This is a genomic window from Candidatus Glassbacteria bacterium (assembly GCA_019456185.1).
Taxonomy (GTDB): Bacteria; Gemmatimonadota; Glassbacteria; order GWA2-58-10; family GWA2-58-10; genus JAJRTS01.
Window position 1 is genome coordinate 406 of sequence record VRUH01000019.1, and the last position, 57,671, is coordinate 58,076.

Here is a 57,671-nt window from a genome sequence, read left to right on the forward strand (position 1 = left end):
GAGTCAAACGGACGACCATTGTTCCCTCCTGGAGTTCTGGTGTAAACTCCGAGCCAAGCCTCGTAAAAACAAAGCTCCCTAAAATCATGAGCCCCCCGGCAAGCCCTACCGACAGCCTCCTGTGTTTAACAAAAAAGGAAACAGCGGGTCTATATAAAGCCGACAGCCATCGCATAACAACCGGCTCCCGGACGCCCTTGCCGAATTTCCTGGAACCGGGATGCCGCAGTAGTAGATGAGTCAGTATCGGAGCCAGGAACACTGCATAAATCAGCGAACCGCTCATTGCCAGCGCAACAGTGTAAGCTAACGGGCGAAAGGTCTTGCCTTCTACTCCCTGGAGGGTAAACAAGGGTAAAAAAACGACTATAATAATCGAAACGGCGAAGACGATCGGTCTTCCGACTTCCTTACAGGCCCGGGCCACAAGATGAATCTGAGATTCAGCAGGATCGGCCTGGTGCATCATCCGGTCTGCGTTCTCGACCATCACAATTGCGCCATCAACCATCATGCCGATGGCAATAGCCAGGCCGCCCAGAGACATGAGGTTTGCCGAAATACCGAAATATTTCATCAGAAGAAAAGAAAACAGGATCGAGAACGGAATGGACAGGATAACCACAACGCTTGGACGCAAGCTGCCCAGGAAGACAAGCAAAACCAAGGCTACAAGTACAATTGCCTCTTTTAATGCGTTCATGACAGTGGCGACACAGGCTTCAATCAGGCTTTTCTGGTCGTAATAAGGGACCAGCCTGATCCCTTCGGGCAGGATGCGGTTGATTTCCTCGAGTTTGCTCTCGACCCGTTTGATTACCGTGGAAGAGTTAGTGCCGAAAAGTTTGACCACCTGGCCTGAAACAACCTCTCCCACTCCGTTTCTTGTCTGAAGGCCGCGGCGAACGGCGCCACCGATTCTAATTTCCGCTAAACTCTTTAAGTATACGGGAGTTCCATCTACGGATTTTATTACAATGTTTTCCAGGTCTTCAATGTTATAAGCCAGCCCCACTGAGCGGACAATGTATTCTTCCGCGTTTTTCGTCAGGTATTGAGCCCCTACATTGAGATTGTTCGCCTTAATCTTTTCAATCAGTTCGCCCAGTGAGACGTTGTAGCTGAGAAGGCCAGATGGATCAACGACGACATGAAACTGTTTTTCCCAGCCCCCAATACCTAAAACCTCAGTAACTCCCGGCACTGTCTGCAGATGGAACTTGACCAGCCAGTCCTGAATCGTACGCAGTTCCTCCAGCGACCGCTTGCCGGTTTCATCTTCAAGGTAATAAAAAAGAATCAGTCCCATGCCGGTCGAGATCGGGCCCATTTGCGGATCGCCGAACCCTTCCGGTATTTGCTCGCGGGCTTCCTGCAGCCGTTCGTTAACGAGCTGGCGGGCGAAATAGATATCCATCCCGTCTTCGAAGTAGACATTAACTACCGAGAGTCCGAAATTGGAAATGGAGCGGATTTCTTTAATTTGCGGAAGACCGTTCATCGCGGCTTCCACAGGGTAGGTGATGTATTGTTCAATCTCTTCCGGCGCAAGTCCTTCAGTCTCGGTGAAAACCTGGACCAGGTTCGGCGACACGTCCGGGAAAGCATCCACAGGGAGCTTCTTGTAACTATAGTACCCGGAAGCCATCACCAGCACTCCCAGCACGACAATGAGAAGCTGGTTTCTGAGAGCATATTGAATAAGTTTATCAATCATTTATAACTCCTAGTGTTTTTACCAATTAATGAGCGTGTCCCTCTCCACCAAATGAAGCTTTTTCCAGTTCCGATTTCAGCGTGAAGGATCCGCTGCTTACATAAAGCTGGCCTTCTTCGAGGCCGGAAATTATTTCAACATGTGTCCCGTTCTTCCGACCCACCTTGACAGGATCGAGCTCGAAACCATCTGCTGTGCGGACAAACACGAACGTTTCCTCATCCATAGTCATCAGCGCTGTTTTCGGCACCAGCAGGGGAACCATGGTCTCTTCCACCGTAATCATGGCGTTAACGAAAAGTCCCGGGCGCCAAAGACCCTCGGGATTGTTGAGTACGACCCGAGCCGTTGCTGTGCGGGTTTCCTCAAAAAGAATGGGGCTGACAAATGAGATAATACCGTCTGTCTTCAAATTCCCCTGTTTACTTGATATGATGACGGGTTGACCATTGTGGACATAGGGGAGATCCTTCTGGTAAACAGTAAGGCTCACCCAGACAATACTCAGGTCTGCAACAGTAAAAGCTTCTGCATCTTCGGTCAGCGCCTCCCCGAGGGTAGTATGCTTATTGATTACAGTGCCGTCAAAAGGCGCAGTAATTTCATAGCGAGTAAAAGGCACACCCTGATGGAAAGACAAATTGTGCACATATTCTTCAGAAAATCCCAAAGCATGAAGCTTTTGACCTGCTGCTTCAAGTTCAATCCTGGCTTTCGCCAGGGCCTGTTTCGCCTCCAGGTATACCCGCTCGGAGGAAACACTTTGTTTCCATAACCGCTCTTCCCGCTGAAAAGTTGTTTCAGTGAGAGTAACTTGTTCCTTTGCGACCAGAAATACGGACTTCAAGTCCGAAAGTTCACGGCTATCCAGGATGGCCATTACCTCGCCCCTTATTACTCGATCACCTATTTCCTTCCGAACCTTACGTATCACTCCTGCTACTTGTGGAACGATGTGAGCAAGCCGACTTGGATCGGTCGTAACTTCTCCGGGCAGAGAGATTTGCACCTTAAGTTTTCCTGGACCTGCGGCAGCTATTTCGATACCGAAAGCTTCCATTTCTTCTTCACTCAAATGAACTGTTTGGCCTTCTTCGTCCTCGCCATGTTCATCATGTTCCGCCTGCTCGTTTTGAACATTTTCATCATGATCGGTAGTCGAACGACTGCCACCCTCATTCGACTGACAGCCTGCTGCCAAAGCCAGAAAAATTCCAATAAAGGCAATAGTAAAAGGTTGCATCTTTTTTTTCATTTCCATGATTAATCTCCTAATAATTTTATTAATCACTCAGGCAAATTGCCGCCGACCGCACGTTCGAGTGCAGCCAGTGCTGCCCTATGATTGAATAATGCTTGCGCATATTCCACACGGGTATCAGTCAAGGCCCTTTGGGATTCCAATAGTTCAAGATATGTTGCCTTTCCTTCCTGGTAGCTCAAACTGGCAACTTCATAGGCCCTTTCCGCCACTTGCAGAATCCGATCCTTGTATAATTGAACTCGGTCTTCTGCTGCCTTTAAATCCAGAAACGCACTCTCTACCTCCAGAAGCAATTGGTAACGAACTATATTCCTTTCAGCGTCCGCCAAGGCTGTCTCAGCTTTAGCCTGGACTATTTCACCACGCTGTCGGAACATTGCCCAAATTGGCAATTCCATACCAAAAGTCACATGCCAATAATTGTTTCTCTCGATACTACTCCTGATACTCTGACGGAAAACACCAATATTCAAATCGGGAACTATTGACAAAACAGCCACAGATTTGTTGGACTGTGCGGCGGCCAAGTTGAGTTCAGATCCCAGCATATCGGGACGGAGATCAATCGCTAACCTTTTTAGTTTTTCAAGATCAGCCTCTAACGGGCTGGAGGCTAAATCTCCATTCAATTCCATCGGGCTATTAGCCTCGCGAGCCAGCAAGGAGTTCAATGTCGCCCTGAATACTAATAGATCGTTCCTGGCAATTGTCACTCGATTTTCTGCTCGACCGGTTTCTACTTCGGCCCTCAAAACTTCAAGCTCCGGGACATCACCGGCTTCGAAACGCACTTTAGCCTTTTGCAGAAGATCTTGCGCAAATCGCAAATCCCGTTTTTTGTATTCATGGATTTCTTGCGCCAAAAGTACTCGGTCAAAGGCAGTCTTGACCCGGGTTGCTACCTCCAATTTTGTCATCTCAAACACCGCCATCCTAACAGCATCTGAGCGTTTTCTTGCTACCTGGTTTCGTAGCCACCATTTTAGCGGAAACTCGACTCTCTGGCTTATCCCGATATTGCGCTCGCCATACCCAGCAATGTTAGAAACTCCTGGCAACTCTTCATATTCCAGTCTCAATTCCGGATCTGGGAAAGCTCTTGCCTGGATTAACCGGGCCTTGGCGATTTCCCAGTTCTGTCGTGCTGCTGTAACTTCCGGGTTGTTTTCAATCGCAATCCGTATGGCCTCCGACTTTGTGAGTTGATCGGCGCGAACAAGTTCAACACCCAGACCGAGGATCAAAGTACCTGCCATCAGTAAGCCACCAAAATATTGCCCATATAATTGTTTAGGATTCATAACTACACGCTCCCTTGCCCTGAAAAGTGCTAATTCGATACGTAGAACCTGTGTCTTGCACACATGTTTAGAGGGTGCAAGACACACGTATCCAAACTGGCTAAAAAGAATTCTGAGATGTTGAATTGACGCGCTGGAGATTAAATCAGGAGGACAACACTTCGCAGGCAAACGGAGTTGATGCTATATGCTGGACAGGGAGAAAACAAGTTTCTTCTGTAAGTAGTCTCAAGGGGTGAGAGTAAAGATGTAGGATTATCCACAAATTCATACTGAATAATGTGCCTGGCTGCATTTTGGCTTGAAGCGCTAGAAATGTGAGGAGTTTTAACAGACAGAGGTATATCGGTACATATACCGCAGTGATCTATAGTACACGATCCTGTTTTCGTACAAAATTGAGATATAACATCTGGAAAATCTTTGGCACTCATTGCTGAAAGAGATAGCACTCGAAAAGTGCGCTCGATTTCAATGTGGCCATTAGAATTCACACAAAGGACCGAATTCTCGCTGGCAAAGGCTACAAGCAGCAAGTAAATCAGCAAGCTAAGACTTGAAATAATATGTATGGAGCCTTTTAGCAACCTTGAAAGTTCTCATTTTGAGTACAATAAAATTTCCTACGTGTTGGCGATAATAATAAGTCTATCCACAAAAGTCAAACGGGCATTAAGATGAAACAGAAATAAGTTCTTTCTTTCAAACAGCATCCAATGGAAAACATCGCTATGACAAGATAGAGTTAGGAGTAAGCTGTAAAATTCAAAGATATTTGATTGCAATTAATAAGTGCTCAACTCTTTGAATATTACTCCGGAAGAATTAGAGGAATTAAGTACACTATCGCATATTTCCCTTGTGAATAGGAAGTGGGCGTGCATATGGGTATAAAAATCTTGAGACGGACAGCAGCAATATAAATGGAAATCTCGCTCTTGGTGACTCGACATTGGGGGCAGGTCACCACGTAACTCATTGATAAATATGGTGGGCACTACTGGATTCGAACCAGTGACCTCCTGCTTGTAAGGCAGGCGCTCTAACCATCTGAGCTAAGCGCCCACTGCCCGGCTAGATGATAATCGCCAGGGGCACCAGAATGCAGTAACCCACCACCAGGCAAATGGGAGCGAACGTAATCGAACCCATGCCCAGAGCGATATGCCCGATCACGATCACCACCAGGGCGATCACGAACAGCAGCAGATTTTTCTGGCTGAAAGCGCGGGATAAATCAGTTGTGGCAGCCTGCGCCTGAGTTGCCCGACCTCTGTCCTTTTTCCTTTTTTCCGCCATGACTCGTCTGCCGGTTAAGTTAATTCAGGTTTCGCGGGCTGTTTAATTTACACTCCCGCCCCTGTCAGTCAAGCATCATTGGAAAATCCAGCTTACCCGGGTTTGACGACGGCCAGATATTCCGAGATGTGATGGTCGTATTCGCTGGTGCGACGGAAGACAGCCCGGGCCAGCTCGTAGCGCAGTTTCAGGTCCAGGGCACCGCTGTTGGCCCGCAACTGCCCGGTAACCTCTGCGTACTGCTGAGGCGATGTCACCACGGCGACCGCGGAGAAATTTTTAGCCGCGCTACGCAGCATTGTCGGACCGCCGATATCGATCTGCTCGACGGCTTCCTCGAGAGTCACTCCCTGACGCGCCACGGTCTGCTCGAACGGGTACAGGTTGACCACCACCATGTCGATCAACTCGACATTCAGCTCACGACACTGGCGCATATGGTCATCCAGGTCGCGACGGGCCAGCAGAGCGCCGTGAACTTTAGGATGGAGGGTTTTGACCCGCCCGTCCAGCATCTCGGGATGGCCGGTGTACTGGTCGACACTGCGAATCTCGATCCCGGCTTCCGACAGGTGGCGGGCGGTTCCTCCCGTCGACAGTATTTCGGCGCCGAACTCTTTCAGCGTCCCGGCCAGCTCGACAACACCGCTCTTATCGCTGACACTAATCAGCGCCCGCTTGATCTTGATCTTGTTCATGTTATATCCTAAATCGATATAATTTTGTGAGTTATTAATTCTTGGACCTTGAAATTATGAAAACAGCATCTTCGGAAAATTCGACCTGTTCACCGACAACTAAATCCTCAAATCCTTCCTCTGAAGTATATTTTGAAAGATTAAGAATTTCTCCTATTATTAAGCCGCTGGACTGTATATTAATTGATCGTATCTTAATTTCCGCCTCTTTATATCTTACGGTGACAATATCATTCTGCTGAATCGGTAATTTTAGATATGTAATATCAGGTCCATCTCCACACCATAGAATATTCTTTTCTCTTTCTGTAAAATTTGGGTGTTTCATGTTTTACTCCTCTCTTAATTTCACCCGGCCTTCAACAACCTCCACCCGGCCGCTGGCGATCAGTCCGACTACTTCCGGCAGCAATTCGTGTTCCTTTTCGAGTACGCGGGCGGCCAGTTCCTCAGGCGTGTCCTCGTGGAAAACAGGTACTGCGCTCTGGGCGATAATCGGTCCCCGGTCGTACTCCTCGTTGATGAAATGCACCGTGGGTCCGGAGAGTTTCGCCCCGGATGCGATGACCGCCTCGTGCACGCGACGGCCGTACATCCCGCGGCCCCCGAACGATGGCAGCAGCGCCGGATGGATGTTGATCATCCTGTTGCTGTAAACGGCCACCACGTTGGGAGGAACCATCTTGAGATAGCCGGCCAGCACGACCAGCCCCACCCCTCTCTCTTCGAACAGTTCGAGAAGCCTGCGGCCGAAACCTTCCTGGCTGTCGAAATCCGCCGGGGGCACAATCTCGGTGGCAACTCCGGCTTTCGTTGCGCGATCCAGCGAGCCGGCTCCCGGCCGGTCGGTAACCACCAGCACCACGCGGGCATGGGCGGATGAACTGTTCCGGTCGGGGAACCGGTCCAGCAGCTTCTGAAGGTTGGTGCCGCCGCCGCTTGCCATCACGGCCACCCTCAGTTTCTGCGTTTCGCCTGCATCGGACATCCAGTTAACCCGCAAGATCAAATAATTATGGAACCTAAGGAGCAGATAATTCCTGCTGAGGCGCTCAAGCCACCCAACCAGCACGGAACGGCTCTACCGGCCTGCCGTCGCTTGTGGTAAGCAGCTCTGCTTCCGGATCCCAATGCATCCGGCGTCCCAGCAGATAGCTGGCTGTGGCCATATGCATGGTGATCGCCTCCTGAAAACCATCCCCGATATGGCACAACGTATCCGGATCGTTTGCCCGGATATGCTCGATCCAGTTTTTGTGGTGCAGGTAGGTGGTACTGACCCTGCGCCCTTCCTTGAAAGTATAGAGCAGGCCTTTCGACAGGCTCCAGCTCGATGTAGCCGATGTTATCGCCTCGACCCCCTTGCCTCCCACATTGCGATAGGTAATCATCGGCTTGTCCGGCTGAACCCTGCCACTTTCCAGCCACTCGGCATAGCGGGTGCTGCGGGGGTCGGCGTAGATATTAACTCCATCGTCGAATTCCATCGTGGCCTCACTGCCCAGATAAATCTGGTCGCGACTGCACGAATTACCCAGAGTGGCATTGTAAACCACTGTCAGACCCCTGTCAGGCCACTCATAGGTGACCTGGAAAACATCCGGCCACTCACGCTGGAGCAGAGGCACGTCCGGCCTTACCCTGGCTCCAGCCGGCACCGGCTCGTCCGTACCCAGCGGCTCGCCGTGCTCATCGACCACGGCCTGGTACTGTTTATAGTGGTAAATCCCTCCCGAAGCGGTAGCCGAAAAGGGAATCCCCAGTTGCATGATCATGTTGATCAGGTCCATCTCGTGAGAAAGCAACTGTCCGGCAAGACCAGTACTGTAATCCTTGAAACATGTCCAGTTGAAAAAGCGGTTGGGATCGTAGGGCCGGTATTCCCGATTGGATAGATACTGCTCCCAGTCCAAGTTGCGCGCGCCGGAAGAGGCGCTTTGCGGGCCGTGACTCCTGGGAACGTCACGGAACCAGGCCCCGTTGTTCGAATTACGGTTCGTGTAGCATTGGATCAGCGTAATATCTCCGAGCATTCCCCTGGCCACCACATCCATTGCCGAATCGTACTCCACGCTGTTGCGGTTCTGATGGCCAAGCTGGAATACGATCCCGGCTTTTTTTACCGCATCGCGTAACTCGTAAGCCTCCGGGATATTCTGGGTCATACACTTCTCTACGTAGACATGTTTGCCGGCCTCGGCCGCTGCCCTGGCAATCGGCGCGTGCCAATGATCGTCAGTTGCGATCACCACGGCATCCACGTCACTTTCCGACAACAGTTCCTGGTGAGTGCGATAAGATTTGGCCGTTCCACCCGAAGCACGAACAGCGTAGTCCACGTTAGGCTGATACAAGTCACAGACAGCCGTGCAACGAACGTTGAGCGATTCCCTGCTTTCGAGTTCCAGCTTCAGCTCGGCACTCAGCTCTTCGGGCGGGAAGAAACCCAGGTCGTGGAGATGGTCTTTACCCCTGCTGCCCACGCCAATAAAGCCGATGTTGATCGTATCGTTCGCGCTCTGATAGGAGGCGAGTTTCTTATATTTACGCTCCATAAAGGGATGAGATTTCGCCGGACCGCCTGCTTGATCAAGGATAATCTCCCGCTTGCTTTGATCATCTCGCCCCTTCCGGAAAGCAGAATATGCAAAAGCCCCCAGCACGGGAGTACCGGCGGCCGCTTTAAGGAATTCCCGGCGGTCAGGAAATTTATCCATCTCATTTACCTTTCGGTCATCGATTGAACTCTCACCACTAAACCTTAGCTCACAAAAAGTGATCCCCTGAAGCCGGTTGTACGGCTTCAGGGGAGCACCCGGCTTTTTCGCGCACAATCTGGAACCATGCCGCCGCAGTGTTAAGTAATCGGGAATGACGACACAACCGCCCACCGTGTTGCGGCTTATCTAACGGCCGCCCTCAGCTCAACGCCGGAATCGACGGCTCGTGTTCGAACTCGACCTCGTCGGTTTCCGCATTCCAGTTGATCCGTGTCCCGTTCAGCAGGGCATATGTCGCCATGTGGGCCGTAATCGCCTCCTGGAACCCGTCGTCGATATCGCACATCGTCTCGTGATTATTATCGCGGATATGGTCGATCCAGTCCTTGATATGCAGGTGGGTGGTATTGACCAGCCTGCCGCCGCGGTAGGTGTAGAGCAGACCCTTGGCCACGGTCCACTGGGCGGTGGCGGCGGTAATCGCCTCGATACCCTTGCCGGCCACATTGCGGAAAGAGATCATCGGTTCATCGGGCTTTACCTTGCCGCTGTCGAGCCATTTGCGGTATTTCCCGCTGCGGCGGTCGGCGTAGACGTCCACGCCGTTGGTCAGGTCCATCGTCGCCTCGCTGCCCAGGTAGATCTGGCCGCGGCCCCAGCTGTTGCCCAGGGTGGCATTGTAGACCACTGTCAGGTCGTGGCCCTTCCACTCATAGACCACCTGGTACACATCGGGCACCTCACGGCACAGCACGGGAACGTCGGACCTGGGTAGCGCGCCGTCGGGGACCGGCACGTCGCTGCTCAGCGGCTCGCCCTCGGCGGTCATCAGCGTGGTGTACTCCTTGTGATGGTACACACCGCCGGATGCGGTGGCGCTGGAGGGGATCCCCAGGTTCATCACCATGTTGATCACGTCGAGTTCATGGGTCAGCAGATCGCCGGAGAGCCCGGTGCCGTAGTCCCAGAAACAGCGCCAGCGGAAAAAGCGGTTGGGATCGTAGGGCCGCTGCACGGTGTTCGATACGTATTGATCCCAATCCACGTTGCGCGCGCCGGAGGAGGCGCTCATCGGTCCGTGCTCCTTGGGGATGCCGTAGACCCAGGCGCCGCTGCGGCTGTTGCGGTTGGTGAAGCACTGGATCAGACTGACATGGCCCAGCATGCCCTTGTCGATCACTTCCATCGCTGAATCGTAGCGGTTGCTGTTACGGTTCTGGTGGCCCAGCTGGAAGACGACGCCGTTTTTCTTGACCGCATCGCGGACCGCGTAGGCTTCCGGAATCGTTTTAGTCATGCACTTTTCGCAGTAAACATGCTTGCCCGCATTGGCCGCGGCGATTGTCACCGGTGCGTGGACGTGGTCGCTGGTGGCGCAGATCACCGCGTCCACGTCGCTGTCGGCCATCAGTTCCTCGTAAGTCTTGTACACTTTCGCCGTGCCGCCGGAGGCTTCGACCGCCCATTCAATATTCGGGGTGTGCAGGTCGCAGACCGCGGTGAGCCGGACGTTCAGGTCCTCGGCGCCATCCAGCCCGCGGGCGCCTTCCTCGCTGGGCGGATGGAACCCGGCCGCACGCAGCAGGCTCTTGCCCCGGCCGCCGCAGCCGACAATCGCGAGATTCAGCGTATCGTTGGCGCTGGCTTTGCGCTGGTAATTGCGCTTGAGCACGTTCGGGTTGGTTCCGGCCGTTTCCTTGCCGATCGAGAGGATTTCTTCCCGGGCCAGTGTATCGCGTTGTTTTTTATCGTAAAGCGAGAGTCCGAAAGCGCCGAGCACTGGGGTGGTGGCGGCCGCTTTCAGGAAGTCCCTCCTGTTTACGCCGGATCTTCTATCATTGTCAGCCATCTTTGGTTACTCCTCGCAGCAACAAGCTTCATCCCGCTTGATGAAGCTCATGGTCGATTTTAACGTAGGAATCCCGCTTCGATCCCGGCTCACCGCCGGGATAAGATCCGGTCAAATCCCCAAACAATGCCGGACGGGAAAACCAGCAGCACAATAACCGCCGCCAGTTCGACCAGGTTCTTGTTCACTATCATGTAACTGCCCTCGCCCGGCAGGAACTGCACGCCCACCCAGGGAGGATTCGACAGGTAGAACATCAGCAGGAACGCTCCGGCGACAACCAGTCCGGTCCTGGTGAACAGACCCAGGATCAGAGCGATCCCGGTTAATGTCAGGCCCCAGGCCATCACGCCATCCACCACGGCCACCATCGACGGCGAACCGGCCAACGATTCGAAGATCGGCCCGAACGGTCCGGGCGCCGCTCTGAGGTACCCCGCCGCCGACCAGGCCTCGGAACTCAGCTTGACATAGCCCTCGTAGAGGAAATGCCAGCCGATCACAACCCGGAGAAAGGCGAGGAATAATTTTTGCGCACCTGAGTATTTCCTCAGAGTTTCGCTCAACCCGCTTTCATGTGCCACTGAACGTACCCCTGTCTGATTGTGGAAAGAAAGAAAAATGCAGCGTTATCTTCTTAACAACACGACACTTACCCGTCCCGGGATGCTGTAGCCGGGAAAACCAAGTATTAAACTAACCAGGCTGAAGTTCTCTAGCAAGGAATTTCTCAATTTATTGACGACCCGGCTGAAACGTAAGTTGCTTGGTATTAGTAGTTTGAGTGCTGACCGCAGGCCGGGGCGTTAGCTTGACATCAGCTCCGGCGGCGGATATAATGTGCGGGTGATACGGTTTCCCCGCCTTTGCAGACGCCGGTTTCCTGAAAAGCAGACTTCATTATCCACTCAGGAGCATCAGTTGACAACCAGCCGCAGCCCCATATACCTGACAGCCGCCTGCTGTTCGGGATATCTGGTGATGGGGCTGGTTTTTTCGCTGATCGGCGTGGGTCTGGAATCGTTCGCGGTCCAGATCGGATCGAGCGTTGCCAGGGTGGGCAGCCTGTTTTTTCTGTTCATGGGCGGGGCTACTTTCCTGATGCTTTTCGCGGTCGGCCCGCTGATCGACAGGTTCGGCCAGCGTCCGGTGCTGATGGCCGGCGGGCTTGTGTGCGCTTTGAGCATGTGGCTGCTGGTGCACGCTGAATCCCTGCTGTCCGCCTGCGCGCTGATGTTTTTTCTGGGAGCCGGTTCCGCCGGACTCAACGGCGGAGTCAACACGCTGATTAACCACCTCCACCGCGACAATCCTGAGCGGATGCTCAATGTCGGCAACCTGTTTTTCGGCGTGGGCGCGGTGCTGATGCCGCTCACAGGCAGCTGGCTGATCGGCGGGGCAGGACTTGGCGCGCTGCTCATGTTCGCCGCTTGCGGCTGCCTGCTGCCGGTGGTGATGTTCGCCGCGGCGCGGTTTCCGGACGATGTCGGCGTGGAGGATTTCCGGCTGGCCGACGCCGGCAAGGCAGTCAGCGATCCGCTGGTGGTCCTGTTCTGCGTCCTGATCTTTCTCTACGTGGGCCTCGAAGCCAGTATGGGAATCTGGAGCAGGCCGGTGGTGGCGGACGCCTGGGGGCTCAAGGCCCCGCTCGACCAGTTGCTGCTGGCCGGTTACTGGGGCTCGTTGATGACCGGCCGCCTGTTGGCCGGAACGTTATTTCATAAAATTCCCGGGCGCAAGCTGGTGCTGCGCTGTTCGATCGGCGCCGTGATCGGCCTGACCATGTTCGCCATGGCCGACTCTCTGTGGGTGGCCGCGTTCGCGCTCTGGTTTTCCGGCCTGTGCTTCGCGCCGGTGTTCCCCACCAGCCTGGGCAGCGCCGGCCGGGTTTTCCGACGCTATACCGGGACTATTTTCTCGATGATTATCGCCTGCAGCGTGCTGGGGGGCGTATCGATCGCAGGGCTGGTGGGCTCGTTCGCCGGAGCGGGTTCGATGCGGGCCGGTCTCTTTGTTGTGGCGGGATGTGCCCTGGCGATGTTATTAATACAGGTAACTATCAGCCGCCGTGTCGAACTGCGGCTCGGCGAGGCTGCAGCTGCGGCCAATGCAAATTCAACCACACACTTGCTGGAAAGATACCAGTAAATTCTTTTTCAACATGTCAACCGAGGGAGGGCGCCATGAGGATTATCAGCCGCAGGAGTTTTATCAGATCGGCGATGGCCGCCGGGGGTGCGGCGGCGATCAGCCCCGTGTTCTCGATGGCCCAGCAGATGAAGAAATATGATTTCAAGATTTCGCTGGCCGCCTGGTCGCTTCGGCCCTGGTTCGACAAGACCTGGACCAATCTGGACCTGCCGCGGATCGTGCGTGAGGATTTCAATCTCGACGGCCTGGAGTTCGTCAACAGCTTTTTCACCCTGCCGCGCTACAACTACCTCAACGATCTCAAGAAACGCGCCGACGACTACGGGGTCACGCTGGTGCTGATCATGTGCGATGATGACGGCGATATGTCGCACAACGAGAAGAGCGAGCGCGAGATAGCGGTCCGTCTGCACCACAAATGGATCGACTGCGCCTGGTTCCTGGGCTGCCACGCTATCCGGGGCAACGCCCGCACGCGGACGCCCGGTACCGACGAGGAACGGGTGAAGCGCTGCGCCGAGAGCTACCACTCCCTCTGCGAGTACGCAGACCAGGCGGGGATCAACGTGACCGTGGAAAACCACGGCGGGTTCAGCTCCGATCCGGTCCACCTGGTTTCGCTGGCCAAACAGGTCGACCATCCACGTTTCGGCCTCCTGCCGGACTACGGTAATTTCGACAAGAGCGTGGACAGGTACGAGGCGCTCGAGATGACCATGCCCTACGCCAAGGCGGTGAGTGTCAAATGCCGCGATTTCGACGAGAACGGCCACCACGAAGCCTGGGACCTGGACCGGATGGTCAAGATCACGTTCGACTCCGGCTACCGCGGGTTCATGGGTATCGAGGCCGGCAGCAGGAACATGCGCCACTGGGATAATGTCCGCGCCTGCCGCGATCTCATGCTCAAGTATAAAGCCTGATATTCAGCCGATACGGGGGCGGGCCAGCCCGCTCCGCCCCCGCTCCACCATTCTTCCCCGGCCGGAACTCTTCCATGAATACAATCCCGCCTCAGCAGGATTCCGCCGGCCAGTCGATCAGCCCCGGCGCGCTGGCGATCTACGCCCTCTTTTTCCTGTCGGGCTTCTGCGGCCTGGTGTACGAAATTATCTGGATGCGGCGTTTCGCGGTCGGTTTCGGCAATACGACCTATGCGATCACGGTCGTGCTGGCGGCGTTCATGGCCGGTCTGGCCGCCGGCAGCAAGCTGTTCGGCCGGCTGGCCGACAGCCCCCGGCGGACGAATTCCCTGCTGACATATTACGGCTGGATGGAAATCGCGATCGGTGTCTACTGCCTGGCCTTCGACAGCCTGCTGGGAGTCCAGCGCTCGCTGATGCTCCTTGCCTACGGGGCTGTCGACCCGACCGGCGTGCTGAGCCTGCTGATCAAGTTCCTCATCTCCGCCCTGCTGCTGATCGTGCCCACGCTGCTGATGGGCGGCACGCTGCCGGTGCTGATCAAAGCGCTCAGCCGCCGTCTGCCGGAGGTGGGCAAGGTTACCGGGCGGCTGTATTTTATCAACTGCACCGGCGCGGTTGCCGGTACGCTGGCCGCCGCGTTCTGGATGATTCCATCCCTGGGACTGCCGTTCTCCACCGCCGTCGCCGCCGCGATCAATATCCTGGTGGGCCTGGCGGCCCTGGGAATGCGCGGCCGCCTGGACGAACCGGTCTACGGCGAGGCGCTGGCTGCATCCACCAGTGCAGACACACCGCCAGGCGAGCCGCTCTCCGGCCGCGTTATTACGCTGGCGCTGGCCGGGATATTCGTCAGCGGGTTCACGGCGATGGTTTACGAGATCAGCTGGACCCGGATCCTGTCGATGGTGCTGGGCAGCAGCACCTATTCGTTCGCGCTGATGCTGGCGGCGTTTATTACCGGTATCGCTCTGGGCGGGCTGCTGATCAGCGCGTTCATGGACCGGATAGCCAACCCGGCGCGCGCGTTCGCCGTGCTGCAGGGAGTTGTCGCGCTGTCGGTACTGGCGATGCTGCCGCTGTACAGCCGTCTGCCCCTGTTCTTCCTCACAGTGCGCGAGCTGATCGCTTTCAGCTACGAAACCCACGAAGCGTTCAAATTCCTGGTCTGCCTGCTGGTGATGATCGTGCCGGCGACCGCGTTCGGGATGGGCTTTCCGCTGGTGGCCAGGCTGGCCGCCGACAGGATGAGCGAGGTGGCGGGCAAGGTGGGCGGTGTGTACGCGCTGAACACGCTGGGTAATATCGGCGGCAGCGTGCTCTGCGGCCTGGCGATGATCCCGCTGCTGGGGATCAAGCTCACGATCGAAATTGCCGTGCTGCTGAATCTGGCCACCTGCCTGTCGATCCTGGCTGCGCTGGGCGGCAGGCGGCGACTGGCGGTGGTTTCGTATGCACTCAGCGCCGGAGCGGTGCTGGTCTATTTTCTGCTGGCTCCCGGCTGGGACCGTCACCTGCTCACCGGCGGAGCGTTCCGCTATCACTCGGTAAGCCCGGGCGCCACCGCCGAGAATTTCTACCGCAGCGCCCACGAGCGCGAGTTTGTCTACTACCGCGAGGGGATCAGCACCACGGTCAGCGTGGAGCGGGACGGCGAGGCGCTGATGCTGCGGGTCAACGGCAAGGTGGACGCCTCCAACGAATTCGACATGAGCACCCAGTACCTGCTGGCCCACCTGCCGATGCTGCTCCACCCCGATCCGTCGCGCATCCTCGTAATCGGCGCGGGCAGCGGCGCCACCTGCGGAGCGGCGTTGTCTCATCAGAGTCTCGAAAGGCTCGTGTGTGTCGAGATCAGCCCCGGAGTGGCCGAGGCCAGCCGTTATTTCGATGCTATCAACCACCGCTACTGGGAAGACCCGCGGGTGGAGCTAGTGATTGACGACGGCCGTAATTTCCTGTTCCGCGACGACAGCCCCTGGGACGTGATCACCAGCGAGCCGTCCAACCCCTGGATCGCCGGGATCGGCAACCTCTACACCGAGCAGTTCTACGCCGACTGCGCGCGCCGCCTGGCTCCGGGCGGACTGATCTGCCAGTGGATCCATCTCTACGAGATGGACGAGATCGTGCTTAAAACGATCCTGACCACGTTCACCCGCACGTTCCCCCACGCGGTGGCGTTCAGTTCGGTGGAAAACAGCGACCTGCTGCTGATCGGCTCGGCCCGGCCCCTGGAGACGGATTTCGAGGCGATCAGCCGCAGGATGGGCCAGCCGGAAGTGGCCGAAGACCTGAAGCGCATCGGGATCAGCAGCCTGTTCACCCTGCTTGCCACCCAGGTGTTCAACGAGCGCGGAATGCGCCGCTGGTCGGGGATTGCTCCGGTGAACTCCGATGACTTCCCGATAGTCGAATACAGCGCGCCTCGGGGTTTTTTCTACGCCAGTCACGTGGAGCTGCCAAGCGAGTACCGCCTGGCGGGAGCCGATAATCTGCTGGCGCGCTACCTGGCGGGACACCGGGCCACGGCCGACGAGCTGGTGGAAACCGCCCGCTACCAGATGGTGTCCTCCGGGATGACCTACCTGGTGTTCTCCACCCTGGCCGATGCGCTGGAGCGAGAGCCGGACCATCGCGAAGGACTGGCGCTGAAAGTGGAGCTGCTGACCGAGCGCAGGAAGTACGCCGAGGCTGTCCAGGTGCTGGAGCGCTACCGCGCGGTTGAGAGCGACGAGAAAAAGCTGCTGGAAATGGAGTTCCCGCTGGCGACCGCCCTGGCCCAGCGTCACAGCGCCTCTCTGCTGGACAAGCCCGATTTCTCCCGGGCGCTCGAGATCAAGCGCAGGCTGATCGAACTGGAGCCCTCGCGCGGTATTCATTATTACGGGCTTGGGGAGACTTTCAGGAGCGCCCGCCAGTGGAGCAGCGCGGCCGCGGCGTTCGAGACGGCCCTGGAGAATGACGCCGGAACCGAAGAGAGCGGACTGCCCGAGGTGCCGCTGGTGCTGCACCGGATCGGCGAGTGCTGGATCTCGGCCGGGCAGTTGGATCGGGCCGAAGCCGTATATGTCCGTCTGCTGCGGGAATATCCCGCTAATCCGCTTTGGGCCTCCATGCTGCAGCTTATCGCCTATCAGCGGCTGTTGGAGGAACCCGGGACCCCCGACCCCGAAAGGATCAGGCAGTTGTTCGGCAACTGAGTCGGCAGGGGGTGAGGCCGGATGCAATGCAAAAAGCCGGATTCCTTTCAGATTGCATCCGCTAATTTTGCAAATCCCGGCTCTGATTTTCTTACGCATCGCTAACTAACTGATATTTCTTTGGTTACAAATCGGCGAAATTGTGGCACGATACCTGCCTTTCTTGTGAGCCGTCTCGATGTCCTTTCTCTCTCCAACCACCTTTGAAAGGAGCTACTCAGATGAGAGGGCTACGCAACGCCAAGGGTTTCACCCTTATCGAGCTGTTGATTGTCGTGGTCATTATCGGTATCCTGGCCACAGTGTTGATCAGCCGGTTCGCCGGCGCCAAGGATTCAGCCTACATCGCCCACGCCAACACGATGGCTGAAGCTGTCAAAACCGCCGCGATAGCCTACAGCGTGTCGCGTATCGACGGCGCCGCGGCGACCACGATCGCCGACCTGCAGAAGATCGACTCCGATATCGCCGCCGACGTCAACGACATGTTACTGACCATCGCCGGTACGGTCCTGACGATCGATCACCAGGCGATCACCGAAAGCAGAAAAGCATCGGTGACCCTGGTAACGGGAATAGTCACTACGGCCTCGATGGTCGAATAGTTTTGCCCTCGACACACGCTTGAAAGGCCGCGGCGATTCGTTGCCTGCGGCCTTTCAGTATCTGGATGCCTCTCATCGGACCCGGCGCAAAATACAGCGCCGGGTCCGATGATTTAACACAAACGCAAATATATCAGTTGTAAGAAGTGAAGGCATGATCGGCGCAAAGTGAAACCGAGCGAAGAAAGCCTAACAATCAGACCGTCTCACGGGGGGGCGCAAGAGGAGACCATGCTCCCGTCAGCACGATCAACACGGGGTATTACCCTGATCGAACTGATGATCGTCATGACCATGCTGGCGATCGTCATTACCGTGGGTGCGCCGAGTTTCGGCGGTTTCATCAAGGAAGGGCGGCTCAAGTCCGGCATGCGGGCGGTTGCTGTCTCGATCCAGACCGCCCGCCTCAAGGCAATCAATTCCAACCGCCGGGCCTATCTCGATTTCGCCCCCGGTTCGCTTACTCCCGCCGACAGTTTCTACACGATCTGGCTGGATGTCGACGGCGACCTGAGCTACGATGACGGCGAGGCCGACAGCAGCGGCCTGGCAATGCCGGAGACTAAAAGCGGAATCAGCGGGTTCAGGCTTCCCCGGGGAGTCAATTTCGGAATCAGCGGAGTTGCTACCGGGCCCGACGGGATGGCGATAGCCGCGGACGGAGTCAATTTCGGCGGCAACGACGATGTCAGTTTCAACGGTCGCGGCGAGGCCTCCTCGGCCGGAGTAGTCTATATCACCGGCGAGAACGGCAGTATCTATTCCGTGACGGTTACCTCGCTGGGAGCGGTGCGCACCTGGCGCTGGGAGGACAACCAGTGGAAATAAAAAGTATCCTTAACGACCGCCGGGGGTTCTCCCTCGTGGAGATAACGCTCGCGATGGTAATCGGCTCAATCGGCCTGCTGGCCCTGGCCGGCATCCTGGCCTACACCATGAAGAGCAACCGCATGGCCACCGACATCTCGATCGCCACCTCGCTGTGCCGTCAGAAAATAGAACGGATCAAGCTCACCGAGTACAACTACGTTGTCGATGAGACTGAGACAGGGCTCGACGCCAGCGGCGCCAGTATCGAAGGCGAGGAAGGCAAGTATATCCGGGTCACCGAGGTGGTAGCCGACGAAGCCGCGATCAACACTAAAACCATCACGGTCACTGTCTATTACGGCGGAAACACCGAAAATGAAGCCAAACGGGCTCAGATCAAAACGATTATTTATCCCTGAGCTCCGCAGAGCGGAGGCGGCAAGATGAGAACAGCCCCATGGAAAGGCACCGGCGGGTTCAGCCTGGTGGAGATGTTGATCGGGCTGACGATCACGATGATCATGGTCGGAGCTTTTATCAACCTGTTGATCAACCAGAATAAGGGCTACTCCAGCGAAAGCCTGCGCCAGGAGATGAATATCACCGGCCGCGTGGCCATGGACGAAATCCACCGCGAGGCGATGAACGCCGGCACCGGACTGCCCGGCCTGTTCCCCTCGATTCAGATCCGCGACGGGGGCAGCACGGAGCCGGACACGATCACGTTTATCTACGTGCCCCAGACCAATATTTTTCTCGAGTTCTCCACCAGTCCACCGCCCAACGCCAACGCCAACTCGATGAAGTTCAGCGCCTCATCCGACGACGACTCGCTGATAGTCGGCGAGCACCTGATAATCTACGACGAATCCTCGTTCAACATCATCGAGATTACCAGTATTAACACTTCCTCGCATACCGCCGTTTTCATACCGCCTGCGGGTGTCAACACCCCCGACGGCCTCGCCAAAGCCTATGACCCGGCCACCACGGTCATTACAAGAGTAAGCGTCTCATCCATAACGGTGGACAAAACCGACGCCGATCACCCGTCGCTGATCAAATTCAAGGGCAGTACAATTCTCGGCGAAGTTGCCTACGACATTGAAAACCTCCAGGTTGTTATTTACTTCGAGGACGGCGACACGGCCAGCGTGGCCGACACAACCGACGGGGACAGTACGAACGACCCGATGGATCTGGTCGCTGTGGAGGTGACCGCCACGGCGCGATCGAGCCGGCCCGACACGGAACGCAATCAGGTAGGCGACCACTACTGGCGTCAGAAGTTCACCGCGATGGTGGCGCCGCGTAACCTGATCTACTGAGCACTCTTCGGGGGGGGGCCATCCCTAGGAGCGCAACAATGGGAGTTCTTCGCAGGACTATCACCAGCCAGCGCGGGGTCGCGCTGGTGACGATGCTGCTGCTGTTGAGCGCGCTGACAATCCTGTCCGTCGGATATATCTATGTCAGCTCGATAGATACCCAGTTGGCAGGCAACATGTATCAGAACAGCCGCGCGTTCTACGCCGCCGAGGCCGGCGTGGAGAAAGCGCTGTCGAATATCCAGAGCCTGCTCGACGGTTCCGGGGCGATGACGGACGACGATCTGGCCGCGATCCTGCCCCCCGATATCGACGATTTCAGCTGGGAGGAGTTCAGTGTCGTCCGGGCCGATTCCAGTTTCGTGGACACTGTCACCACCGGACCCTACCAGGGGATGGTCTCTGTCAACCAGCCGATCACGATCACCTCAAGGGTGCTCGGGCCCAGAAACAGCCGCTACCACATCGTCGTGGAAGTGGAGGGTATCCAGATCCCGGTGTTCCAGTTCGGCGTGTTCTACAACGACAGCCTGGAAATCCACAACGGCCCCGTCATGGACTTTATCGGCCGAATCCACACCAACAGCGACCTGTTCCTGGGCACCAACTCCACCACCTGGTTCCACAAAATGATCACTATCGCCGGTGACCTCTACCGCTTCCGGATCTGGAACGGCGAGACTTTCGGCGGTTCGCTGATGATCTCCGATCCCGACAGCAATTTCGTGGCCCTGACCTACGACAGCCAGACTTACGCAGGTAACGACGAGGGGTTCGTCACCCAGACCACCGCCGATTTCAACGGCCGGCTGCGTACCCGCGCCCACAATATCACTCCCCTGGGCATGCCGATCGCCGCCGGGCTGGACCCGATCGAGATTATCCAGCGGCGCATCGGCGGAGATGACGCCAGCCTGGTTTCCGAACGGCTTGACTGGAAAGCCGATACCCGGATTTACGCGGATCCCTCGCTGAGCACGGTTTCGATCATGAACAACGACGGCAATCCCAAGGTGCTGGCTGATCCCTCGGCCGTTTACGCCAGTTACGACGCTTTCTACGACGACCGCGAGGGCGAGTGGACCGACCTGATGATTATCGATGTGTCCAAGCTGACCGCCGCCGACCTCGGCGACGGGGTAATCTACGTCTCGATCGAAGAGGATCCCGGGCGGCACAAAGGCATTAAGCTGATTAACGCCGGCTCCCTGCCGGCGCCGATGACGGTGGCCAGCGATAACGCGATCTACATCCAGGGCGATTACAACACGACTTCCTGGCAGCCCTCGGCCATAATGGGCGATGCGGTCATCCTGCTGAGCAACAGTTGGGTGGATGCCGACAACGCCAACGTCAGCGCCAACACCCAAGTGGCGTCCAGCACCACCTACTACCTGGCGATGATTTCCGGCGATACTCCGAACGCGAGTGCCTACAACGGAGGGCTGGAGAATTTCCCGCGCTTCCTGGAGAACTGGAGCGGGCAGACCGCTACAATCTACGGCTCGATGGTCAACCTGTTCCTGAGTGAAAACGCCGTCGGCCAGTGGAGCTACGGCGACCCGGTTTACCGGGCCCCCACCCGGGACTGGTGGTTCGAGGTCCGCTTTCTGGACTTCAACAACCTTCCGCCGGGGACCCCGTCGGTGGGAACCGTGCTCAGGATCGCCTTCCGCCAGGAGTTTTTCCTCTGAAGCCTGGAGAGACTCATCGTAAAAAAAGCCGTCCGGGATAACCCGGACAGCTTTTTTTACGGTGATATGAACAAGAAATACGCTTTTGCCGATAAAATCATGGCTAGAAACTGTACCCCAGCGAAACCCGGTGTGTCTGCTCCAGGTCGCGATGGCCCACCCAGGCGTAGTCGGCGGCCAGTCCGCGCAGGATGAACCCGGCCCCGAACGAGGGGTTGTTCTCATCGAGGCCGCCCCGCAGGAACATCCTCTCGTACATTGAATACTCGGCTCCCAGATGCAACAGGCTCATCAGGTAGCGGCTGTCGCTGCGGTAGTTTCTGCGGCGACTTTCCAGCGGCACCGAGATTTCCACCGCCGGGCGCAGCAGGCCTCCCGGGATACGGACTCCCTCGGCCAGCGCGACCCCGCCGGAGAGCCACGGCTTGATATACTCCCGCTTGCCGGTGGAAAATGCGAGAAACGATGTGGTCACATCCCTGGCCGACAGGCTCCACAACAGGGAGACTCCGCGGAATTCGGCGGCAAACACCGCGCCGATATCGAAGCCGAACCCCGTGGCGGTAACATCGAGATAGCGCTCGTGGAGCAGCTTGAAGTTGGCACCGATATGGTGCCGCTCGCCCAGTTTTCTGCCCAGACCGGCGATCAGGGCGAAATCGTTCTTGCTCACGTAACGCTCGATCACAGGCCGGTTGTCCTCACCCGGCGGCCTGTCCGGGTCGGGCAGCCCGGTGACCGGGATCCCGCCCACTCCCAGATGAATCAGCCCCAGCGCAACTGTCAGAGGAGTCTCCCTCTGCTCCAGCCTGCGCGAGTAGCCGACGAAATTATAGCTGACCTCGCCGCCGAACCGCTCGCTGTGCATGAACACAAAACTGTGCGGCCGCTCGCCCTCGGTGCGCGACAAGCCTGCCGGGTTCCAGTAGAGCGCCTCCGGTCCGGTCGCCAGGGTATGGAACGCGCTGCCCATCCCCAGCCCCCGCGCCCCGACCCCGATACTGAACGGTTCACCGGCATACTTGCTCTGGGCAAACAGTGGCTGAGCCGCTGCCAGCAGGCAGCTCAGCACCAGCAAATTGATTCTATTCATCAGCTTGTTCACAACAGCTTTCATTGTCCAGGAATCACTTGACAACAGGGGATCGGAAAGGATAAAATGGGCTATTCCCGCGGGGGTGGTTCGCGGCAATTGCTCTTCACGGCCGCGCCACCGGCCGGCACTGCCCCGCAAAAAGCACTTACCGGAACGCTGCATGAAAAAACTCAGTCTCTTCACACTTCTGCTCTGCCTGGTGCTGATCGGTCTCATGCCCGAGGACAGCGGCAGAAAAATCCAGGCGTCCTTCCCGAATTTCGTCACCGAAGCGGTCTCGGCCGACAGCGAGTTCGCTGTCATGGACCAGGGACGGCCTGTAATCATCAGTGCCGAAAACCTGGCCGAAGGTGAAAAGATGTTCGAGCGTTTCTGCACCGGCTGCCATTCCGCTCCGCTGGTATTCAAAAGCGGAGCCCTGGCAGGTGAAGTCGACTCGCTGGTGGTGGCGATGTTCGAGAAAGACGGCACCGTTATCGAGGCTCACGAACACAGACAACTCGTGCTCTACCTCAAGTCCCGCCTGCCCCGCCAGTAAACTCAGCCCTCGGGCTGTTTCCTGGGGCCCGCTGCTGATACCCGGCTAACCGGTTGCCTGTTTCAAATCTCATTCATTATCCGGCAAAATTTCGGTGATCACCGGAATATTGGCCGTCAGGTATTTAGAACGGCCGCTCCAGAGGCGGATCACGGGCAGGGACAGCGCCAGCCCGCCCAGCGCCGAGAGCAGCGCCAGCGTATCGTCACCCAGACCAAGGCCAAGCCGCTCCTTAAGCCCCAGCGCGAGCAATATAGCGCCCAGCATGAATGCCAGCGGTAAGATGTAGAGCACGACACTGCCGCGGATCACCACCTCCTCGTCAACCGCGATCTCCACCCGGTCGCCGGGCTTTGCGTCCAGGGGGTTTCTGACCAGGGCAATCGTGTTCTGGCCGGATTCGAGCAGGGTGACATGGCAGGCCCCCTCCTGATGGCAGCCATCGCACATGGCGCTGCGCGAGACCTCGACCTGGGCCATCCCGCCTTCACTGCCGATCACTTTCCCCCGGCTGCAGATCGTCGCTGTGCTCGTCGGCTTCATCGCTGATCCCCGTCGGGATTCCGGCCAGTTCCGCCAGGTGTTCCGCCTGAGATTTCAGGCCGGTCATCCCGCTCAAGTCGTATTCGGTATAGTCGCAGTCGGCCTCATCCAGCCGCAGCAGCACTCCCTCGATCACTTCGGCGATCCGGTCCGACGGGATACTGGCCTTGCGGCTCTCCAGACGGGTCGTGACCGCCCCGCTTTCATCCAGCTCGAACGCCACCGCCGCCAGTTCGAGACGGTTGCCGTCCTGCCTGCGGGTGGCGATCAGGAAGTTCCAGTCGTGCTCTCCGCGCTGGAGACGATCGAACAGGTAGAGCCGATGGTAATCCACTTCCTGTCCCGGCCAGGCGCTGCCGATCACCTCCAGCAGCTGGGATGCGCTGAACGCGGCCTTTTCCCCTGACTTCTGTCCGTCCGTATCGTTCAATTGCTCACTCCGCACCGTTTCCACCGTGCTCTCTGCGCAGTTGCCTGACCGCGTCCACCATGTTGCGCAGGCTGGGCTTAACTTCCTCCCAGCCCCTGGTTTTCAGGCCGCAGTCGGGATTGACCCACACGTTCTCGGGCGGAAGGTACTCCAGAATCTGATGCAAGTGCTCCACCATCTCGGCGGTAGTCGGCACCAGCGGCGAGTGGATATCCCAGACGCCCGGGCCGATATGGTTCGGGTATTTACGGTCGCGGAACACCTGCAGCAGCTGTCCTCCGGCCCGCGAGTTCTCGATCGAGATCACATCGGCGTCCATGGCCTCGATCTGCTCGATAATAGTGTTAAAATCGCTGTAGCACATGTGACTGTGGACCTGAGTGGATGAGTCGGCTCCACCGGCCGAAAGCCGGAACGCATCGACCGCCCATTTCAGATAGGCGTCCTGTTTGTCCTTCTGCAGGGGCAGCCCCTCGCGCAGCGCCGGTTCGTCGACCTGCACCACTCCGATTCCTGCTTTTTCCAGGTCGGTGAGTTCATCTCGTATCGCCAGCGCAATCTGCCGGCAGACATCGCCGCGGGGAATGTCCGAGCGCACGAACGACCAGTTGAGCATGGTCACCGGCCCGGTGAGCATACCTTTCATCGGCTTCCGGGTGCGCGACTGGGCATACTCGCTCCAGCGCACGGTCATCGGCCCGCGACGGTGGACGTCGCCGTAGATCACCGGCGGCTTAACACCCCGGCTGCCGTAGGAGATAACCCAGCCGTTGCGGGTGAAATAATAGCCCTCGAGCTGCTCGCCGAAATACTCCACCATGTCGTTGCGCTCGAATTCACCGTGCACCAGCACATCGATACCGTATTCCTCCTGGAGTTCCACCAGGTCGTCCACCAGTTTAGCGATCTGCCTGTCGTATTCCTCCTGGGTCAGCTCCCCCTTGCGCAGACGGGCGCGCAGACGCCTGACCTCGCGGGTCTGCGGGAAAGAACCGATAGTCGTGGTGGGGAACAGCGGCAGGCCCAGCTTTTCGTTCTGTTTCACGATCCTTGTTTCGAACGGTTCGCTGCGGCTGAAATCCTTGTCGCTGAGACTGTTCATCCGCTCGCGCACGGAGGGTACGTTTTTCAGCGCACTGCCCGCGGCAGCCTCCGTCGCCCGGCGGCTGCGATCCAGCACGGCCCGGTCGCTGTCCGATGCGTTCCCGGCCACAGTCCGGGCCAGGGCGGTCAGTTCGGACACTTTCTCGCGGGCGAACGCCATCGAATCCTGGACTTCCCGAGGCAGGTGGTCCTCACCGGCCATCGTGACCGGCACGTGCATCAACGAGCAGCTGCTGGAAAGCGCCAGCTTGTCCTCGCCGACTGCATCGCCAAGACCGCTGACCAGTTCCAGCACGGCGTCCGGATCGCAGACCCAGATATTGCGCCCGTCGACCACACCGGCGAACAGTGTTTTGTCCGCGGGAAAGCCCTTGCCGCGGATCAGCTCCAGGTTTTCCGGCCCGTGCACGAAGTCCAGCCCGATCCCGTCGACAGGCAGGTTGGTGAGCGTATCGTAGTTGGGTCCCACGTGATCGAAATAGGTCTGGATCACTAGTTTCGCCTCGCCGGCCGCGCTTTTCAGTTCGCCGCAGGCCTTGGCCAGCGCCGCGCGCGCACTGTCGCCATAATCGGCGGCGAAACAGGGTTCATCGAGCTGGATCCAGTTTACAGCGCGGCCCGCCAGTTTTCCGAGCAGTTCGCGGTAGACCGGCAGCAGGCTGTCCAGCAGGTTCAGGGTATCGAATCCGTCCTCTCCGCGGCCAAGCAGGAGGAAACTCAGCGGACCGATCAGCACGGGCATAGCCGGAACGCCCTGCTCCAGTGCCTCGTCCACCAGGGCCAGCAGGCTATCCGGCGCCAGCTTGAACGTGGTCCGCTCCGAAAATTCGGGGACCATGTAATGGTAGTTGGTATTGAACCATTTGAGCATGCTCAACGGCCGCACGTTGCCGGAGTCTCCTTTGGCGCCGCGGGCCATCGCGAAATAACGCTCCAGGTCCAGAGCCTGGCCGGCGAACGGGAACCTGGCCGGCACGGCGCCGGTCATGGCGATCGTGTCCAGCATTTTATCGTAATAGGAGAAATCTCCCACCGGCACCATGTCCAGGCCTGCGGAGTTAAGAAATTGGTAGTTTTCACGACGCAATGCAGCGCTCTTCCGCTCCAACTCGTCTTCGGAAATATCCCCGCGCCAGAAGGCCTCCACGGCAAACTTCAACTCGCGTTGAACGCCTAACCTGGGGAAACCCTGGAGACTCGAAAGCATTCTACTCTCCTTTATTGGAAAAAATAGCCCGAAAAAGCCACTTATCACCTCAACCGGCATCAATATAATCAATGGCGGCGGCGGGGAAAATGTTTTGGACGGAAAAATCTACTATTGAGAGATATCCGGGCCGGCAATCTTGATTGTGAACCGGATTCGGCGTAACCGGGCGATTACGCTCACTGTCCGGCCAGGAAACAGGAGTGTGGCATAAGGAGGAGATATTTCAAATCAAGCCTGACCGGGACAGGCTCACGCACCGATACCCCAGGCCGAGAGATCGTCATCCTGGTCCGGACGGCCTTGTTTGCGGCCGCCGGTGTCCTTGCTGCTCCGTAAGCCTTCCGTACTGCACAGCAGCGCGATACCGGCCACCAGAAAGATAACCTCGCAGACCTGGACGGCTTTTTTCAGCTTCGCCATCGTCGCAACCTTCGTGAGAGGGAAGAATCTATACATTCAACCATTTGCAAGTCTCATTCCAACTTTCATCACTGCGCCCAGTTACTCCAAAGGCGGTTCCCGCCTGCATTCAATCAACAATACGAAGCACTGATAGTTGCGCATCGTCAGGAAAATCCTTCCGTTTCCGTGCCTCCCCCCCATACCGGTCGGCCGGTTGACAGATCAGTATCGATCTCGTATTATGCTTACATCGCCACCTCAGTCACATGCACCGTCCACCGCAACAGGAGCAGCCGGATGCCATCCGATTGGAGAATGAGACGTAAGGAGTTTTTGACCAGGTGCGCCCAGGCGGCGGCAGGGATGGGTATGGGAATAAGCTTGTCCTGCGGCAGGTCCTCAGAAACAGCCGGCGAAAACGGCGATAATGGGAACCCGGATGCCACCCCCCCGGTCAGCACTTCCTCGGGAATCCGCAAACTGGGCCGCCCGGAGATCGAGGTGACCGAAATCGGATTCGGAGCCAGCCGGACGATGGACCCGACGCTGATGAATTACGCGTATGAGAAAGGAATCACTTTTTTCGATACGGGCCGCGCCTACTACAACGGCCAGAACGAGATCGTGGTGGGCAAGGTGTTTAAGGATCGCCGGCATCAGATCGTGATCAACAGCAAGTTGCCGCCCAACGGGCTGGAAAAAATGCGCGGCGATCTGGAAGCCAGCCTGACCGCCCTGCAGACCGACTATATCGACTGCCTGCTGATCCACGGCGCGTCCGAACCGGAACACATCTACAGCGACCAGACGATTGAACTGCTGGAAACCGCGCGGGAGCAGGGAAAAATCCGCACGTTCGGATTCAGCGTGCATACCGAAGCATTCCGCCTGCTGGGCCTGGCGGCGGAAAAAGGCTTCCACGAGGTGGTGATGGTGCCCTACAACTTCCTGGGCGGTTTCACGCACATGCTCGGCGGCCACACGTCCCAGTGGGACGCCGAAGTATTAGAAGACAAAATCGAGGCCTGCGGCAAAGCGGGAATCGATATTATCGGGATAAAAACCTGCTCCGGCGGTTATCTGAAAGACAGCCAGGGGCGGGAGAGCTATGCGGCAGCGCTTAAGTGGGTGCTGCAGAACCCTTACGTGAAAACCACGGCCACGGCGATGGGCAATTTCCAGCAGATCGAGGAGAATATTGCGGCGATGGGGTCCGAAGGCGCGCTCGATGACCGCGATCAGCGGGCGCTGGCCGCATACGCCGCGGCCTACGGCGCGGAGTTCTGCCGGATGTGCGGCTCGTGCAGCGGGCAATGCCCGGCGGGGGTCCGGGTGGCCGAGATCAACCGCCTGCAGATGTACGCCGAGAGCTATGGCGGGGACATGGCGCGTGAAGCGCACAAATCCTATGCGGCCCTGGGTGGAAGCAACGCGGCTTCATGCAGCGGCTGCGACCAATGCCGGGTTGACTGCCCCTGGGGCCTGGCCCTGGGCCCCAAACTGAGAAGGGCGCACAGCCTGCTGGGGTGAGATAAAAATTAAATCTTGTTAACAAAAAAGGCGGACCCTGATTGTCCGCCTTTTTTTATTTCCAATCAACCCATTTTTCAACTCGTTACTGTATGTCCAGCCGCAGAACTCCGGCCGGTCCGAACGGCGGCACGACAATTTCAATCCTGTTCTCGGCCGGTGAACTGACTCGCAGCGGCACAGCCCGTGGCGCTCGCGACGCCGCCTGCCAGCTTGCCCGGTTAAATCTGTCCGCTCCCGGGAATGACAATGCAACAGTGAAACTCGCGCTGCGGATCTCCTCGGTGATCGCCACACCGGGCTGAACCAGACAAAGCACCAGCTCGAACTCACCGCTCACCCGGGCGGAGGGCACCTGAAAGAGCTGACTCCGGACTCCCGAAGGCAGTTCAAGCCCCACGGGATCAAGCCGCCACTGACGGCCGGTCAGCTGAGCGAACAATGGACGGTAAGCCCGGCCGAGCTGCTGGTCCCGCTCCAGCTCGCCGTGCGAGGCGATTACACCCTGAACCAGTTTTTCCTTGAGCAGTTCCTCCAGTTCAACCAGCGTCAGATCGTCGCCAGCCACTCCCGGATCGGAAATCACGGGACGCCACAAGCCGAGCAGCGCCGCGCCGCGCAAGTCGGCCGGATCGACACCGGTGAAGCAGATCATATCCACACCTTTGGCCTCGACAACCCTGGAGGGCGGCGAGATGATTGTCAACTTGCGCTGCTGGCTGACCAGCTCGATCAGCTTTTCCCCGACCCTGACCCTGTTGGCTGCCAGGTCGCTGGCCGGGCGGTTGTGCACCACAGTCAGGCTGTCGTCGTGGGCGAAATCGATACCCGTTGTGCTCCAGTCAGCGAAATAGTATCCCAGCGCCTGCGGGTAGAGGTCGAGCATCTGCCTCTGCTGCTCCATCATCGCTCTGCCGAACGGGCTCTCAGCACCGGCGTGCATCATCAGCCTGCCCGGTCCGGCGGAAATCGGCTCGCCCTCTTCGTTCTCGGCAATGTCCGAACCATAACTGCTCTCAGCGATAAAACGTTCGCAATAGGAGTTCCACGCTCCGTCCAGCACGGCGCTGATCTTGTACTGGATCAGGTTGTCGATCACACCGCGCACCCGGCTCACCGAGATTTCTCCGTAGGCGCTGTCGGGTTCGCTGCGCCAGGAGAAATCATCGAACCGCAGCGCCTGGGGCGGTACCCATTCGCCGCTGCGGAATACGTTCCAGGCCAGACGGACCGTGCGCACGCCCGAGTTCTGGTCCCGGGTCAGACGCCAGACCGGGGGAAGTTCCGGGGCCATCGAACTGAGCGGGGTTTCGGCGGAGGCGATCCGCCTGGGAGCTTCGAAATACTCCCTGTATTTTTCAGCATATACCCGCAGGGCGTCGCGCCATCCCGGCTCATGGGCGTAAAGCCACAGACCGGTCCGCAGGCTCCTGGTTCCCGATGCGCCAGCCAGGTCGAACGTTACGCGCAGCCAGTCGCACTCATCGATACGCGGTGCAACGCCGCCGGGCACCAGCGACGGCTCCACTTCGAACACGACCCGCACCACCGGCAACTCCAACGGGACAGCCACGGTGATTGCCGGGCCGTCATGCCGCCAGAGGGAAATCAGTGGAATCCGCATCCGGCAGTCATCGCCTGCGCCCGGTCCGTAGACGAATCGCCTGCGCCTGCGGCCGACTGTTTCGCACCTGGTTTCGCACCCGGGCACCCAGACCGTGCTGCCGCGCTGAATCGGGAGCATGACCGTAAAATCCAGCGAGCGCAGAGGAGCGTCTTCGTCATCCGGTCTCACCTCGTAGTCCAGGAACACACCCTCGCGGGTGCCGATTACACGCTGGGCCACGCGGTAACCATCCGGCAGAATCAGCTTATCGAACTCTACCTTGTCCTCACCGTCCTCGAATCCCAGCACGAGCACGGAATCGGTCAGCGAACTGACAGTCCTCCCGGTAAGCCCGTCGGTGATAGAGGTCGAAAACCAGGCGAGTCGGTCCTGATCGGGCCAGGGCCGCAGCAGTTCCTCGCCGCTGGCGGTGTGAACAATGCTGGTGATCCGGGCGCTGAGCGAGTGCAGTTTCAACTCGACACCGCCGCCTTTAACCTCGATTATCTTGTCCTCGAGATTCTTCAGCGGAGGTTGCAGCGAGCAGGAAACACTCAGCAAAGCCGAGGCAGCCAGAGAGATGGCTGCTGCACCGAATCCGTGATTATGAGATATCAATTTCAACTGTCGCTCCCGGCGCATTGGTAATTGGATACGAAGACCTGAGCCTGACAACCTTCATCTGAATTTAATACTTAATTCCGCTCATGTCTCGCTCAAGGTTTTACGGATCAATCCGGCGGCCTTTTCCGCTCCGATTACGCTGACCACCGACGGCAGGTCGGGGCCGTGGGGGGTCCCGGTCAACGCCAGCCGGACCGGCATGTACAGCAGCTTGCCTTTAACTCCGGTGCCCTCCTCAACATCCTTGAACAGGGTCTTGACTTGCCCGGGCTCAATTTCACCCTTAACCCGCTCCAGGCCGCCGGCCATCGCCTCCAGCACCTTGCGGGCGTCGGGGTGAGCGGCCAGCTCCCGGTTCTCGCCCTCCAGGGGCGCGCTCCGGCCGGCAAAACCCTCCAACCGCCCCGTTACATCGGTCAGCAATTCCAGCTTGTCCCGGCAGGCTTCCACCACTAACCGCCACTGGCGGCTGTCGAAACTTTTCCGGGCACCGCCGGCGAATTCGGCCATCAGCCCGGCCAGCCTGTCTTCTGGAAGATGCCTGATATGCTTGCCGTTAAGCCAGCGCAGTTTTAGTGGATCGAACACAGCCGCGCTCTTACCCAGCCGGTCGAAATCGATCTCGGAGCGGATCCGCTCCACTCCAAGGAACTCCTCGCCCGAGGGCGACGACCAGCTCAGCAGGCTGAGGTAATTGATCAGTGCCTGGGGGAGATAACCCGAGCGGCGGTACTCGGCGAGGCTGGTGGCCCCGTGGCGCTTGCTCAACAGCTTGCCGTCGGGGCCGAGGATCATCGGGATATGGGCGAAACCGGGCGCCCGGGCGCCCAGCGCCCGGTAAAGCATCAACTGGCGCGGAGTGTTGCTGATATGCCCGTCGCCGCGCACGACGTGGCTGATCCTCATCGCCAGATCGTCGGCCACGACAGCGAAATTATATGTCGGCCGGCCGTCTGAGCGCAGGATGATGAAATCGGAAATCGTGGCGTTTCCCACCTCGATCGCGCCTTTGGCCAGATCGGTCCAGGCACTGGAGCCTTCGGGTACGCGGAAACGGATCGAGGCCGGATCATCATCGCTTCCGGGCCTGTCCGGGCCGCTCAGGTGCCCGCGGTATACCGGCTGGCCCCCGTCAGCAAGCCGCTCCCTGCGCCAGGCTTCCATCTGCTCATCGTCCAGCCGGCACCAGTAGGCAACCCCCTGCTCAACAAGCTGCAGCGCCAGCTTACGGTATGTATCCTTGCGCTCGCTCTGGCGGTACGGGCCGAAATCGCCGCCCGTATCCGGCCCCTCAGCCCAGTCCAAGCCAAGCCAGCGGAGGTCCTCGAGGATACTGGCTTCACTCTGGCGGGTGGAGCGCTCGGTGTCGGTGTCCTCGATCCGCAGGATAAACTGACCGCCGAACCGACCGGCCAGCAGCCAGTTCAGGATCGCCGTACGCGCGTTGCCGATATGCAGCAGTCCAGTGGGCGATGGCGCGAACCGTACCCTGAATTTTTTATCGTTCACAGACCGTCACCTTCCAAATTATTCGCGCTGGTTATTTTGTTCCGTTCCCGTTGCGCCGGGCCAGGCGCTGTGCCCGGTGACGGCGAACGCTGCGAAACCAGAAAAAGATGCCCACAACTACCGCCGCCGCCGCCAAGCCCAGCCCCAGGTTCACTTCCCGCAGCAATGACTTGATAAACTCCCAGCGCCGTCCCAGCGAATACCCCAGCCAGACCAGCAGGCCGTGCTGAACCACGATCGAGCAGGCCACCGGGACAATGAACTTACGCGCCTTGAACCTGCTCACACCCGCGAACAGGGGCACAACCGAGCGCAGGCCCACCAGAAAACGGCTGAAAAAAATCGCAAGCTGGCCCCACTTACGGTAAAACAGGGCTACCCGGGCCAGCAAGTCATGGTGGAACAACCTTTTATGCCGGATGATAAATTCCCGGCCACGGCTGATACCGATGTAATAGAGCAGGATATTACTGCCCAGATTGCCCGCGGCGGTAAACAGAAACACAGGCAGCGGCGCAAGCATCCCTCGTCCGGCCAGGTACGCACCGAATACCGTGATCGTATCTCCGGGGAAGGGCGGGAAGATGTTCTCCAGCGCCGAGGTGGTCATCAGCAGAACGTAAATCAGCCAGGGCGGGACCGCTGCCACCGTATCGAATATCAGTGTTTCGAGTGAGATTTCGACTCGCCTTTCGTGGTTACTTAAGAATCTTTGGCTTCCCCGCCGACCAGTACCACAGCCCGTGCGGCCACAGCCTCCTCCCGCCCTACCGGCCCGACACCCTCGTTGGTCTTGGCCTTGACATTCACCGCTGCGAGATCCATCTCCAGGATACCGGCGATCCTGGCCCTGATTTTTTCCATGTGAGGTGCTAGCCTGGGCCGCTGGGCGATAACAGTCGCGTCCAGATTGACCGGTATCCAGCCGAGAGCGGCCACTTTTGCGGCTGCCCGCCGCAGCAGCACCGCGCTGTCCGCGTCTTTATATTCGGGATCGTCGTCGGGGAACAGCCGGCCGATATCCCCGGCGGCGGCCGCTCCCAGCAGCGCGTCGGTGATTGCGTGCAGCAGCACGTCGGCGTCGCTGTGGCCGGCCAGCCCGAACTCGTAAGGAATTTCCACACCGCCGATTATCAGCCGACGGCCCCGCTCCAGGCGGTGGAGGTCATAGCCCTCGCCAATCCTGAACGGCAGACCCGTCATCGGCCCCTCCAGTTTCCAGCGGACAAAGTCCAGGTCCGCCTCTGCGGTCAGCTTGATATTCCCGTGGTCGCCCGGTACGATCCTGACCTCGTGGCCGAACCTCTCGCAAAGCGCCGCGTCGTCGGTGGCCTCGACTCCCTCCCGCCGCGCCCGACGGTGAGCGTCCAGGATCAGCTTGAGGCGGAATGTCTGCGGAGTCTGGGCCAGCCACAGGTTCTCCCGGTCCAATGTGCCGGCAACCACGCCGCCCTCGCCGCGCTTAACCGTATCGCGCATCGAGGCGCAGAGCATCGCGCAACCAAACTCGTCGGCCACCTCGAACGTGCGGCGGACAAGCTCCGGGTTTACCAGCGGACGGGCCGCATCATGGATTGCGACCAGCTTGGCGCCGCTGTCCTCCAGCGTTGCGAGAGCGTTGTACACCGACTGCTGCCTGGTTTCGCCGCCCTCGGCCAGATGGACGATTCCACGCTCGCGCTCATTCAGTTCAGGGCTGAAATTTTCCAGCGTGTCGCCCGGCAAAGCCACGACAATCCTGACAACTTCCGGCAGCGCCAGGAACGGGCGGAAACTGTGCTGCAGGATACTCGCCCCGCCGATCCGGATAAACTGCTTGCGGATGTCGCCGCCCATGCGCAGGCCCCTGCCCCCGGCGGCGATCACCGCCGCGCAAGGCGGCAGTTTTTTCGCTTTGGATTTACTCATCGGATATCCGTTGCTTTTCAGAAATACGATCAAAAACCCGGAATGCCAGCAGAAGGGCAAAAAACACAACCCCCTGTTTCCCCCTTTATCAAGGGGGACTAAAACTACATCGCTCTGACCCCGATGGAAGTCCGATCATAGCTTTTCAATTTCCTCTAGGCAAAGGGGGTGCCCGCCGCGGGCAGGGGTGGGTAGTCATGCTCCGGGGTGGTGCAAGATAAAGCCGCCCGGCGCCAGGTTCAAGCATCGCGTGCGGAATCCGGCGCCAGGGCTTCCCGGACAGCCTCGGCCAGACGGTCGCAGGAGGAAACTTCAATGCGTCCGCCCCCACCGTCCTCATCACGCACCGGCGGGCAGACTATCCTGCCGAATCCCAGCTTGGCGGCCTCCGCGCAACGCCGCTGCATGTGTCCCACCGAACGCAGTTCACCGCCCAGGCCGACCTCGCCGGCGAACACCGCCCGCGGGTCGAGCGGCTTGTCACGCAGGGCGCTGAAAAGTCCCAGGCAGATACCCAGGTCGGCGGCCGGTTCCACCAGCCGAAGGCCGCCGGCGACATTGACAAACACGTCATGGCTCGAAAGCGGCAGACCCAGCCGTTTTTCGAGAATCGCGAGCATGATCGCCAGGCGGCGGCTGTCGTAACCGGTGCTGACTCGCTGGGCGGTCCCGTAGCCCGTGGGCGTTACCAGCGCCTGGACCTCCACCAGCAGCGGGCGGGTACCCTCCATGGTGCAGACCACCGCCGAGCCGGGCGCTCCCTCGGTGCGGCCCTCCAGGAAATAGCCGCTCAGGTCGCTCACCTCTTCCAGACCGGAGCCGCTCATGCGAAACAGGCCGATCTCGTTGGTGGAGCCGAACCGGTTCTTGACCACGCGCAGGATGCGGTGGGTCTGGCTGCCCTCGCCCTCGAAATAGAGTACGGTGTCCACCATGTGCTCCAGCAGACGGGGGCCGGCAATCGAGCCGTCCTTGGTGACATGGCCGACAAGGATCACTGTCACCCCGCCGCTCTTGGCCAGCCGGAGGAATCCGGCCGCTGTCTCACGCACTTGCGAGACACTGCCGGGGATCGAGTCCAGGGCGGAGACATAGACCGTCTGGATCGAGTCGACAATCAGCACGTCGGGACGGTCGCGCTCCAGCACCTGCTCCACAGTCTCGAAACAGGTCTCGGTGATCAGCTTCAGCCCATCTCCTCCATCGACTCCCAACCTGCGGGCACGCATGGCGATCTGGCTCGCGCTCTCCTCTCCCGAGAGATAGAGCACCCTGCCGCCACCGTCGGCCAGCCGCCCGGCGAGCTGGAGCATCAGCGTACTCTTGCCGATCCCCGGATCGCCGCCCAGCAGCAGGAGAGATCCCGGCACGAGTCCGCCGCCGAGGATATGGTCCAGTTCGCCGATCCCGGAGCGTAACCTGGGAGGTTCGCCCCCGCCGCCCCTGATCACCTCGGCCAGCAGCACCGCGCCTCCCGGCCCGGCAGCGCCATTACCGACCCTGTGCGACGGCTGGCGGGAGGGGCCGGAGTTCTGGACCACGCGTTCAACCAGGCTGTCCCAGTCTCCGCAGTTGGAACAGCGGCCCTGCCATTTGGCGAACGATGCTGCGCAGGAGGTGCATTCGTATCTGGTTCTTGTTTTAGCCATAATTTGGTACTAAAGCGCCGGGCGGACACATGTGTCCGCCCCTGCAAAAATGCTGATCTCATGGGCGACGCAGGCGTTACCCCTACGGTTAAACTAAAATTAACAACCCCCTGTTTCCCCCTTTATTAAGGGTAAGGGGGATTTTCCAGCGAGTAATCCAGCGGAGGTAAAAATAATATTTCCCCTTAGCAAAGGTGGTGCCTGCTGAAAGCGGGTGGGGGTTGTCTGCAAGAAACAGCTGGCAAATACATAAAAAACCAGTTCAGGATCAAAACGGCGAAATATTAATAAACTTGTCGGGCTGTTCGCGGAATTCGCGGATCAGGTTGCGCGCTTCGAGCGTGGTCGCGCGAAGGTCTTCGTAGAGCCGCTCGTCCCGCATCAGCCTGCCCAGCGTCCCGCGGCCGTCCTCGATTGCCACCAGCATGGTATCCAGCCTGGCCGAGGTGCTTTTCAGCTTGGCGAGCACAGTTGAGATATCGTCCTGATTTTCATCCACGGCACGGCGGATCCTGACGGCGGCGGAATCGAGCGAGGCCATGGTTTCCTCCAGCAGGCGGCCGTAGCTGTCGAACCGCTCACTGAACTCGAGTCCGTTTTTGGTGAGCTGCTCCACGTTATCGAGAGTGCGGTTGAACGTGCCTCCCGGCCCCAGCAGGCTGTCGATCCGGTTGATCAGCCTGCTGGCGTCGGCCAGCAGCAGGTTCGAGCGCTGAGCCACCACCACGCCCTCCTTGATCAGATCGCGCAGCCCGGGCGCCAGATCACCTCTGATCCTCGCGCCGGGACGGATCGGTGCGCCATCGTTGATTTCGAGTTGAAGGTAGGCCTCGCCGAACACGTCGGAGGCATCGATCAGGGCTACGGAGTTTTCATAAAGCGCGATACCGCTGCCCACCGTGAAATTTACCACCGCCTGCCTGCCCTCCAGGAAAATCGACCGCACTCGCCCCACCGGCACACCGGCGACAGTCACGTTATCGCCGACTTTCAGCAGACCCACCTGCTCGTAGCCCGCACTGTAGTTAACCTTGTCCTGACTGGAGAGATAGCCCCTCAGGAAGAACACTGTCCAGAGCACGACCGCAAATGCAGCCACCACCACCACACCGACAATTATCGTTTCCCTGCTGCGGGAATCCATTGTCACAAGCTCCGTTAATGGTTAAACATATTCAGGCTTCGGCCCGGCCGGCCGTTCCGGCCAGGAACTTATCCATCAGCGGATGATCCGTACGGCGGACCTCGCCGGGCGTACCCTCATAGACAATCCGGCCGCCGTCGAGCAGACAGATCCTGGTCCCCACCTTGAGCGCGTTGGCCACCTCATGGGTAACCACGACAGCGGTGACTCCCAGGCTTTCGCGGGTATCGAGAATCAGTTCGTTGATCGAATCGGCGGTGATCGGGTCCAGGCCGGTGGTCGGCTCGTCGTAGAACACTAACTCCGGGTCCATCGCGATTGCGCGGGCCAGGCCGACCCGCTTGCGCATCCCGCCCGAGAGTTCGGCGGGCATTTTGGCGGAGGTGCCGGCGAGTCCCACCAGGTTCAGTTTTTCCTCCACCACCAGCTCTATCTCCGCCGCACTCAGCCGTGTATGCTTGCGCAGGCCCAGGGAGATATTCTCGCCCACGCTCATCGAGTCGAACAGCGCCGAGCTCTGGAACAGCATGCCCATCCGCTTGCGTACTTCCCTCAACTGATGGCGCTCCATCACGTCCAGCCGGCGGCCGTCGAAAAAAATCTCGCCGTCGTCGGGCCGCATCAGGCCGACCATGTGCTTGAGGATCACGCTCTTGCCGGAGCCGCTACGGCCCATGATTACCAAGGTTTCACCGTGCATCACGCTGAGATTCAGGCCATCCAGCACACGCTGGTTCCCCAAGTCCTTGCGGACGTTCACCAGTTGAAGAATCGTATCGCTGTCGGGCATGGCTCACCCCGCGGGAAACATCAGCATTGCCAGGAAATAATCGAACACCAGGATCAGCAGGCAGTTGGTCACCACGCTGCGGGTGGTGGCCAGACCCACACCCGCCGCGCCCTTGCGGGCGCAGAAGCCGTAGTAGCAACCCACCATCGTAATCGTACCGCCGAACACGAACGACTTGAACAGCCCGCTGTAGATGTCGTAGGGGTAGACGAACTGGCGCATGCCCTCCAGGAAAGCTGTGCTGGACATACCCAGGTAATAGACACAGACCGCCCAGCCGCCGGAGATCGCGATCAGGCAGCCGTAGGTGACTATCACCGGCATCATCACCAGCCCGGCGAAAAAGCGCGGCAGCAGGAGGAACTGCACCGGGTCGAACGCCATCGTTTCCAGCGCGTCGATCTGCTCGGTAACTCGCATGGTGCCGAGTTCCGCGGCTATCGAAGCTCCCACCCGGCCGGAAAGAACCAGGGCGGTGATAACGGGTCCGAGTTCGATAATCGTGGCCTTGGCCACCGCCGCGGCGATAAAAATCCGTGGGACGTATTCCTCGATCTGATAGCTGGTCTGCACGGCCAGCACCATCCCGGTGAACAGGCTGGTGACAGCCACCAGGGGCAGGCTGTCCACTCCGATCCGAATCATCTGGGTGACAGTCTCTCCGCGCACGCGCCAGATAAACGGCAGCTCGGCCAACACTCGGCCCATCAGGCAGGCGGATTCACCGAGGCGGTAGAAAGTCGCCAGCACCCTGTCGCCCACGAAATGGAGCAGACTTATCAGCACCTCAGGTCCCCTGTTCCAGTTCCTGCCGCCGCGAACGGTTCTCGAACCTGGTAAATTCCTTGATGAAATTCAGCTCGACCTTTCCAGTCGGGCCGTTCCGGTTTTTTTCCAGGAGAATCAGGGCCAGGCCCTCGGTGCTCTGGCCATCAAGATCCGGGATATCCGCCTCTTCGGGACGGAAAATGAATATCACCATGTCCGCGTCCTGCTCGATAGCGCCGGACTCGCGAAGGTCGGCCAGCTTGGGTTTCTGGTCGGTGCGGCCCTCCACGGCGCGGGAGAGCTGGCTCATGGCCATCACCGGTACGTTCAGCTCCTTGGCCAGCGCCTTGAGCGAGCGGCTGATCAGGCTGACCTCCTGCTGGCGGCTCTCGATCCGGCCGGTGGTGCGCATCAGCTGCATATAATCGACAATCAGCAGGCCGATCCCCTCCTGCTTGAACAGCCTCCTGGCCTTGGCGCGCATCTCCAGCACGCTCATCGCCGGGGTGTCGTCGATATAGATCGGGGCCTCGAACAGGCGGTTGGCCGCCTTATTGAGGTTGTGCCATTCGAGATCGGTCAGTTTGGCGCGGCGCATCCTGTTGTTGTTGACCCGCGCCAGGGTGCAGAGCATGCGCTGGACAATCTGGGTCTTGCTCATCTCCAGGCTGAACACCGCCACCGGGACCGGCTCGGGGTGCTCGGCGGTGCCCATCGCCAGCGACAGGGCCACATTGAGGCTGAACGCGGTTTTGCCCATACTGGGGCGGCCGGCGATAATAATCAGGTCCGAGGGCTGCAGGCCCACCGTGAGGTGGTCGAGGTCGACAAAACCGGTGGGCACCCCGGTCATCGAGTCCTTGCTCTGGGAGCGGATCTCGAGATCGTTGATGATGTCGTGGATCAGGTCCTTGACCGAGCTGAATCCATCCTGGAGCCGGAAGTCCTGGATGTTGAATATCCGCTCCTCGGCTTTGTCGATCAGGTTGTCGACATCCTCGACAGGCGTATAGGACTCCTGGATGATCGCCGTGCAGCTTTCGATAAGCTTGCGCAGCATCGTCTTTTCGCGGACGATCCGGGCGTGGAAAGTGATATTGGCCGCGGTCGGCACGCTGCCGGCGATATCATAGATGAACTGCAACCCGCCCACTTCCTCCAGCGCGCCGTCCTTCTTGAGCTGGTCGGAGAGCGTTACCGGGTCGACCTCGACTGATTTTTCGTAGAGCGCCATGATCGCCGTAAACAGGAGGCGATGGGGTTCGAGATAAAAACATCCCGGATCGAGCATCTGCACGACCGTGCCGATCGCCTCGCGGTCCATCAACATCGCCCCCAGCACGCTGGCTTCCGCGTCCTGGGCGAACGGTATCTTGCGGTCCAGCTGCTCGGCAATCTGTTGTTGAAGTTGGTCTGCCACTGGTTTCGACCTCGCTTATCTTAATCAAAACGTGGACACGGCCTGCCGTGTCCCTACAATATATTACATCCTAATTACCCGGCTGATAGACCTCTCCGCTCGATTCTCTCCCGCCCGCCTCGTCGTAGACCTTGCGGGCCAGGAGCATGTCCTCCCAGCAGCCGCGCTTCCAGTTGGAGTTGCGCAGCAGGGCGGCCGGGTGGTAGGTGCTGACCACCTTGACCCCGTGGAACTCGCCCAACTGGCCACGAAGGTCGCGCATGGCCGCGCCGGGTCTGCCGTGAAAATATCCCGCGCTGAAGCGTCCCAGGGTGACAATCACCTTGGGCCGGATCAGATCGAGCTGGGCCAGCAGGTAGCCGTTGCAGGCGTCGATTTCCTCGGGCCTTGGATCACGGTTGCCCGGCGGCCGGCACTTGACCATGTTGGCGATATAGACTTCCTCTCGGGCAAACCCGATCGAGGCGATAATTTTGGTCAGCAGCTGGCCGCTGGCGCCCACGAACGGCAGACCCTGGCGGTCCTCCTCCGCACCCGGCCCCTCGCCGATAAACAGCATGTCGGCGTCCGGGTGGCCCGAGCCGAACACGAAATTGGTCCGGCTCTCGTGGAGACGGCAGCGGGTGCAGCCGGCAATCCGGCGGCCGAACTCTTCCAGGCTCTCGCCGGGTTCAGCCTCGCCGGCGCCGGTTACAGCGCCGGCCTCCGCGGCTTCCACCGTCGACTCCACAACCGCAAAATTCTTCAAATCTATCTCATCCAGCAGTAAAAATCTCTCGCCGCGTTCCTCGAGCTGGCGAAGGAACTGGGCCGCGAGCTGTTTCAACTCAGAATAAGAATCCAATATTCCGCTTTCCTCAATTTTTTTCTTTTGTTTGGATTACGGCCAGTTCAATCAGCTTGTCGGCCAGTTCGTCCTTGCTCATCAGCGCGTATTCCTGACGCAGGCCGCCGGGTCCCAGCGCCACCGCCTTGTTGGTATCGCCAGCGAATCCAGCACCTGCGTGCGATGGATTATTGAGCACGACCAGATCCAGCGCCTTCTTTTCCAGCTTGGCGAGGGCGTGCTCCTCCTCGCGCTCGGTCTCGACCGCGAAGCCCACCACAACCGCGCCCTTCTTCCTGTTGGCCGACAGCCAGGCGAGCACGTCCGGGGTGCGCTCGAGCTTCAGGATAAGCTCACCAGCGTCCTCTTTTTTGATCTTCTGCTGCTGGGCCTGTGCCGGAGTAAAATCGCCCACCGCGGCGGCGGCGAAAATGAGATCGGCCTGTGCTGCCACGGATTCGACCGCCTCCAGCATCTGCTCCGCGCCGGTCACGTCGTGGCGCTCGACACCCAGGGGAGTGGTGAGCGCAACCGGACCCGTCACGAGCTGAACTCGTTTCGCACCCTGCCTGCGGGCCGCGCGCGCCAGGGCGAACCCCATCCGTCCGCTGGAGGGATTGGAGATAAAGCGCACCGGATCGAGCATCTCCCGGGTGGGACCGGCGGTGACCAGCACCGTCTTGCCGGCCAGCAGGTCGCCGGCGCCAAGCACCCCGGCTATCGCTTCCACCAGCACCTCCCGCCCGGGCAGCCGACCCGCGCCGGTGGCTCCGCTGGCCAGCCTGCCGGTTTCAGGCGGGAGAACGTGCACACCGCGCTCTGCGAGCAGCTCTAGATTCGCCCGGGTGGCCGGGTGATTCCACATCCGGCTCTCCATTGCCGGGGCCACCAGTACCGGGGCCGGACAGGAGAGCAGAGTCGTGCTCAGCAGATCGTCGGCCAGGCCATGTGCCATCCTGGCCAGGATATCGGCCGTAGCCGGAGCGACCACCAGCAGCTCAGCGAACTCGGCCAGGCGGAGATGGTCTATCCCGCCGGGCTCCTCGTTGCCGAACGTGTCAGTATAGACTGGTTCGCCGGTGAGCGCGCGCAGGGTAACCGGACCGACGAACCGGGTGGCGTTCTCGGTCATCACCACCCGCACCCGCGCGCCGAGCTGCACCAGATGGCTGGCAAGGTCGCAGACCTTGTAACATGCGATTCCGCCGGTGAGACCCAGCACGATCCGTTTACCGCCGATAAGGTGTTCCATCACTCACCGCTCCCGCGTCCCAGGAACTGGTTAATCAGGCGGGCCGTATCCGGCAGGCGGCTGACTTTAAGTTTTTCCGCGGCGATTATGTTTTCGATCCTCTCGCAGGCGGTCTCGATATCATCGTTGACCACCAGGTAGTCGAACTTGTCCATTTCCTCGATCTCCTTTACCGCGCTGTCGAGCCGTTTCTGCAGAGCAGCCTCGTCCTCGGTGCCGCGTGTTGACAAGCGCCGGCGGAGTTCGTCCATGCTGGGCGGGATCAGCTGGATATAAACGCCGTCGCTGTAAACCTGCCGCAGGGACCGGGCGCCCTGGATATCGACATCCATCAGCATGTAATGCCCGGCGGCCAGCACCTGGTCGATCTGGCTCTTGAGCGTACCGTAGAGGTTGCCGTGAACCTCGGCCCACTCGGCGAACTCGCCGGCCTCGATCCCGCGTTCAAACTCCTTGCAGTCCATGAAGTAATAGTCGCGGCCATGCTCCTCGCCCCCGCGTCTGGGCCGGGTGGTGGCCGAAACCGAGTAACGGTAGTTGTCGCCGCGCTTGAGCAAGCGGTCGATAACCGTTGTTTTACCCGCCCCGCTGGGGGCCGTGATAACTACAATGAATTTTTTTCCGTCGAACATCTTAGCCGGTTCACCTGTGTTTGTCAGCCTGCCGGAGGATCACTCGATATTCTCCACCTGCTCGCGCACTTTCTCCAATTCCTCCTTGACCGCCACCATCAATTGGGCGATCTCGGCGTCGTTGGCCTTGCTGCCCACCGTGTTGGCCTCGCGGTTCAGTTCCTGGACCAGAAAATTGAGCTTGCGCCCCACCACTCCGCCCTTGGAAATAGTTTCGCGCATGGCCGACAGGTGATGGGCGAAGCGCACATCCTCCTCGCTGAAATCCCACTTGTCGGCATAGTAGGTTACTTCCGAAACCAGCCGGTTCTCGTCCACCTGTTCATCGCCCACGGCTTCGAGGACTTTGGTGCGAAGGTCATCGCGGAGTTTTTTCAACCGTTCCGGCCCCTTTTCAGCGGCCTGGCCCATATGTTTCTCCATCTCGTCAATCCGGGCGTTGAGATCGTCGGCCAGGGTCTTGCCCTCGCTCGCTCGCATACCCGTCAGCGCATCCAGAGCCAGCGAGGTGGCCTGTTGCACTCCCTGCCACAACTGCTTCTCGTCGAACTCCTGCGTTTCGGTCTTGAACGCGTCCGACAGCCGCGTGATCATCTCCAGGCTCACTTCTCCGCCGATCCCGAACTTGTCCTTCAACCTACCGAAAAGTTCCAGATAGCGCGAGATCATTTCCTCGTTAAGCACCACCTGCGAGCTGCCGTTTTCGCTGGTGTCCCAACTGAGCTGGTAAGTAACGTAGCCACGAGTAAGCCGCTTTCGGATCATCTCCTTGATCCGCGGTTCGAACGAGGACATCGAGCGCGGGGTACGGATGTTGAAATCCGAGTAGCGATGGTTGACTGTTTTTATCTCCACGGCGAACGTGCCGCACTCCAGGGTGATTTCCCCCCGGCCGAATCCCGTCATGCTGTTAATCATCGTTACCTTTCTGTCGTCAAGATACTCCTTATCGATTCAGCTTCAGAGTCATAACGCCGGTTCCTGCGCTTCGTGGTAGCGCGGAAGAAAACCGGCAACGAGCAGACATTTATCAGTATTCGAGTAGTCGCAGCGGAGCCGGTAACGGTGTACGCCTTCAAGCGCCTTGATGATAAATACTCCCGGCTCGCTAAGATACCAGCCCGGGTGCCCGTATAGCCCGATCGCCTCCGACGGCGAGGTGGCGAAGGAGATCTCTCCCAGGTCGCGGCGGTCCTCCTCGATAAACACGGTATATCTTTTCAGGCATTTGGCTCCGCGGCGCGAGGCCGCGCTGAGGGTGACGACAATCATCTCGGCCGGACCCGCGATCTCGTACTCCAGTCTCTCTCCCGCCTCCCGGTGAAACACCTCGCCTTCCCAGCGGCTGTCCTCGCTTGATATCACGGCCATGCCTGCTGCCGACACCGGCCGCACGAATTCCAGCGAGGTAAGCGAGACCAGCAGATCGGCGGGGATCCGCTCCAGGATCGATGGCGGCACGGGCCGTTCGATCAGGTTGAGCATTTCCAGCGTGGCCGTGGTGCCTTCCACCGTGCGCGCCCCGGTCCAGGTTACCACCCGTCGTCCGCCCTTATAAGTGTACTTAGAGGCAATCGCGCCGGCCCTGGCGGTTTTGACCGCCACCACCCGCGCTCCTTCCAGGGCGGCGTTACCCCCGGTCTCGAGCCATGAGCAGGCTAGCGGGCATGCCAGGGCCAGCAGCAGGAAGAACGCTGTCGTTTTCATCACATCGCCCCTCTCCCCGCCCGCTGCGCCGTCGGCCTCAGCCGCCGCCGTCGAGCGACCGCCGCAGGGCGCGGTAGAGCGGGGACGGTATCTTCCGCGGCTTCATCTCCCGGTCCACGCAGACGTGCACGGTACGGCCATCAACTATCAACTCTTCGCCGCGCACAAGCCGGTAGCTGAATGCCACCTTCCGGCTGCGCAGCAGTTCGAGCGTGGTCAGCACGCTCAGGTTGTCTTCATAGTAGCTTGGGCTACGCAGCCGGACATTGGCCTCGACAACCGGAAACATCACACCGCCGTCCTCCAGCCCGCTGTAGGGAAAACCGAGCAAAGCCAGGTAGTCTGTCCGCCCCACCTCCATCCACACCAGGTAGTTGGCGTGGTAAACAGCCCCCATCCTGTCGGTTTCGGCATACCTGACCGTAATCGGCGACTCGGCGCACAGAGGCGCTCCGCCGGTCCCGCCGCGCTCAGTCAATTTTCAGCTCCAGCAGGCTGCCTGGGTTTATCCGGGCGTCGCGCCAGCGGATCCCCCAGTGGAGGTGCGGGCCGGTCACCCGCCCGGTGGCGCCCACCCTGCCGATCACATGCCCCTGCTCGACCATCTCGCCCTCGGCCACGTCGATCTCGGACAGGTGGAAGAACATCCCGATCATGCCCAGACCGTGGTCAATATAGATACTGTTGCCCGTGAAAAAAAAATCGCCTGTCAGCAGCACCCTGCCGCCCGCCGGGGCAATAACCGGAGTACCGGCCGGCGCGCTGATATCCGCACCTGAGTGCGGGCCGCGCGACGCGCCGTTGATAATCCTCCGGCTGCCGAACCGGTTCAGTTCGCCTTCCAGCGGCGCGATAAACCTGTCGCCCCAGAACGGCCTGTCGGACCAGTCTTTCCAGCGGCGGTTGCGCAGCGCAGATTCGCGGTTGATCCGGGCAGTGGCGGCCGAATCCGGAAACACCTTGGCCGGCGGCAGAGTCAACCTCTGTACCGGGAATCCCGCATCACGTACAGGGATCGTGCGGGTTATCGCCGCAATATCATCACCGCCGTAACCCGACAGGCGGACTGCGAGCTTGTAATCGCCGGGCTTTTTATCCATATCGACAGCCAGCAGGGTGTAGAACGAGTCCGGAGCAGAGCGGACAAACGGCAGTTCGGAACCGTCGAACGTACCGGTCACCGTATCCAGCGGGAGACCGTAGACACGGACGGTGACGATCTGTCCCTGGACGAGTACGCTGTCGGCGACAGCAAGTTCAGCATCCGCGGCGAATACCGGCAAACAGGCCGGAAACAACACGACAGAAGCAAGTGCGAAAAAACGGCTCATGCAAACCTGACTGTTTTAAATTTTTCGTATTTAGGCTATGCCCGCCAAGCGGGTAGATTAATATAACGATTAGCCTGATCGAGATAAAGGGATAAGCCCCCGTGACGCCAAGCCAGAAAACAGTTGCCCGTCCGTGAGTGGGCGGTCTATTTTATGCTGCGGATAATCTGCCGCGGACAATCCACTCAACTGTGAGTGAAATCCTGGAACTGCCTGCCTGCATAGAAGCCGGAATCGGTGAGAACGAGCGGGTCGTGTTTTTCAGCGACGCCCATCTGGGCAGCGGCAACGATCACGATTCACGCGCCAGGACCGAACGGGTTTGCGCTTTCCTGGACAGCCTGCCGGGCCGCGCGGAGGTACTCGTCATCCTGGGAGACCTCTTCGATTTTTACTTCGAGTTCCGCAACGTCGTTCCGGCCCGTCACCTGAGAGTACTGGCCTGCCTGGAGGCGCTGACCCGCTCCGGAGTGCGCTGCTACTACGTGGCCGGCAACCACGATTTCTGGCTCGGGGACTTGTTCACGACCACGCTGGGGATCACGGTGGCTCCCGACGGGCTGCTGATGGAACGGGCAGGAGAGGGCGGCTGCACGGTACTGGCCGCCCACGGCGACGGTCTCGGGGAGGGGGATAAGGGCTACAAGATCTTCAAAACCCTGCTGCGCAACCGGGCGCTGATTGCGATGTTCCGCCTGATCCATCCGGACAGGGGCTATGCGCTCGCCAATCTGACCAGCCGTACCAGCCGGAAACATACCTCGAAAAGACAGGACGCCCGGATCGAGGCCTCGGCGGACGTGGCTCACTCCCTGCTGGACTCCAACGACAAGCTGGACACCGTGATCCTCTCCCACACCCACCATCCGGACGACCGCCGGTTCTCGTCGGGCCGCTACCTTAATACCGGCGACTGGTGCACTCATTTTTCGTTGGTGAGGTGGAACAATGCGGATAATTTCGAGATGGATTATTTTAACGAACCAGGGAGATAATTCTGCTGCAACGCACTATTGCTCAGTATTCCCGCAAGATTACCTTCCTCCGCCCAGCGCCTGCTGCATCCAGTACACCTCATCCAGCAGTTCGCGCCGCCAACACTCGGCCACGTAGGTCTCCAGCCGGTGATGCAGCTGGTAGATCACCGCCGGGCCCGACGGCTCGACCTGACCGAGTATCGCCTCAAGCTTTTCCGCCGCGTCACGGCCGCGCTGTTTCACCTGCTCATCGTTGACCGCCAGGCAGCGGGCGGAGAGGTCCCTGACCATGTACACCAGGCGCAGGTCCTCGATACCGCGCCGGATCCCCTGCCATTCCGGGGAGGGCCTCAGCAACTCGTCGCCGGGGGCGGGGTAGGCGGCGCACCAGTCGCGGTGGCGGCCGTCGAGTTCATCGTACGGGTCGCCGGTTGTGGACTGGTAGGCGAAATAGTAGATTCCGCCGGCGCCGCTGCGGGGCAGGAACCACCCGGGGATTGCGCGATGGTAGGCGGCGTCGGAGCCGACATCGGAGCTGCCGAAAGCGGGTAGATAGAAAAACGTGGCCAGCCCGTTACCGGCAGTGAGCTCCACCGAGCGTGGCGAGACCGAGCTGATCTGAATCACGACCGCATCGAGATATTTCGAGAGTTCCACGATCGAGGAGGGTGTGTTGAGATCGCAGAGCGAGGTGATCCCCTCCATCCCGTCAAGCAGGCGGAGCGTGTGACGGGCCAGTTCCATGTGCTCTTCGTTGTTGGCCGGCTCATCGACCGTGAAAAACATCAGCGGACTCCAGCCCCGGTTGATCGCCGTGCTGTTCATCAGACGGATCGCCGAGGTGAACAGGCGGTCGTGCCGCTCCGTCCATTCGCCGGCGCTGCCGGGCAGATTGAGCCTGGCGAAGATGTCCGCCACGTAGAGCGATGTGGGCCGGTGCATGCCGTAACGGCGCATCAGGGCCATGATCCGGTCCAGGCGCACCACCCGTTCCCAGTCGATCCGCAGGCTGCCGGCCTCGCTGAGCATCACGAACGAACCTGAAAGGCTGACTCCGTTGACACCGTGGGCGGCCATGTCGCGAAACTGGGCGTTCATTGTCCGGGGATCGTCCGGCGGGTAGTAGTACATACCCACTACAACACTGTCCGGCAGCGGCGGCAGGGTGATGTCGACGACCTCGATCCTGAACGGCACCTCCAGCGCAGCCCGTCCCCGGGCGGTTACCGAGAGTTTACCCTCGTAGATTCCCGGCTTCGTGTTTTTCGGCACCGGGATGTCGAGCCAGTAGTAGAGGTTCTCTCCGGCGGGAATGTTCATCGGCGACAGTCGTTCGAGCATCCGGGCGCGTACGCCGAACACGCTGCTCCAGCTTCCTTCCAGACGAGTAGCCGCGAAGCGTCCCTGATAGAGCGACGGCCCGCTGCGAAGAGTTCCGGCCTCACCGGTCGGAGGGACAGAGAGACTAGCCTCCACTCCGGACAGGTTGTCCAGGGCCTTGACCGCAAAGGCCAGCGGGGCCACCGTACCGCGCGGCACACGCTCGTAGAGCACCTCCATCCTGTCCCCGTCGCGCGGGTTGGCGTACGGGGTAGCGTCCACCCAGCCCTTGCGCTCGAACATCAGCAATCCCGCCGCCTGCTCCCGCTCGTCGGGCTCCGGCGCCGCCTCCGGCTGAATCAGCCGGCCGGCCGTAAACAGATACTTGTCTTCCGGGTTACGTCCCAGGTGGGTGGAGAAAGTGGCTGCGTAACTGAGCCAGCCCTCGTCGCGGCCGAACCTGCAGGGGCCCAGAACGACCATGCCGGATTCGGGTGCGCTAACCACGCTCACGCGCACGAAAGCGATTGTCTCCGGCACCCTGAGCGATCGCGTATATTCTATCCAGCCACGCGTGTCGCCGGGGACATTGCGTCCCGATGAGCCTCTGATCGAATGCAGGAGCGTATCGCCCGAAACCTCCAGAGAGTCGTCGAGCAGCTGGAGTCTGACTTCGATAAGTTGCCCCGCCGCCTCGAAAGTCCGCACCGCATAGGCGAACGATACCGGACGGCCGCCGGCTACCGCCAGCGGCTCGCTAGTCAGTTCCAGACGGCCCGCGCTGTCCGAATCGACCACGAAGCAGACCAGCGTATCGCCTGAGTCCAGGTAATGGCTCTCGTAAATCCCGGCACTGCCGGTGCTGTCCCAGATCGCCTGGCCACGGTCGGTTTCCAGAAACATGTCGGGCGCGTGTTCCTGCCCTGCGCAGCCAAAGAGCACAATCAGCGGAACAAGAAAAGCGAATACCTGACGATAAACCCTGCTCATCCTTCGGATTCCTTGTAATTACGGTATCCGGCCCAGTTGACATCAGTATCATACCACACTGTGGAGCGGAGGGCAATCGTCAGGCAAAAAAAAGCGCAGGCTCCAAAAAGAGAGCCTGCGCCGATCCATGCCTGAGCGCGATCTCGGGCAGCCGGTTATTTGATTTCGATCGCGCGTCCCTTTACCTCTTCCCGCTTGGGAAGGGTAAGCCGCAGCACGCCGTCCTTGAAGTTGGCGTCGATCTTGTCGCCCTCCACCTGGCTGTTGAGCCTGAAGGAGCGGCTGAAACTGCCGTAGCGGCGTTCGGCATGATAACTGCCTTCGTCGCTGTCGCTGAACTCGGACTTCTTCTCGGCCTCGATCGTCAGCACGTCGCCCTCGACCTTCACCCTCAAGTCCTCTTTGCTCACGCCGGGCAGTTCGGCGGTCAGGATATAGTGGTCTTCCTTCTCGAAGACATCCGCGTCCATCCCCCGGCCGACATTATCCGGAGTGACCCAGTCACGCATCAGTCCGAAAAACGGATCGCCGTTCCAGCAACTGCGGGTAGCCACCGGGTTGCCGGCAGCCGTCGGGTTCCATCTGACCAGTCTCATCGTAACACCTCCTGCTGATATTTAGAGAGTACTGTTAGTTATCGAGCCGTCTGCCGGCTCATCCGCTATCCGCCCACAGTAAAAGCAAGGGCCGTGCCAAACCGGACCATCAACCATTATATCATTAACAGTCAATGCGTTACGCAATTTTCTTTTGGTCGGTTTAATAAAAGGTTTCGAATAAAACAAACAGCTAAAGAGCCATAATGGCAGCATTCTGCCATCTTAACTTAAGAACATGCCATATTGGCACTTCAGCTGTCTACGAACTCCAGGCGCAATCACAAAAACGGCCGCCGGAGATGAAACCGGCGGCCGTTTTTGGCAGCACCAAATGATGGAATCTTTTATTCCTGCTTGTCCTGTTCGTTCTTGCAGTTGTCGTGCTGGTGACGGTTCCCGCTTCTGCGCGGACATTCGGTAGCGGTGGCGCTGAATTCCTCCAGTGGAACCCGCCGCTTGTAGCCTTCGCGGTTCACAAGCTCCACTTCCTCCTGGAACAGGTCGACAGCCGAGACGCGCTCCTCGCGCCCCTCGCCGGTACAAAAGAGCTTGCCCTCTTTCGGAAATTTACGCGTCTGTTTCTTGTAGAATTCCCGCTCGTACATCAGGCAGCACATCAGCCTGCCGCACAAACCCGAGATCTGGCTGGGATTGAGCGAGAGGTGCTGGTCCTTGGCCGCGCGCAGGGTAACCGGCTCGAATTCGCTAATGAAACTGGTGCAGCACAGCTTGTAGCCACAGCGTCCGCAGCCGCCCAGCCTGCGGGCCTCGTCGCGTACGCCGATCTGCTTGAGCTCGATCCTGGTGCGGAACACCGCGGCCAGGTCCTTGACCAACTGGCGGAAATCGACACGTTTGTCGGCGGTGAAATAGAAAATCACCTTGTTCCCGTCGAACTGCCATTCGGCGTCGACCAACTTCATCTCGAGACCGTGTTCAGCCACTTTTTTCTCACAGACCTCGAACGCTTCGCCCTCTTTCTCGCTCATCCGGCCGAGTTTCTCCGTTTCGTGCGGGCTGGCCATCCTGCGGATGATTCCCAGCGAGCCTTTCTTGTCCGGCATTTTGCGCCCGGCCACATCGCCTGTTTCAGTCACCTGGCCCAGGTCCTCGCCGCGATCGACCTCGACTATCACGTAATCGCCGACCTTGATTTTCAAGCCCTGGCGGTTGCGAAAATAGTCTTTTCGCTCGCGTTTGAACTGCACCTCTATAACATCCGACTGTTTATTCTCGGGTTCTTTCACCGATAACCTCTCTCATTTCGTTCAGCAGCGACCAGCCCAGCAAACGCAGGTTGACATTCCGGTTGAGGCTGTCGCCTAGGTTGACCATTCTCTCGACTAATTTAATTAAACTCCCTGAATCCGCAACCCGTTCGGCGAACCCGGCGACTGCCTTCGAATCCGGCTCCCGCGAGGCGACACAGCCAAGCAGCGCGTCGCGAAGAGAACCGGCCAGCACCGCCGCGTAGCGCTCGAAATCTCCGCGGTTATGAAACGGTCCCTTACGCTCATCCAGCAGGGCCAGCAGCGGTCCCGCGGAGCGATTCATCACCGCCTCGAACGTTCGCTCCACCCACTCGCGGTCTGACTCCAGATCTCCCTTGTCGCCCATGGCCAGGGCCGCCGGCAGGCTGCCCCCGGCAAGACGCGCGGTACTGGCCGCGGTATCAGGCTCCATCCCGAAACGCCCGGCCAGCAGGCGCTCGACAGTCGAGAGCGCCGGACGGGTAAGCTGAAGTCGCTGGCAGCGGCTGAGGATAGTGGGCAGCAGGCTGGAGGGCCGTTCAGTGCAGAGGATGATCTTCACATCCTTCCGGGGTTCCTCCAGCAGCTTGAGAAACGCGTTGGCGGCTTCCTGGCGGAGACGGTCGGCGTGGGTGACGACAAACACCTTGCAGCGTCCCTCGTAGCAACTCCGCCCGGCCTCGGCCCTGATCCGGGCGACCGATGGCAGGTGATGCTCGGCCTTCTCGGCGAACTCGACGGCCTGCGACGGGTTCTGGCGCTTGCGGTTGAACAGCTCTTCGAGCTTGCCCGCGTCCGGAGCGCCACCGCTGTAATAGCTGCCGGGCAGGGGGAAGATCCAGAAAACATCGGGGTGGTTGAGCGAGGCCACCTTGCGGCAACTGTTGCACTCTCGGCATGCGGGGGTGTTTCCCCCGCCGGTTTCGCAGTTGAGCGAGGCCGCCAGCCAGAACGCCAGGCTGCTTTTTCCGCTGCCGTCGCCGCCGAAAAACAGCAGCGTTCCACCCAGGCGGTCGCGGGTCATCGCGCTGATCAGCATCGCAACCTGCAGGTCCTTGTCCACCAGTTCGCTCAGCCCCAGGGGGTTTATCCGTGTGGCGCTTTCAGCCATCTGCATTCCCCGCACATTATTTTTTGCCCAGCCAGGTTATCGGATTAACCGCCCTGGTGCCGTCGCGAAGCTCGAAATACAGCATCGGCCCCTGCAGGCTGCCCGTTTCGCCGACACTGGCGATCACCTGGCCCTCGCCGACAAAATCGCCCGCGTCCACGTAAACGTCACTCAAGTGGGCATAGATAGTCCACATCCGCGACCCGTGGTTGATCATTACCGTCTTCCCGTAACTCAGATACCACTCGGCCATCACCACGTTGCCCGCGGCGACAGTGTGGACTTCCTCACCGCGCGGCGCCCTGATTTCGAGGCCGTTGTTGATCACTTTCGTCTTGGTGGTCCGGTCGGTGTAGGGGCCGAACCCGCGGACAACCTCGCCGCGCGCCACCGGCCAGTTCAGCCGGCCCATCCTGCCATCCAGGTAGGCGATCTCGGGCGGCAGTGTCCGGCCCTCGCGGCGGGCGCGCTCCAGGGCCTCCTTGCGCCGGCGTTCGATCTCGGCGATCAGGGCCACTATCTGCTGACGGTCGGCCTTGCGCTGCTCGAGAATTTTCAATACCTCGGCCCGCTCCGCCTTGACCGAACCGAGGAGCTTCTGACGCTGGTTTTCGGAGCGCTCCAGGCTCGCCTGTTCCCGCTCAAGCTCGCCCCGCCGCTGAATACGAAGGGACAGCTTACGCTCGCTGGCTCCCCGGTACTCGCCGTAGGTGCGCTGCAGCTCGCGCACCTCGCGCACCAGCCGCTTGTCCTGGGCCGCTATCAGGGTCAGGTATTTGATCCGCTTGAGAAAATCGGTAAACGAGTGACTTTCCAGCAGCACCTGCACCGAATGGAGGCGGCCGCGTTTGTAAATCTCGCGCAGCCTGCGGTCCAGAATCGACTGCTTGCGCTCCAACTGCTCGGAAAGCGACGAGAGCTGGCGGTTGATATAGTTCAGCTCGGCGTTGAGTTCGCTGATCTCGCTGTTGAGGCTTTTCAGGTTGCGCCGCGACTGGTCGATCCTGCGTTCTACATCCTGGATCTGGCGGACGAGGCTCAGTTCTCGTTTGCGCAGCTGGGCCGCCTTGCCCTCGTTAGCCTCGATCTCGCCCTCAAGCTGCTCGAGCTTACTGCGGCTGCTTTCCAGCTCCTGTTCGGCCTGACGTACTTTTTCCCGCTGGGCGGGACAGTCGCGCCAGAGCAATGCGCCCAGCAGCAGCAGCGGGAAAAGGGAGGATTTTATGAGAGTCGATGCTGTCCGCATCGTTCCGTTCGCAGTGAGAGTTGGCAGTTGAACCGTGCGCCGGCCCGGCTAGATTCTGCGGAGGTATCTGCCCAGCGAGATCCAGCTCCCGATCAGCCCCATCAGCGCTCCGGCGGCCACGGTATAGAGGTAATAGCGGTCGGTGAAACTGGTGACCTGGATCAGCCGGCGGCTGAAAACCTCGGTGAGGGCATAGATCATCCCCACCGCCAGGATTCCGCCGAGAGTGCCTTTCAGGAAACCCTCGATCAGGAACGAGCTCCGGATGTAGCCGTTGGTGGCCCCGACAATCTTCATGATGAAGATTTCCCGGCTGCGGCTGAAAACCGCGATCTTGATCGCGCTGGAGATCAGCACAATGGCGATTATCCCGAGCAGTGTTCCGCTGATCATGCCCACGACGCTGACCGCGTGTTTGAAGATGTCCATCCTTCGCAGCCATTCACGGCCGTAATCGACTTCCTCGACGAACGGCAGTTCCGCGGCGCGTCCGGCCACGGCCTGTACATGCAGGGTATCGCGGTAGCCGGGCTTCATCGTGATATTCAGCGAGGCCGGCACAGGGTTGGTTTCCAGGTCTCGAAGCAGGTCGCTGTCCGCGCCCAGGTCGCGGCGGAAATTCTCGAGAGCCTCTTTTTTGCTCAGGAAGCTTACCCGGTCCACACCCTCGATCCGGCCCAGGTCCTCGACCGCCATTCCCACCCGGCCGGTGTCCGCGTTGTCACGCAGATAAACGACTATCTCGACCTTGCTTTCAAAATAGCGGATCAAGGTGTTGAGGTTAAGCAGCGCCAGGCCGAACATCCCCAGCACCAGCAGGCTGAAGCCGGTGGAAAGCACGGCGAAAAAGGACATCGTCTTGGCCCGGCTGAATCCGAGCAGCGCCTCACGCAAGGATCGCAACACTTACCGCCTCCCCGACCACGAAAAAAATTACCATCATCTCACCGGCTGCGCTTCCCCGCCGGCCAGCGGCGGCTCTTCCGGGGCAAACCCGCTGTTGGGGCCGTCGTAGATCAACCTGCCGCCGGAGACATGCAGCCGGCGCACCTGGTCGCGGCCCTGCAGCAGGCCGTAATCGTGGGTAGCCATCAGCACGGCCATGCCCATGGCGTTGATATCCTCGAGCCGCTTCAGAATCTCGCGGCTGATTCCCGGGTCGAGGTTACCCGTCGGCTCATCGGCGATCAGCACGAACGGCTCACCCACCAGGGCGCGGGCGATCGCTACCCGCTGCTGCTCGCCCCCCGAAAGTTCGAGAGGGAAGCGGCGTTCCTTGCCGGCCAGGCCCATCTGCTCCATCACCTCGGCAACGCGCCTGCGGACAACCGAACGCGGCGTGCCGGTAACTTCCAGGGCGTAGGCCACATTCTCGCCGGCGGTCCGGTTTTCCAGCAAGCCGAAATCCTGGAACACGATTCCGAGCTTGCGGCGGAGATAAGGGATCCTGCGGCGGGAAAGCTTGCGGGAGGAGAATTCGGCTACCCGGACCTCGCCGGAGAGCGGACGGAGATCGTGGTAGATCAGCTTGAGCAGGGTGCTTTTACCGCTCCCGCTCGGCCCGGTCAGGAAAACGAACTCGCCTTTCCGGATATGGAAATCGATACCGTCAAGCACGCGCGCGCTTTTGGCATAACCGGCCGAGACATTGTTGAATTGAATCATCCTTTGTTCTCCAGCCGGGCCGATTTGACAGCCAGTTCCAGTGCGTGGGCCATACTGCTCTCATCGGCAATCCCGCGGCCGGCGATATCCAGGGCGGTGCCGTGGTCGGGCGAGGTGCGTACGAAGGGCAATCCCAGGGTCACATTCACTCCGCCGCCGAACGCGTGCATTTTTATCGCCACCATCGCCTGGTCGTGATACATCGCCAGGACGGCGTCGAACTCACCGCGCGCCGCCCGGACGAAAACCGTATCGGCGGGGAACGGCCCGGCCACATCGAGACCAGCGGCGCGGGCGTCTTCCACCGCCGGGGCGGTGATGCGCTGGTCCTCGTCACCCGCCACCCCGCCATCGCCCAGATGCGGATTCAGGCCGCAGACAGCGATCCTGGGGCCGGTGATCCCGAATACCGATTTCAGCCCGCGGTCGATCACCCGGCACTGACGGACAATCAACTCGCGGTCAACCAGCGAGGGGACCCGGGCCAGGGCCACGTGGGTAGTGGCCGGCACCACGCGAAGGTCTCCGCCGGCGAGCATCATCGACACATCCACGCCGCCGCTTAGCTCGGCCAGCATCTCCGTGTGGCCCGGGTAATTGTAACCGGCCAGGTTGAGCGCGTGCTTGTCCAGCGGAGCTGTCACCAGGGCGGAGGCCGCGCCGCGGCCGATCAGCTCCACCGCCAGCTCGACAGCTCGGCCCGCCCAACGCCCGGCCAGGGTTTCGTCACCGGCCAGACTTGTTCTGATCCCGGACATCGACCCCGATTCCAGCTCGGAGTCACCACCTTCGGCGATATCGACGATGTTATCCAAAGCCGTCCGCACCATCTCCGGGCAGTCTCCAGCGGGCCACAGTTCCACGGCCTGCATCCTCAGCGCCACGGCCGGACCGACAACAAGCGGGTGGAGCCTTGCCCGGAACTGATTGCGAGCGAGCGCTTTGAACAGCACCTCGGGCCCTATCCCGCGGACATCCCCGGCGGACAGGACCACGACCGGTAAATCCTGATTATCCGATGCGTTGCTCATCTGTCCCAGCTCCCCGCTCAGGAGCTGCCGTCCAAAGGCGACCAGCCCTCGAAACGAACGTCGATATAGGTTTTCTTGCGCAGCTGATCGACATAGGCCCTGATCCGCTTGGGATACTCCAGGCGCTCGATCACCTGGTGCTTGATGTCCTCGAAGGCCAGCGGGGCCTCTTCCTTGCGTTCCAGTTCGCAGACCATCAGCCAGCCGTGGGGCTTCATCTCGATCACAGGGGAGATGCGGTGACCGCCGCTGTCCGGCACGGGAGTCAACTCACCCCAGAGCGCGTCGCGAAACTCGGCCGGCTCGATATTTGCGACGACCGAGAAACTGGGAGATTGGCTCATTCCCTCTTTCTGGTCGCTGTATTCCATGGCCAGTTGGTAGAAACTCTCGCCGGCCAGAATCCGTTCCCGCAGCGATTCGGTGAGATTGTACGCCCGCTGCCAGTCGTCCTCGCCGATCACGGCGGCGGCCAGGATATGCCGCGCCTTGACCTCTTTCTGGCGGCGGGCCTCGACACGGATCAGGTGCCAGCCGAACTTGGTCTGCACCATCCGCACGTCGCCCACCTTCATGCTGAACGCCGCACCCTCGAATTCTTCCACCATCTCGCCGCGGCTAAAAAACCCCAGATCGCCGCCGGACGAGGCACTGGGTCCATCGGAGTTATGCTCGGCCAGCCAGGCGAAATCCACCTGCCTCTCCAGAAAGACCCTGTACAGGGAATCGATCCTGGCCTTGGCCCGCAAGACTTCGGCCTCGCCGGGTTCTGGCGGCACGATCAGATACTGGAACTTGACCTGTTCCGGGCTGTTGCCCATCGGCTGCTGCTCGAACAGCTCGCGGGCCTCGTCCTCGGTAATTTTGACCTGGGGAAGTTCGTGGCTGTGCTCCTGAAGGTATTTCTGGCGCAGGAGTTCCTCGGTGGCCTGCTGACGGTACATCTCTTTGAGTCCGACCATGGTCTGGCCGACAGCAGCCAGGTCGCGCTGAAAGGCGGCATCGGATGAATAGCGGCTGCGAAGTTCGCCCAGGTGGCTTTCCACCAACCGGTTCACTTCGTCGTTGGTGACTTCGATCTTGGCCGCGCGGGCGTGATGGAGCAGCACGTTTTCGGAGATTTCCTTCTCCATCACTTCCAGGGACAGCAGCCTCATCGCGGTCGTATCGTTGACATCGACCCCCCGCTGCTGGGCGGTCGTGATCGTGAGCATCTTAATTTCGCTCGAAAGGATGATCTCGCTGCCCACCACCGCGGCGATATCATCGAGTACCAGTCTGCCGCTGCCATCGCGCTGCTGGGCGGCGGCAGACCCGGCGGCGAGCAGCAGGGCAAGGATCAATCTGACTGTCATCGGTTACACCTCTTTCGGGCAGCGATTCTTTTTTATCGGCGTAGGTTAGAAAAAAAGTACGCGTAAATTGTGCTACCGTTTAGTATCCCCTGCGGGGAAAAATGTTCGCATCCGGTGAGCGCAGGCCGAACCGCGGATGGCACGGCTATCCTGCTGTCCTGTCGTAAATTGAAAATATAACGAGCGTGGGCGGGAGTGTCAATCCGCTCCCTGGGATATCAGGGAACCACCCGGATGTCGGCGTCGGGGTGGGCGGCCGGGTCGAAAGTGATCACCTCGGAGTCCCCGCCCCAGATCACCCTTACGCTCAGCCTGTCCAGACGGACAACCTCCGGCGCCGGATCACCCTCGCGCCAGGGATAGATTACCGCGAGGTAGCGAATCCGGCGGCAGGGTTCCGTATTCGAGAGCCAGATATTGTGGGTGACCACCTCGGGGTAATCGCCCTCCCAGTTGCGGTCGTAGCGGGTGATCGGCCTGACATGGGGACGGTAATCCTCCCCGGTGATCGGGTTGACCAATCCCTGCCCGGCCAGCCTGTCCTCG

50 protein-coding genes, 1 tRNA gene and 1 pseudogene (2 of these 52 only partly in view) are annotated in these 57,671 nt (G+C 59.6%); 11 read left to right on the forward strand and 41 right to left on the reverse strand.

Annotated features, from left to right (window positions below):
* The 11 genes and pseudogenes from FVQ81_08910 to FVQ81_08960 form a co-directional block, all read right to left on the reverse strand.
* Positions 1–1,714, reverse strand: a pseudogene (locus tag FVQ81_08910) (efflux RND transporter permease subunit); it reaches 405 nt to the left of the window's first position.
* A 28-nt stretch (positions 1,715–1,742) separates the two neighbouring features.
* Positions 1,743–2,978 (reverse strand): efflux RND transporter periplasmic adaptor subunit, encoded by a 1,236-nt coding sequence (locus FVQ81_08915; GenBank protein MBW7996667.1) that lies wholly within the window; start codon positions 2,976–2,978, stop codon positions 1,743–1,745.
* 26 nt (positions 2,979–3,004) lie between these two features.
* Positions 3,005–4,282 (reverse strand): TolC family protein, encoded by a 1,278-nt coding sequence (locus tag FVQ81_08920; protein MBW7996668.1) that lies wholly within the window; start codon positions 4,280–4,282, stop codon positions 3,005–3,007.
* A 988-nt stretch (positions 4,283–5,270) separates the two neighbouring features.
* Positions 5,271–5,347: transfer RNA gene (locus FVQ81_08925), tRNA-Val, on the reverse strand.
* A 9-nt stretch (positions 5,348–5,356) separates the two neighbouring features.
* Entirely contained in the window at positions 5,357–5,581 is a 225-nt protein-coding gene (locus FVQ81_08930; protein ID MBW7996669.1) for a hypothetical protein, read from the reverse strand.
* Positions 5,582–5,673: 92 nt separating this feature from the next.
* The gene (locus FVQ81_08935; GenBank protein ID MBW7996670.1) at positions 5,674–6,279 is read right to left on the reverse strand and encodes a hypothetical protein; all 606 of its coding nucleotides are present in this window, start codon (positions 6,277–6,279) and stop codon (positions 5,674–5,676) included.
* 34 nt (positions 6,280–6,313) lie between these two features.
* A complete protein-coding gene (locus tag FVQ81_08940; GenBank protein ID MBW7996671.1) occupies positions 6,314–6,607 on the reverse strand; it encodes a hypothetical protein in 294 nt (97 codons plus the stop codon).
* Between the two features lie 3 nt (positions 6,608–6,610).
* Complete coding sequence (locus FVQ81_08945) at positions 6,611–7,267, reverse strand: phosphoribosylglycinamide formyltransferase (protein MBW7996672.1); 657 nt, start codon at positions 7,265–7,267, stop codon at positions 6,611–6,613.
* Between the two features lie 64 nt (positions 7,268–7,331).
* A complete protein-coding gene (locus FVQ81_08950; protein ID MBW7996673.1) occupies positions 7,332–8,996 on the reverse strand; it encodes a Gfo/Idh/MocA family oxidoreductase in 1,665 nt (554 codons plus the stop codon).
* A 202-nt stretch (positions 8,997–9,198) separates the two neighbouring features.
* Positions 9,199–10,848: a Gfo/Idh/MocA family oxidoreductase gene (locus tag FVQ81_08955; GenBank protein MBW7996674.1), complete on the reverse strand. Its 1,650-nt coding sequence runs from the start codon at positions 10,846–10,848 to the stop codon at positions 9,199–9,201.
* An 89-nt stretch (positions 10,849–10,937) separates the two neighbouring features.
* Positions 10,938–11,471, reverse strand: a complete 534-nt coding sequence (locus FVQ81_08960) for a DoxX family protein (GenBank protein ID MBW7996675.1) — start codon at positions 11,469–11,471, stop codon at positions 10,938–10,940.
* A gap of 298 nt (positions 11,472–11,769) precedes the next feature.
* Between FVQ81_08960 and FVQ81_08965 the strand changes: the two genes are divergently transcribed.
* From FVQ81_08965 to FVQ81_09000, 8 genes are all read left to right on the forward strand, one after another.
* Positions 11,770–12,996, forward strand: coding sequence for an MFS transporter (locus FVQ81_08965; GenBank protein ID MBW7996676.1), 1,227 nt, complete (start codon positions 11,770–11,772; stop codon positions 12,994–12,996).
* Positions 12,873–13,922 carry a sugar phosphate isomerase/epimerase gene (locus tag FVQ81_08970; protein MBW7996677.1) on the forward strand — a complete coding sequence of 350 codons (1,050 nt, stop codon included), beginning with the start codon at positions 12,873–12,875 and terminating at the stop codon, positions 13,920–13,922. Before FVQ81_08965 ends, FVQ81_08970 begins: the two co-directional genes overlap by 124 nt.
* A gap of 74 nt (positions 13,923–13,996) precedes the next feature.
* Positions 13,997–17,125, forward strand: a complete 3,129-nt coding sequence (locus tag FVQ81_08975) for a tetratricopeptide repeat protein (GenBank protein ID MBW7996678.1) — start codon at positions 13,997–13,999, stop codon at positions 17,123–17,125.
* 221 nt (positions 17,126–17,346) lie between these two features.
* Positions 17,347–17,730 (forward strand): prepilin-type N-terminal cleavage/methylation domain-containing protein, encoded by a 384-nt coding sequence (locus tag FVQ81_08980; GenBank protein MBW7996679.1) that lies wholly within the window; start codon positions 17,347–17,349, stop codon positions 17,728–17,730.
* Positions 17,731–17,961: 231 nt separating this feature from the next.
* Complete coding sequence (locus tag FVQ81_08985; protein ID MBW7996680.1) at positions 17,962–18,558, forward strand: prepilin-type N-terminal cleavage/methylation domain-containing protein; 597 nt, start codon at positions 17,962–17,964, stop codon at positions 18,556–18,558.
* Positions 18,528–18,959 (forward strand): prepilin-type N-terminal cleavage/methylation domain-containing protein, encoded by a 432-nt coding sequence (locus FVQ81_08990; GenBank protein ID MBW7996681.1) that lies wholly within the window; start codon positions 18,528–18,530, stop codon positions 18,957–18,959. The genes FVQ81_08985 and FVQ81_08990 overlap by 31 nt, the downstream gene beginning before the upstream one ends.
* A gap of 24 nt (positions 18,960–18,983) precedes the next feature.
* A complete protein-coding gene (locus tag FVQ81_08995) occupies positions 18,984–19,868 on the forward strand; it encodes a hypothetical protein (protein MBW7996682.1) in 885 nt (294 codons plus the stop codon).
* 38 nt (positions 19,869–19,906) lie between these two features.
* Positions 19,907–21,562: a hypothetical protein gene (locus FVQ81_09000; protein ID MBW7996683.1), complete on the forward strand. Its 1,656-nt coding sequence runs from the start codon at positions 19,907–19,909 to the stop codon at positions 21,560–21,562.
* Positions 21,563–21,665: 103 nt separating this feature from the next.
* Here the strand turns inward: FVQ81_09000 and FVQ81_09005 are convergent, their stop codons facing one another.
* On the reverse strand, positions 21,666–22,679 hold the full coding sequence (locus FVQ81_09005) for a hypothetical protein (protein ID MBW7996684.1): 1,014 nt from the start codon (positions 22,677–22,679) through the stop codon (positions 21,666–21,668).
* A 139-nt stretch (positions 22,680–22,818) separates the two neighbouring features.
* Between FVQ81_09005 and FVQ81_09010 the strand changes: the two genes are divergently transcribed.
* Positions 22,819–23,196, forward strand: coding sequence for a hypothetical protein (locus tag FVQ81_09010; GenBank protein MBW7996685.1), 378 nt, complete (start codon positions 22,819–22,821; stop codon positions 23,194–23,196).
* A 69-nt stretch (positions 23,197–23,265) separates the two neighbouring features.
* On the opposite strand, the gene FVQ81_09015 is transcribed toward FVQ81_09010, so the two are convergent.
* Genes FVQ81_09015 through metE form a run of 3 tightly spaced genes read right to left on the reverse strand, consistent with a single transcriptional unit; the run spans position 23,266 to position 26,480 of the window.
* Positions 23,266–23,739 carry a SoxR reducing system RseC family protein gene (locus FVQ81_09015; protein MBW7996686.1) on the reverse strand — a complete coding sequence of 158 codons (474 nt, stop codon included), beginning with the start codon at positions 23,737–23,739 and terminating at the stop codon, positions 23,266–23,268.
* Positions 23,684–24,169, reverse strand: a complete 486-nt coding sequence (locus FVQ81_09020) for a hypothetical protein (GenBank protein MBW7996687.1) — start codon at positions 24,167–24,169, stop codon at positions 23,684–23,686. Before FVQ81_09020 ends, FVQ81_09015 begins: the two co-directional genes overlap by 56 nt.
* 4 nt (positions 24,170–24,173) lie before the next feature.
* Complete coding sequence (gene metE, locus FVQ81_09025) at positions 24,174–26,480, reverse strand: 5-methyltetrahydropteroyltriglutamate--homocysteine S-methyltransferase (GenBank protein ID MBW7996688.1); 2,307 nt, start codon at positions 26,478–26,480, stop codon at positions 24,174–24,176.
* A 702-nt stretch (positions 26,481–27,182) separates the two neighbouring features.
* Between metE and FVQ81_09030 the strand changes: the two genes are divergently transcribed.
* On the forward strand, positions 27,183–28,415 hold the full coding sequence (locus FVQ81_09030; protein MBW7996689.1) for a hypothetical protein: 1,233 nt from the start codon (positions 27,183–27,185) through the stop codon (positions 28,413–28,415).
* A gap of 85 nt (positions 28,416–28,500) precedes the next feature.
* Here FVQ81_09030 and FVQ81_09035 read toward each other — a convergent pair whose 3' ends face one another.
* The 16 genes from FVQ81_09035 to FVQ81_09110 all read right to left on the reverse strand — a co-directional run bounded on the left by FVQ81_09035 (position 28,501) and on the right by FVQ81_09110 (position 45,581).
* Complete coding sequence (locus FVQ81_09035) at positions 28,501–30,645, reverse strand: hypothetical protein (protein MBW7996690.1); 2,145 nt, start codon at positions 30,643–30,645, stop codon at positions 28,501–28,503.
* Between the two features lie 81 nt (positions 30,646–30,726).
* Positions 30,727–32,154, reverse strand: a complete 1,428-nt coding sequence (locus tag FVQ81_09040) for a glutamate--tRNA ligase (protein ID MBW7996691.1) — start codon at positions 32,152–32,154, stop codon at positions 30,727–30,729.
* A gap of 31 nt (positions 32,155–32,185) precedes the next feature.
* Complete coding sequence (locus FVQ81_09045; GenBank protein ID MBW7996692.1) at positions 32,186–32,803, reverse strand: DedA family protein; 618 nt, start codon at positions 32,801–32,803, stop codon at positions 32,186–32,188.
* A 53-nt stretch (positions 32,804–32,856) separates the two neighbouring features.
* A complete protein-coding gene (locus tag FVQ81_09050; GenBank protein ID MBW7996693.1) occupies positions 32,857–34,062 on the reverse strand; it encodes a 2-C-methyl-D-erythritol 2,4-cyclodiphosphate synthase in 1,206 nt (401 codons plus the stop codon).
* Positions 34,063–34,301: 239 nt separating this feature from the next.
* Positions 34,302–35,711 (reverse strand): DNA repair protein RadA, encoded by a 1,410-nt coding sequence (gene radA / locus FVQ81_09055; GenBank protein MBW7996694.1) that lies wholly within the window; start codon positions 35,709–35,711, stop codon positions 34,302–34,304.
* Positions 35,712–35,979: 268 nt separating this feature from the next.
* On the reverse strand, positions 35,980–36,855 hold the full coding sequence (locus tag FVQ81_09060; GenBank protein MBW7996695.1) for an MCE family protein: 876 nt from the start codon (positions 36,853–36,855) through the stop codon (positions 35,980–35,982).
* 31 nt (positions 36,856–36,886) lie between these two features.
* Positions 36,887–37,645, reverse strand: a complete 759-nt coding sequence (locus tag FVQ81_09065) for an ABC transporter ATP-binding protein (GenBank protein MBW7996696.1) — start codon at positions 37,643–37,645, stop codon at positions 36,887–36,889.
* A gap of 3 nt (positions 37,646–37,648) precedes the next feature.
* Entirely contained in the window at positions 37,649–38,290 is a 642-nt protein-coding gene (locus FVQ81_09070) for an ABC transporter permease (protein ID MBW7996697.1), read from the reverse strand.
* A gap of 142 nt (positions 38,291–38,432) precedes the next feature.
* Positions 38,433–39,809 (reverse strand): replicative DNA helicase, encoded by a 1,377-nt coding sequence (dnaB, locus tag FVQ81_09075; GenBank protein MBW7996698.1) that lies wholly within the window; start codon positions 39,807–39,809, stop codon positions 38,433–38,435.
* 94 nt (positions 39,810–39,903) lie between these two features.
* Positions 39,904–40,563, reverse strand: a complete 660-nt coding sequence (locus tag FVQ81_09080; GenBank protein MBW7996699.1) for a uracil-DNA glycosylase — start codon at positions 40,561–40,563, stop codon at positions 39,904–39,906.
* Between the two features lie 127 nt (positions 40,564–40,690).
* Entirely contained in the window at positions 40,691–41,911 is a 1,221-nt protein-coding gene (coaBC, locus tag FVQ81_09085) for a bifunctional phosphopantothenoylcysteine decarboxylase/phosphopantothenate--cysteine ligase CoaBC (GenBank protein MBW7996700.1), read from the reverse strand.
* Positions 41,911–42,543: a guanylate kinase gene (locus FVQ81_09090; protein ID MBW7996701.1), complete on the reverse strand. Its 633-nt coding sequence runs from the start codon at positions 42,541–42,543 to the stop codon at positions 41,911–41,913. The genes coaBC and FVQ81_09090 overlap by 1 nt, the downstream gene beginning before the upstream one ends.
* A gap of 39 nt (positions 42,544–42,582) precedes the next feature.
* Positions 42,583–43,461: a YicC family protein gene (locus tag FVQ81_09095; GenBank protein MBW7996702.1), complete on the reverse strand. Its 879-nt coding sequence runs from the start codon at positions 43,459–43,461 to the stop codon at positions 42,583–42,585.
* Between the two features lie 48 nt (positions 43,462–43,509).
* Entirely contained in the window at positions 43,510–44,250 is a 741-nt protein-coding gene (locus FVQ81_09100) for a hypothetical protein (protein MBW7996703.1), read from the reverse strand.
* A 37-nt stretch (positions 44,251–44,287) separates the two neighbouring features.
* A complete protein-coding gene (locus FVQ81_09105) occupies positions 44,288–44,728 on the reverse strand; it encodes an acyl-CoA thioesterase (GenBank protein ID MBW7996704.1) in 441 nt (146 codons plus the stop codon).
* Complete coding sequence (locus FVQ81_09110; protein MBW7996705.1) at positions 44,721–45,581, reverse strand: M23 family metallopeptidase; 861 nt, start codon at positions 45,579–45,581, stop codon at positions 44,721–44,723. The genes FVQ81_09105 and FVQ81_09110 overlap by 8 nt, the downstream gene beginning before the upstream one ends.
* A gap of 137 nt (positions 45,582–45,718) precedes the next feature.
* On the opposite strand from FVQ81_09110, the gene FVQ81_09115 reads away from it, so the two are divergent.
* The gene (locus tag FVQ81_09115) at positions 45,719–46,576 is read left to right on the forward strand and encodes a UDP-2,3-diacylglucosamine diphosphatase (protein MBW7996706.1); all 858 of its coding nucleotides are present in this window, start codon (positions 45,719–45,721) and stop codon (positions 46,574–46,576) included.
* Between the two features lie 39 nt (positions 46,577–46,615).
* On the opposite strand, the gene FVQ81_09120 is transcribed toward FVQ81_09115, so the two are convergent.
* The 10 genes from FVQ81_09120 to FVQ81_09165 form a co-directional block, all read right to left on the reverse strand.
* Positions 46,616–48,868: a hypothetical protein gene (locus FVQ81_09120; protein ID MBW7996707.1), complete on the reverse strand. Its 2,253-nt coding sequence runs from the start codon at positions 48,866–48,868 to the stop codon at positions 46,616–46,618.
* A 155-nt stretch (positions 48,869–49,023) separates the two neighbouring features.
* Positions 49,024–49,464: an Hsp20/alpha crystallin family protein gene (locus tag FVQ81_09125; protein MBW7996708.1), complete on the reverse strand. Its 441-nt coding sequence runs from the start codon at positions 49,462–49,464 to the stop codon at positions 49,024–49,026.
* A 347-nt stretch (positions 49,465–49,811) separates the two neighbouring features.
* Positions 49,812–50,714 carry a stage 0 sporulation protein gene (locus FVQ81_09130; GenBank protein ID MBW7996709.1) on the reverse strand — a complete coding sequence of 301 codons (903 nt, stop codon included), beginning with the start codon at positions 50,712–50,714 and terminating at the stop codon, positions 49,812–49,814.
* Positions 50,695–51,834, reverse strand: a complete 1,140-nt coding sequence (locus tag FVQ81_09135; GenBank protein MBW7996710.1) for an AAA family ATPase — start codon at positions 51,832–51,834, stop codon at positions 50,695–50,697. The genes FVQ81_09130 and FVQ81_09135 overlap by 20 nt, the downstream gene beginning before the upstream one ends.
* 10 nt (positions 51,835–51,844) lie before the next feature.
* A complete protein-coding gene (locus FVQ81_09140) occupies positions 51,845–53,074 on the reverse strand; it encodes a peptidoglycan DD-metalloendopeptidase family protein (GenBank protein MBW7996711.1) in 1,230 nt (409 codons plus the stop codon).
* Between the two features lie 48 nt (positions 53,075–53,122).
* Positions 53,123–53,977, reverse strand: coding sequence for an ABC transporter permease (locus FVQ81_09145; protein MBW7996712.1), 855 nt, complete (start codon positions 53,975–53,977; stop codon positions 53,123–53,125).
* A gap of 36 nt (positions 53,978–54,013) precedes the next feature.
* Positions 54,014–54,739: an ATP-binding cassette domain-containing protein gene (locus FVQ81_09150; GenBank protein ID MBW7996713.1), complete on the reverse strand. Its 726-nt coding sequence runs from the start codon at positions 54,737–54,739 to the stop codon at positions 54,014–54,016.
* The gene (gene pdxA / locus FVQ81_09155; protein MBW7996714.1) at positions 54,736–55,770 is read right to left on the reverse strand and encodes a 4-hydroxythreonine-4-phosphate dehydrogenase PdxA; all 1,035 of its coding nucleotides are present in this window, start codon (positions 55,768–55,770) and stop codon (positions 54,736–54,738) included. The genes FVQ81_09150 and pdxA overlap by 4 nt, the downstream gene beginning before the upstream one ends.
* Positions 55,771–55,787: 17 nt before the next feature.
* On the reverse strand, positions 55,788–57,125 hold the full coding sequence (locus FVQ81_09160; GenBank protein MBW7996715.1) for a hypothetical protein: 1,338 nt from the start codon (positions 57,123–57,125) through the stop codon (positions 55,788–55,790).
* Between the two features lie 218 nt (positions 57,126–57,343).
* Positions 57,344–57,671, reverse strand: partial view of a hypothetical protein gene (locus tag FVQ81_09165; GenBank protein MBW7996716.1) — the 3' portion only. Its footprint extends 2,231 nt past the window's final position; only the last 328 of its 2,559 coding nucleotides appear in the window; its start codon lies beyond the right edge, outside the window; it ends in the stop codon at positions 57,344–57,346.

Coding starts and splice junctions, on each gene's coding strand:
- FVQ81_08915 (MBW7996667.1), bottom strand. CDS start 2,978: ATGGAAATGAAAAAAAAGATGCAACCTTTTACTATTGCCTTTATTGGA.
- FVQ81_08920 (MBW7996668.1), bottom strand. CDS start 4,282: ATGAATCCTAAACAATTATATGGGCAATATTTTGGTGGCTTACTGATG.
- FVQ81_08930 (MBW7996669.1), bottom strand. CDS start 5,581: ATGGCGGAAAAAAGGAAAAAGGACAGAGGTCGGGCAACTCAGGCGCAG.
- FVQ81_08935 (MBW7996670.1), bottom strand. CDS start 6,279: ATGAACAAGATCAAGATCAAGCGGGCGCTGATTAGTGTCAGCGATAAG.
- FVQ81_08940 (MBW7996671.1), bottom strand. CDS start 6,607: ATGAAACACCCAAATTTTACAGAAAGAGAAAAGAATATTCTATGGTGT.
- FVQ81_08945 (MBW7996672.1), bottom strand. CDS start 7,267: ATGTCCGATGCAGGCGAAACGCAGAAACTGAGGGTGGCCGTGATGGCA.
- FVQ81_08950 (MBW7996673.1), bottom strand. CDS start 8,996: ATGGATAAATTTCCTGACCGCCGGGAATTCCTTAAAGCGGCCGCCGGT.
- FVQ81_08955 (MBW7996674.1), bottom strand. CDS start 10,848: ATGGCTGACAATGATAGAAGATCCGGCGTAAACAGGAGGGACTTCCTG.
- FVQ81_08970 (MBW7996677.1), top strand. CDS start 12,873: ATGTGCCCTGGCGATGTTATTAATACAGGTAACTATCAGCCGCCGTGT.
- FVQ81_08975 (MBW7996678.1), top strand. CDS start 13,997: ATGAATACAATCCCGCCTCAGCAGGATTCCGCCGGCCAGTCGATCAGC.
- FVQ81_08980 (MBW7996679.1), top strand. CDS start 17,347: ATGAGAGGGCTACGCAACGCCAAGGGTTTCACCCTTATCGAGCTGTTG.
- FVQ81_08985 (MBW7996680.1), top strand. CDS start 17,962: ATGCTCCCGTCAGCACGATCAACACGGGGTATTACCCTGATCGAACTG.
- FVQ81_08995 (MBW7996682.1), top strand. CDS start 18,984: ATGAGAACAGCCCCATGGAAAGGCACCGGCGGGTTCAGCCTGGTGGAG.
- FVQ81_09000 (MBW7996683.1), top strand. CDS start 19,907: ATGGGAGTTCTTCGCAGGACTATCACCAGCCAGCGCGGGGTCGCGCTG.
- FVQ81_09005 (MBW7996684.1), bottom strand. CDS start 22,679: ATGAAAGCTGTTGTGAACAAGCTGATGAATAGAATCAATTTGCTGGTG.
- FVQ81_09010 (MBW7996685.1), top strand. CDS start 22,819: ATGAAAAAACTCAGTCTCTTCACACTTCTGCTCTGCCTGGTGCTGATC.
- FVQ81_09015 (MBW7996686.1), bottom strand. CDS start 23,739: ATGAAGCCGACGAGCACAGCGACGATCTGCAGCCGGGGGAAAGTGATC.
- metE (MBW7996688.1), bottom strand. CDS start 26,480: ATGCTTTCGAGTCTCCAGGGTTTCCCCAGGTTAGGCGTTCAACGCGAG.
- FVQ81_09030 (MBW7996689.1), top strand. CDS start 27,183: ATGCCATCCGATTGGAGAATGAGACGTAAGGAGTTTTTGACCAGGTGC.
- FVQ81_09050 (MBW7996693.1), bottom strand. CDS start 34,062: ATGAGTAAATCCAAAGCGAAAAAACTGCCGCCTTGCGCGGCGGTGATC.
- radA (MBW7996694.1), bottom strand. CDS start 35,711: ATGGCTAAAACAAGAACCAGATACGAATGCACCTCCTGCGCAGCATCG.
- FVQ81_09060 (MBW7996695.1), bottom strand. CDS start 36,855: ATGGATTCCCGCAGCAGGGAAACGATAATTGTCGGTGTGGTGGTGGTG.
- FVQ81_09065 (MBW7996696.1), bottom strand. CDS start 37,645: ATGCCCGACAGCGATACGATTCTTCAACTGGTGAACGTCCGCAAGGAC.
- FVQ81_09070 (MBW7996697.1), bottom strand. CDS start 38,290: ATGATTCGGATCGGAGTGGACAGCCTGCCCCTGGTGGCTGTCACCAGC.
- coaBC (MBW7996700.1), bottom strand. CDS start 41,911: ATGGAACACCTTATCGGCGGTAAACGGATCGTGCTGGGTCTCACCGGC.
- FVQ81_09090 (MBW7996701.1), bottom strand. CDS start 42,543: ATGTTCGACGGAAAAAAATTCATTGTAGTTATCACGGCCCCCAGCGGG.
- FVQ81_09095 (MBW7996702.1), bottom strand. CDS start 43,461: ATGATTAACAGCATGACGGGATTCGGCCGGGGGGAAATCACCCTGGAG.
- FVQ81_09100 (MBW7996703.1), bottom strand. CDS start 44,250: ATGAAAACGACAGCGTTCTTCCTGCTGCTGGCCCTGGCATGCCCGCTA.
- FVQ81_09110 (MBW7996705.1), bottom strand. CDS start 45,581: ATGAGCCGTTTTTTCGCACTTGCTTCTGTCGTGTTGTTTCCGGCCTGT.
- FVQ81_09120 (MBW7996707.1), bottom strand. CDS start 48,868: ATGAGCAGGGTTTATCGTCAGGTATTCGCTTTTCTTGTTCCGCTGATT.
- FVQ81_09125 (MBW7996708.1), bottom strand. CDS start 49,464: ATGAGACTGGTCAGATGGAACCCGACGGCTGCCGGCAACCCGGTGGCT.
- FVQ81_09135 (MBW7996710.1), bottom strand. CDS start 51,834: ATGCAGATGGCTGAAAGCGCCACACGGATAAACCCCCTGGGGCTGAGC.
- FVQ81_09140 (MBW7996711.1), bottom strand. CDS start 53,074: ATGCGGACAGCATCGACTCTCATAAAATCCTCCCTTTTCCCGCTGCTG.
- FVQ81_09150 (MBW7996713.1), bottom strand. CDS start 54,739: ATGATTCAATTCAACAATGTCTCGGCCGGTTATGCCAAAAGCGCGCGC.
- pdxA (MBW7996714.1), bottom strand. CDS start 55,770: ATGAGCAACGCATCGGATAATCAGGATTTACCGGTCGTGGTCCTGTCC.
- FVQ81_09160 (MBW7996715.1), bottom strand. CDS start 57,125: ATGACAGTCAGATTGATCCTTGCCCTGCTGCTCGCCGCCGGGTCTGCC.